General features: G+C 39.5%; 40 protein-coding genes and 1 tRNA gene (1 of these 41 running past the window's edge). 33 read left to right on the top strand and 8 right to left on the bottom strand.

Annotated features, from left to right (window positions below; translation table 11 throughout):
* Positions 1–599 precede the first annotated feature (599 nt).
* Both EHC72_RS13790 and EHC72_RS13795 read right to left on the bottom strand, forming a co-directional pair.
* The gene (locus EHC72_RS13790; protein WP_131538299.1) at positions 600–860 is read right to left on the bottom strand and encodes a helix-turn-helix domain-containing protein; all 261 of its coding nucleotides are present in this window, start codon (positions 858–860) and stop codon (positions 600–602) included.
* A 266-nt stretch (positions 861–1,126) separates the two neighbouring features.
* Positions 1,127–1,885: a hypothetical protein gene (locus EHC72_RS13795; protein WP_131538300.1), complete on the bottom strand. Its 759-nt coding sequence runs from the start codon at positions 1,883–1,885 to the stop codon at positions 1,127–1,129.
* 361 nt (positions 1,886–2,246) lie between these two features.
* On the opposite strand from EHC72_RS13795, the gene EHC72_RS13800 reads away from it, so the two are divergent.
* The 14 genes from EHC72_RS13800 (at position 2,247) to EHC72_RS13865 (ending at position 27,945) form a co-directional block, all read left to right on the top strand.
* A complete protein-coding gene (locus tag EHC72_RS13800) occupies positions 2,247–3,434 on the top strand; it encodes a glycoside hydrolase family protein (protein ID WP_131538301.1) in 1,188 nt (395 codons plus the stop codon).
* 742 nt (positions 3,435–4,176) lie between these two features.
* Positions 4,177–6,003 (top strand): sodium:solute symporter family protein, encoded by a 1,827-nt coding sequence (locus EHC72_RS13805; protein ID WP_131538302.1) that lies wholly within the window; start codon positions 4,177–4,179, stop codon positions 6,001–6,003.
* Positions 6,004–6,024: 21 nt separating this feature from the next.
* Complete coding sequence (locus EHC72_RS13810; RefSeq protein WP_131538303.1) at positions 6,025–7,206, top strand: glycoside hydrolase family 130 protein; 1,182 nt, start codon at positions 6,025–6,027, stop codon at positions 7,204–7,206.
* Between the two features lie 512 nt (positions 7,207–7,718).
* On the top strand, positions 7,719–10,970 hold the full coding sequence (locus EHC72_RS13815; protein ID WP_165585829.1) for a SusC/RagA family TonB-linked outer membrane protein: 3,252 nt from the start codon (positions 7,719–7,721) through the stop codon (positions 10,968–10,970).
* Positions 10,971–11,234: 264 nt separating this feature from the next.
* Positions 11,235–12,788, top strand: coding sequence for a RagB/SusD family nutrient uptake outer membrane protein (locus EHC72_RS13820; protein WP_165585830.1), 1,554 nt, complete (start codon positions 11,235–11,237; stop codon positions 12,786–12,788).
* Positions 12,789–12,881: 93 nt separating this feature from the next.
* Positions 12,882–15,680, top strand: coding sequence for a SusC/RagA family TonB-linked outer membrane protein (locus EHC72_RS13825; RefSeq protein ID WP_165585831.1), 2,799 nt, complete (start codon positions 12,882–12,884; stop codon positions 15,678–15,680).
* 13 nt (positions 15,681–15,693) lie between these two features.
* Complete coding sequence (locus EHC72_RS13830) at positions 15,694–17,400, top strand: RagB/SusD family nutrient uptake outer membrane protein (RefSeq protein ID WP_246029427.1); 1,707 nt, start codon at positions 15,694–15,696, stop codon at positions 17,398–17,400.
* Between the two features lie 11 nt (positions 17,401–17,411).
* Entirely contained in the window at positions 17,412–17,972 is a 561-nt protein-coding gene (locus EHC72_RS13835; RefSeq protein ID WP_131538307.1) for a DUF1735 domain-containing protein, read from the top strand.
* Between the two features lie 51 nt (positions 17,973–18,023).
* Positions 18,024–19,559, top strand: a complete 1,536-nt coding sequence (locus EHC72_RS13840) for an FG-GAP repeat domain-containing protein (RefSeq protein ID WP_131538308.1) — start codon at positions 18,024–18,026, stop codon at positions 19,557–19,559.
* A gap of 202 nt (positions 19,560–19,761) precedes the next feature.
* Positions 19,762–20,469: a ThuA domain-containing protein gene (locus tag EHC72_RS13845; RefSeq protein ID WP_131538309.1), complete on the top strand. Its 708-nt coding sequence runs from the start codon at positions 19,762–19,764 to the stop codon at positions 20,467–20,469.
* Positions 20,470–20,493: 24 nt separating this feature from the next.
* On the top strand, positions 20,494–23,913 hold the full coding sequence (locus EHC72_RS13850) for a ThuA domain-containing protein (protein WP_131538310.1): 3,420 nt from the start codon (positions 20,494–20,496) through the stop codon (positions 23,911–23,913).
* A gap of 151 nt (positions 23,914–24,064) precedes the next feature.
* Positions 24,065–25,753 carry a DUF5060 domain-containing protein gene (locus tag EHC72_RS13855; RefSeq protein ID WP_165585832.1) on the top strand — a complete coding sequence of 563 codons (1,689 nt, stop codon included), beginning with the start codon at positions 24,065–24,067 and terminating at the stop codon, positions 25,751–25,753.
* A gap of 2 nt (positions 25,754–25,755) precedes the next feature.
* Entirely contained in the window at positions 25,756–26,787 is a 1,032-nt protein-coding gene (locus tag EHC72_RS13860) for a glycoside hydrolase family 26 protein (protein ID WP_211660314.1), read from the top strand.
* 9 nt (positions 26,788–26,796) lie between these two features.
* Positions 26,797–27,945 carry an esterase gene (locus EHC72_RS13865; protein WP_131538312.1) on the top strand — a complete coding sequence of 383 codons (1,149 nt, stop codon included), beginning with the start codon at positions 26,797–26,799 and terminating at the stop codon, positions 27,943–27,945.
* Between the two features lies 1 nt (position 27,946).
* Here EHC72_RS13865 and EHC72_RS13870 read toward each other — a convergent pair whose 3' ends face one another.
* On the bottom strand, positions 27,947–28,822 hold the full coding sequence (locus EHC72_RS13870) for an AraC family transcriptional regulator (protein WP_131538313.1): 876 nt from the start codon (positions 28,820–28,822) through the stop codon (positions 27,947–27,949).
* Between the two features lie 303 nt (positions 28,823–29,125).
* On the opposite strand from EHC72_RS13870, the gene EHC72_RS13875 reads away from it, so the two are divergent.
* The 10 genes from EHC72_RS13875 (at position 29,126) to EHC72_RS13925 (ending at position 45,210) form a co-directional block, all read left to right on the top strand.
* Positions 29,126–30,319, top strand: coding sequence for an AGE family epimerase/isomerase (locus tag EHC72_RS13875; protein ID WP_131538314.1), 1,194 nt, complete (start codon positions 29,126–29,128; stop codon positions 30,317–30,319).
* A gap of 353 nt (positions 30,320–30,672) precedes the next feature.
* Positions 30,673–32,079, top strand: coding sequence for a glycoside hydrolase family 30 protein (locus tag EHC72_RS13880; protein WP_165585833.1), 1,407 nt, complete (start codon positions 30,673–30,675; stop codon positions 32,077–32,079).
* Positions 32,080–32,081: 2 nt separating this feature from the next.
* Positions 32,082–33,656, top strand: coding sequence for a carboxylesterase/lipase family protein (locus EHC72_RS13885; RefSeq protein ID WP_211660315.1), 1,575 nt, complete (start codon positions 32,082–32,084; stop codon positions 33,654–33,656).
* A gap of 1,333 nt (positions 33,657–34,989) precedes the next feature.
* On the top strand, positions 34,990–36,033 hold the full coding sequence (locus EHC72_RS13895; RefSeq protein ID WP_131538315.1) for a FecR family protein: 1,044 nt from the start codon (positions 34,990–34,992) through the stop codon (positions 36,031–36,033).
* On the top strand, positions 36,033–39,089 hold the full coding sequence (locus EHC72_RS13900; RefSeq protein WP_131538316.1) for a TonB-dependent receptor: 3,057 nt from the start codon (positions 36,033–36,035) through the stop codon (positions 39,087–39,089). Before EHC72_RS13895 ends, EHC72_RS13900 begins: the two co-directional genes overlap by 1 nt.
* 25 nt (positions 39,090–39,114) lie before the next feature.
* Positions 39,115–40,323, top strand: a complete 1,209-nt coding sequence (locus EHC72_RS13905; protein ID WP_131538317.1) for a DUF4876 domain-containing protein — start codon at positions 39,115–39,117, stop codon at positions 40,321–40,323.
* A gap of 15 nt (positions 40,324–40,338) precedes the next feature.
* Positions 40,339–41,919 carry a DUF6850 family outer membrane beta-barrel protein gene (locus tag EHC72_RS13910; protein ID WP_131538318.1) on the top strand — a complete coding sequence of 527 codons (1,581 nt, stop codon included), beginning with the start codon at positions 40,339–40,341 and terminating at the stop codon, positions 41,917–41,919.
* Positions 41,920–41,927: 8 nt separating this feature from the next.
* Entirely contained in the window at positions 41,928–44,174 is a 2,247-nt protein-coding gene (locus EHC72_RS13915; protein ID WP_131538319.1) for a HEAT repeat domain-containing protein, read from the top strand.
* A 160-nt stretch (positions 44,175–44,334) separates the two neighbouring features.
* Positions 44,335–44,904 carry an RNA polymerase sigma factor gene (locus EHC72_RS13920; protein WP_131538320.1) on the top strand — a complete coding sequence of 190 codons (570 nt, stop codon included), beginning with the start codon at positions 44,335–44,337 and terminating at the stop codon, positions 44,902–44,904.
* Between the two features lie 232 nt (positions 44,905–45,136).
* Positions 45,137–45,210: transfer RNA gene (locus EHC72_RS13925), tRNA-Asp, on the top strand.
* A gap of 58 nt (positions 45,211–45,268) precedes the next feature.
* Here EHC72_RS13925 and EHC72_RS13930 read toward each other — a convergent pair.
* Positions 45,269–45,736 (bottom strand): Lrp/AsnC family transcriptional regulator, encoded by a 468-nt coding sequence (locus EHC72_RS13930; RefSeq protein WP_131538321.1) that lies wholly within the window; start codon positions 45,734–45,736, stop codon positions 45,269–45,271.
* 532 nt (positions 45,737–46,268) lie between these two features.
* On the opposite strand from EHC72_RS13930, the gene EHC72_RS13935 reads away from it, so the two are divergent.
* Entirely contained in the window at positions 46,269–47,438 is a 1,170-nt protein-coding gene (locus tag EHC72_RS13935; RefSeq protein WP_131538322.1) for a DUF1015 family protein, read from the top strand.
* Positions 47,439–47,441: 3 nt separating this feature from the next.
* Here the strand turns inward: EHC72_RS13935 and EHC72_RS13940 are convergent, their stop codons facing one another.
* Positions 47,442–48,350, bottom strand: coding sequence for a LysR family transcriptional regulator (locus tag EHC72_RS13940; protein WP_131538323.1), 909 nt, complete (start codon positions 48,348–48,350; stop codon positions 47,442–47,444).
* Positions 48,351–48,442: 92 nt separating this feature from the next.
* On the opposite strand from EHC72_RS13940, the gene EHC72_RS13945 reads away from it, so the two are divergent.
* Both EHC72_RS13945 and EHC72_RS13950 read left to right on the top strand, forming a co-directional pair.
* Positions 48,443–49,072, top strand: a complete 630-nt coding sequence (locus EHC72_RS13945) for an NAD(P)H-dependent oxidoreductase (protein WP_131538324.1) — start codon at positions 48,443–48,445, stop codon at positions 49,070–49,072.
* Complete coding sequence (locus EHC72_RS13950; protein ID WP_131538325.1) at positions 49,044–49,328, top strand: putative quinol monooxygenase; 285 nt, start codon at positions 49,044–49,046, stop codon at positions 49,326–49,328. Before EHC72_RS13945 ends, EHC72_RS13950 begins: the two co-directional genes overlap by 29 nt.
* Before the next feature lie 65 nt (positions 49,329–49,393).
* On the opposite strand, the gene EHC72_RS13955 is transcribed toward EHC72_RS13950, so the two are convergent.
* Complete coding sequence (locus tag EHC72_RS13955; protein ID WP_131538326.1) at positions 49,394–50,248, bottom strand: EamA family transporter; 855 nt, start codon at positions 50,246–50,248, stop codon at positions 49,394–49,396.
* 163 nt (positions 50,249–50,411) lie between these two features.
* Positions 50,412–50,759, bottom strand: coding sequence for a hypothetical protein (locus tag EHC72_RS13960; RefSeq protein WP_131538327.1), 348 nt, complete (start codon positions 50,757–50,759; stop codon positions 50,412–50,414).
* A 130-nt stretch (positions 50,760–50,889) separates the two neighbouring features.
* Here EHC72_RS13960 and EHC72_RS13965 point away from each other — a divergent pair, with 130 nt between their 5' ends.
* Positions 50,890–51,417: an ExbD/TolR family protein gene (locus EHC72_RS13965; protein WP_131538328.1), complete on the top strand. Its 528-nt coding sequence runs from the start codon at positions 50,890–50,892 to the stop codon at positions 51,415–51,417.
* A 56-nt stretch (positions 51,418–51,473) separates the two neighbouring features.
* On the opposite strand, the gene metK is transcribed toward EHC72_RS13965, so the two are convergent.
* Complete coding sequence (gene metK, locus EHC72_RS13970) at positions 51,474–52,724, bottom strand: methionine adenosyltransferase (RefSeq protein ID WP_131538329.1); 1,251 nt, start codon at positions 52,722–52,724, stop codon at positions 51,474–51,476.
* 225 nt (positions 52,725–52,949) lie between these two features.
* Here metK and EHC72_RS13975 point away from each other — a divergent pair, with 225 nt between their 5' ends.
* The 5 genes from EHC72_RS13975 to EHC72_RS13995 all read left to right on the top strand — a co-directional run.
* Positions 52,950–53,831, top strand: coding sequence for a diacylglycerol/lipid kinase family protein (locus EHC72_RS13975; RefSeq protein WP_246029428.1), 882 nt, complete (start codon positions 52,950–52,952; stop codon positions 53,829–53,831).
* A gap of 37 nt (positions 53,832–53,868) precedes the next feature.
* Positions 53,869–54,219, top strand: coding sequence for a translation initiation factor (locus EHC72_RS13980; protein ID WP_131538331.1), 351 nt, complete (start codon positions 53,869–53,871; stop codon positions 54,217–54,219).
* Positions 54,220–54,399: 180 nt separating this feature from the next.
* A complete protein-coding gene (gene pckA, locus EHC72_RS13985; protein WP_131538332.1) occupies positions 54,400–55,995 on the top strand; it encodes a phosphoenolpyruvate carboxykinase (ATP) in 1,596 nt (531 codons plus the stop codon).
* A 305-nt stretch (positions 55,996–56,300) separates the two neighbouring features.
* Complete coding sequence (locus tag EHC72_RS13990) at positions 56,301–57,131, top strand: MotA/TolQ/ExbB proton channel family protein (protein ID WP_131538333.1); 831 nt, start codon at positions 56,301–56,303, stop codon at positions 57,129–57,131.
* An 80-nt stretch (positions 57,132–57,211) separates the two neighbouring features.
* On the top strand, positions 57,212–57,671 hold the 5' portion of the coding sequence (locus EHC72_RS13995) for a biopolymer transporter ExbD (protein ID WP_131538334.1). Its footprint extends 155 nt past the window's final position; 460 of the gene's 615 nt are visible here — the first part of the coding sequence; its start codon is at positions 57,212–57,214; its stop codon lies off the right edge, out of view.

Genomic DNA, 57,671 nt, shown 5'->3' on the forward strand with positions numbered 1-57,671 from the left:
GGTTTGCTTTTTCTGTTTTTTACCAAACTGAGGAAGAAATAAACATTTCTAGCCAGCAACAAGCAAATAACACACTGGATTTATTTACACACAAAAAAAGCTGCCTCGTTTATTTTGAGACAGCTTCCAGATGGTGAGGCTCTGCCCAACCACCGCTTGCTCCTTTTTCTGAAAATGAAAAAGGACCTTTAGCATAATGCATAACCCCTCATAGTTTAAATCCATGATTGGTTAAAGAGATATGTAGGCTTCCAAATTTTTCGATATCTACATATCTCAATATGCTTATTTCTCAACCTTGGCTGTTTCACACCACCAGACCAAACTCCCCTTCTTTGGATGATAGGAAGGCTTATATTGGATATAACCATAAGCAATAAGCTGTTGCATGCACTTATGGTAGGTCGCAATTGAGGCAACTTTCGAGAATGCCATCAGTTTTCTCCTTGTAACTGAAAATGGCTCCCGATACTGATTATTCTGCCAGCATAGACAGATTGCTGTCAGCATACTGATATGAGTTGGAAGCAATCTGCCGTCCAATTCTAATCGTAAAACAATGACCTCAAAACCTCCCCTTAGGTGGGTTTCATCGTTAATCATTGATTTCCCTCAAGCAGCTTTGTGATATCCTCCATTTTGTAATACATCATTCCTCCAATCTTGGTGTAATGCAGCGTTCCGTTGATTCGCAGATTCTGCAATGTACCAGGCGAGATACCCAGCAGTTTACGTACATCAGCGCTCTTTAACCATTGTTTGTTTTCGGGTTGTCCGGGCTTCAGGAGCTGCCTAATCTCGCTGAGCATTTCGGTTTTCAGATTTTTTAGATCATCCTTTGTGATTAATTCTACATTCATTTTCCTTGATTTATTTTATCATAACACTATTTGTCAGCTCACAATACCACTAAGAAGGCCCTTTATTGAAAAGGCAAACTCAAACTTCCGTAGCTGTATTTTTTGAGCTGGGACAAAGAAAAATAAAGGAAATTGCATTTCGCTACCATACAAAATTGTATGGTAATGGATTGGTTAATAATAAAATGTATTATTCAGGAATTGGATAAGTATCGAATGATATTCTTATCAATCTTTTGGATGTATTTGTAGATTTTTAGCTATCGCTATTTTCTTATAATGCTCTTAATCTCGAAAAGATGTTGGTCCGCCGGAATGGATGAAGAGCGGGTACCTGGATTGCGCCTGTCCTTGGGGAAATATCTCCGAACACGGTTAAAGTCAATTTCTTTGTTGTCTTCCCGGAAATATTTGCAAATCATTTTTACCCACACAATTTGGAATTCCGCAAAAACTAGTTGTTTGTCAGAAGGTAATTTTATCTCTTCCATTTGGATAACTAAATCTACAAAGCTTAGAAACCCTCCTTTAGGAATATTGATGAATTGAGTAGTTTCTAATTCGGTTGCATTCTTAAGTTCAGCCTTAAGTGAATTTATTTGTCGCTTAAGCGTTAAAATATGAGATTCCTGATTGGCAACTATGTCATCGAAGGATTTATGAATATTCCATCTATCAAACGATACAAGCAGAATTTTTAGCTGTGAAAGATGAGCAATTTCACGCTGCGTTTTGGGATGGTTTTTGGCGTAAACATCCCTGCTATTTAGTACTTTTAATTGTCTATCGACTATCTCGAAAAGGTTTTTGAAGAATAATTTTTCAGTACTATCGATAACATTTTTTTGGTAGTAATCCCAATGATGTCTATAGAATTCCTCAAATCTTGTTGGTGGTATTGCGAAAATTCTTTTAAAGAGATGCTTTAAAAAGTGTGATTGGTTCCATGTTATTGGGTTTCCAATATCCAAAGTACTGAGAGAAAAATCAAAGCGATCACGGGGCTTGAAATAAATGATGCTCATAATGTATCGATTTAATCAAAGATAACATTTCCATTCGATAGTTTAATTTGATAATAAATAAGACATGAAGTTGAATAAGGAGGGGCAATTGAAATAGATGGCTGGGACGGGCCTACAATGCATACAAAATTTATAACTTGATGCGATCACCTTCTGAAATGCCAGCGGTTCAGATGTTGGGTCATAACTCCTTGAATTTAATTCTATTGATGATGTCTTGTCTAAGATATATTAATACGCGATTTTGGTAAAATATTGTTACAAAGCTCTTTACAACAAATTTAAGTTTGGTTAAACCAATTTTCGCCTTTACGATGATAGCAAAGAGCACAAAATCGTAGAGCTAACCTAAAAAAATCTTATGAGAAAACTGTTATTATCCCTGGCGGTCATGGCCATAATTGCCTCAAACGCCTGTAAACAAGAGCAGATCAACCCAGAGCCCGCTCTAACTAATCAACAAACCGAGGTCAACCAGCAAAATACCTCCGCTGCTTTAGTCACCAACCCAACAGTGACCATTGGGGGCAACAAATTTTATGTCGAAGGCAAAGAAATCTTTTTCAACGGCATTAACACGGCATGGCAAAAGCAGGCCGATTACACTCTGGACTTCCTCGGTCGTAACTTTGACCGAAACTGGTGGATAAATGAATTCCAGCGATATAAAGATAACCGTATCAACCTGGCCCGTGTCTGGATACATGGTGCAGGTGAATACAGCCCAAGCCTCAATGGCGGTGGTGTTACTACAGGTGCAAGTCCGCAATTCTGGAAAGATATGGACAGTCTGGTAGCCATCGCCACCCGCAAAAAGATCTACATTATGCCAACCCTGTGGTCATTTGACATGGTCAAAGACAACCACCCCAAATACAATCAATATCGACAGATTATCAATGATGTTAATAAGACCCAGTGGTATACAGAATATTTCTTAATCCCATTTGTGCAACGATACGCCAATAGTCCTTATGTGATGGGTTACGACATTTGCAATGAGCCGGAACATATGTGGCGGGATGCCAATTGCGGCAACTTATCAAGGAATAACGTTGTTCGGTTCGTAGCCTGGTGCGCAGCTGCCATAAATCAATATACCTCAAAACCCGTTACTCTAGGTTCTATGTGGATAATTTTCAACAGTAACCGTTTCCCTGGATGGGATACCAACGCAGGTAATAACTACAGTGACGCTTCGCTCCAGACCCAGTATAATAACAGCAATGCCAAACTGGATTTTTATTCCCCGCATTGGTACCAATGGCAAACCTCCGGTGGTCCTTTTAATACGTCCATCGGATACTGGCTAGACAATGGCAATAAACCCGCTCTAATCGGCGAAACTTACGGAGGCAACGTAACCGGATCCAGCTCAGCTAATAATATCACCATGGAAAACTTTTACAAAAATTCCTACCTTAATGGTTATGCTGGTGTCTGCGCTTGGAAAAACCCGCGGGAGAATGACGGTTACGGAACTTTCAACGGTATTATCCAAGGAACAAATGCTTTTTACAATGCTTATCCAAATTTGGTGTACCCGTAAATTCGTTATTGCCCAAATAAAGCTAGACCGTGGATTCTACTCCATACGCGAATTTCCTTTTTTCAAAGGGAGCGGTCTTGCGGAATAGTGATGATATACTAAGCAAATTGATTTGCCTGCTATTCACCTTGGAAGCAAGGCTGTTCGCCTTTTTTATGCCCTTGCGCTATATTTAATAATATAGCCAACATATTCTAATCTACTAGAGATCAGTATCTTTATTCTTTCTATTCACAAAATAATATATATTCGAAAGATTCATCTACAAAACTAACCAAACCGCGTGTACTGCAGCAGTTGTGAAAAAGTACTCAATTAAAAAGAATGAGGGCAGCTACTAACAACGTCTGTCTCAGATGGCCACAGCAAGTATATAATTTTGGTAAAATAATATTGATGAGAGTAACATTCCCTACCAACATATTATTCAGTTTGTTAAAATACCATAGCCTGAATAAATCCCAGGAATATGAGTTTTTGCATCTTGTATGCATCTTATTTCCGTAGCCGTAAAGTATAAGTATGCTTTTAAAATACAAGCATTAGATAAAATAGTATTAACATACTATTCTTTTCAAGACTACTTTTGATACATAAACAAGCAGTAACGAATCTTATATTCGCCATGTACTAACCAACCATTATATGAGACACATTCCAGTTTTAATTGAGGACTGTTTTAATCTTCAATTTCCAATATCAACCCTAATTACCCTAACTAAACAAGCGATAAACGACTAAGATGAAGCTGCACCTAATCGATATTTTAATCTTGGTCTTTTATTTAATCATGATGGTCTTCATTGGCTGGTATTACCGCAATAAAGCCCGTTTAAATAAAGAAAGCTACCTGATGGGCGGCAAAAAATTGCCATGGTATATGCTCGGCTTAAGTGATGCTTCAGACATGTTCGATATCAGCGGAACCATGTGGATGGTATCGCTTTGCTTTGTGTATGGACTCAAAAGCATCTGGATTCCGTGGTTATGGCCTGTTTTCAATCAGGTTTTCAACATGATGTTTCTTGCAAAATGGTTAAGACGATCAAATGCTGATACTGGTGCGGAATGGTTGGCCACACGTTTTGGTTTAAAGGGCCGCGGTGTTAAGGCATCACATAACGTTACGGTCGTTTTCGCTCTAATCGGTTGCTTGGGGTTTTTAGCATACGGTTTCATTGGTCTTGGTAAATTTGTCGAAATTTTCATACCATGGAATATAGTAGAGCCCTACGTACCCTTTAATGTCAGCACACAATATGTTCCTCATTTTTATGGTATTTTGTTCACCTTATTTGCAACTTTTTATTCCATACTCGGGGGAATGCATAGTATTGTACTGGGAGATGTTATCAAATACATCATCATGACCATAGGCTGTATTGCCATTGGTTATATAGCCTTTACTCACCTGCAAAGCCAGTCCATCCAGACTCCGAAAGGTTGGGCGAATCCTTTTTTTGGATGGAAACTTGAGCTGGACTGGTCAAATATTGTGGCTGATGCCAATAAAAAGATTGCCGATGACGGTTATGGTTTATTTGGCTTATTCTTTATGATGATGCTATTTAAAGGTGTCTTTGCAAGTCTGGCCGGGCCCGCACCAAACTATGACATGCAAAAAGTACTTTCAACCAGCTCTCCCAAAGACGCCTCGAAAATGACAGGTTTCGTTTCTATAATACTTCTTCCTGTCCGATATACTATGGTTATTGGGCTCACAGTGCTAGCACTTTTATATTACAAACAACTGGACTTAAGTTCACCAACAGGAACTGATTTTGAGCGCATACTGCCAGCAGCCATCAATTCATTTTTGCCAGTAGGCGTGTTGGGTATTGTACTTACAGGTCTTATGGGGGCCTTTATGGGGACTTTCTCAGGAACTTTAAATGCCGCCCAAGCTTACATCGTAAACGACATTTACCTAAAATATGTAAGGCCTGAAGCTTCGACTAAGCAAATCATGACTATGAATTATTTAACAGGACTAGTGGTGGTTGTGGTTGGTGTTTTTTTGGGTTTTTTTGCCAAAGATGTCAACAGCATTTTGCAATGGATAGTCTCAGGGCTATATGGCGGTTATATCGCGGCGAATATGTTAAAATGGTATTGGTGGAGATTCAATGCAAACGGCTTTTTCTGGGGGATGCTTTCAGGTATCGCTGGTGCCTTGGTCTTTTCGCACTTCTTTAGTGGTATTGAATTTCTTTACTATTTTCCCGTGCTATTTATCATCTCCATCGTCGGCGCCCTTGCGGGCACCTATAGCGCTCCTCCAACGGATGAGCAGGTTCTGAAAAGCTTCTACCGCACCGTTAGGCCTTGGGGGTTTTGGAAACCGATTCATGAACTGGTTTTAATAGAAAGCCCTGATTTTAAAGGTAACAAGCGCTTCAAGCTCGACATGTTCAACGTGGCTCTGGGCATTGTAGCCCAGCTCTGCCTGACTGTCCTTCCTATGTATTTTATCCTTTGGATGAAAACGCCATTAATCATCACCATTGTTCTTATTGTCCTAATTGCGGCGATATTAAAACGCACCTGGTGGAATAAATTAGAAAATTAGATTTTTAGACTTTAACATAAAATGAATTTTAACAGCAGACTGGAAAAAATAATAGCGCAATATGAATCGCTCATCCGTCAAAAAAACGAAGCAATAGATTACACCAATGGTATTTTTCAGCGTTACCTAAATCCAGTGCTTACCGCCGGCCACGCGCCTTATAAATGGAAGTATGATTTGGATGAGAACAGTAACCCGCTTTTATTGGAAAGGATCGGCATCAACGCGGTATTCAACTCCGCGGCCATCAAATTTGAAGGGAAATACATTCTTATGGCCAGAGTAGAAGGCGGCGATAGGAAATCTTTTTTTGCCATCGCAGAAAGTGATAACGGTATTGATAACTTTAGATTTTGGGACAAACCAGCTATCATTCCACACCTTGAAGGGGAAACAAATCTATATGATATGCGCCTTGTTCAGCACGAAGATGGATGGATTTACGGTGTGTTTTGTACCGAAAGCCGCGATGCTTCGGCGCCTGAAGCGGACCAGTCTTCTGCTGTTGCGCAATGTGGGATCGTTCGTACCAAGGACCTTATTCATTGGGATAGATTAGCGGATTTCAAAACCCACTCCGCCCAGCAGCGAAATGTAGTTTTGCATCCGGAATTTGTGGATGGCAAATATGCATTCTATACCCGTCCACAGGACAGTTTCATTGAGGCAGGTAAGGGTGGAGGTATTGCATTTGGGCTTGCAGATGATATTGAGCATGCAACAGTAGATGTGGAAACTGTCATCGATAAGAGAATATACCATACAATTTATGAGGCTAAAAATGGTCTTGGCCCCGCTCCGATAAAAACTGAAAAGGGCTGGTTGCAGATGGCCCACGGGGTGCGTAATACTGCCGCCGGTCTTCGTTATGTTTTGTATTTATTTTTGAGCGATGCAAATGATCTCACCAAAGTCACTCACAAGCCTGCAGGTTATTTTCTTGCACCAGAGGGCGAGGAGCGGGTGGGTGATGTATCAAATGTTGTTTTTTGCAACGGCTGGATAGCAGATAATGACGGAAAGGTATTTATTTATTACGCATCTTCAGATACAAGAATGCATGTGGCAACCTCCAGCATTGATAGCTTATTGGATTACACCATGAATAGTCCACAGGATGGATTTAACAGCGCCGCATCAGTACAGCAAATTTGCAAAATGGTTGAAAAAAATGACCAATTGGAATTAATTGAAAAGCGTTAGGAAGCTAGTTAATCTATATCTAATTCGTTATTAAAACATTAAATTAGGTTAAAATACTATTAGCCTTATGTTAACTTGCAAAAGCTGTTAGCGAATTAGCCGAAATGAATTTTCTAATTGGTTTAGCGGTTGGAGGGCCCTTAATAAAGTGGGTCCTCTTTCTTTTTTTTTCGCAAATTACCATTTAAATTATAGGTGGTATAAACGATGTTTATCAGTCTAAAATTGTGTCTATGAGGCTGAGACTTCTCATCATCTAAAAAAAAATATTTTACCATATTCTGCAATAAAACACCTAGCCATCAGTGATGCTGAAATCGATTCATGCCACTAAAGAAATAATGCTGGAAAGCGTTTGACTTCGCGTATTATCTATACGAATTATACCATATTTTGTTAAAATACCATTAATTAACAGGCAATATTTTAACTAATATTGCTTATACAATTTGCACCCTGCAAATCAACTAACCAAAATAATCTTTATGAAAAGTTTTTTACACACAACAGCGGTGTGCCTAATCTTTTTACTAGCCTTTACTTACCAACTCTTTGCCCAGCAAAGAAACATAAAAGGCGTAGTCAACGACGATAGTGGACAACCCCTGCCTGGCGTTTCGGTGATGATAAAAGGTACCCAGCAAGGCACCTCGACTAACGGGGAAGGGCAATATTCCCTAAATGTATCTTCATCTTCTGCTATTCTGATTTTTAGGGCAGTGGGTTACGCAACACGTGAACTAGAAGCCAGCAGTTCAACAATCAATGTATCACTAAAATCAACCACAGGCGATTTGGATGAAGTTGTGGTAAAAGGATTTGGAGCCCAGCAGAAAAAAATTACCGTAACGGGTTCGGTCTCTACCATTGGCGGAAAAGAACTGGTATCTACCTCTGTATCCAATATATCCAATATGCTTATCGGTAATGCTCCAGGAGTTTCAGGTTTGCAACAAAGTGGAGAGCCTGGTCGAAATAATGCAGCCATTAACATCCGCGGAGTATCCACTTATGCTGGGTCAACAGATCCGCTTATCGTTATCGACGGAGTGCCAGAACCGCCTGAGCAGACCTACTCGAGGTTAAACTCAATGGATGCCAATGAAATTGAAAGTATTAATATTCTCAAAGATGCATCTTCCACTGCAGTTTATGGCGTAAGGGGTGCAAACGGTGTTATTATCGTGACCACAAAAAGAGGTAAACTTGGTAAGCCTGTTTTAAGCGCATCAACAAATTTCGGATTCACCACAGCAGCCAACTTGCCGAAGAATGTAAGCTCCTATGATTTCGCTTTAATGCGCAATGAGGCGATTCGCACCGAGCAGAGCACTTATGGCGTGTCTGCTTACAATGATTACCTTTTCGATAGCAACGATTTATGGAAGTTTGCCAACAACCGCGACTATACCCCGGCTGAAGTCGCGAATTATCCAGGGCTCACCAGTGCCCAGAGGGATGCGCTAAACGCCAGTCCTGCGCTGTATTATTCCAGCCGCGATCTCTTTAAAGATCAGTTTGGTGGTAAGGGTCCACAGCAGCAGTTTAACTTAAACATTGCGGGGGGTACTGAAAAAGTAAAGTATTATACCTCATTAGGCTATTTTTCCCAAGGCTCCATCCTTCAGAATACAGATTACTATGGCGCAAATACAAAATCAACCTACGACCGGTACAACTTTTTATCCAACTTTGACATCAACGCTGTAAAAAACCTGGCCATCTCGGTTAATCTATCCGGACAGTTCGGCACCATCGTTGGACCTGGTATCGATGGCGGAACTTCGCTCACTGACCGCTACAAAATTATTATGCAATACCTTTATGATACCAATGCCATGATGGCGCCAGGTATTATAGACAATAAACTCATCAACAGTATTGCAGGTAACCCAGGTACCGCATCGAATCCACTGGGACGTAAAATTGGAAGTTTACTGGGTAACCAGAATTCCATCAGAAATTTACTTGCCAGCGGAACAGAAACCACATACGATTCAAGATTAACCGGACGCATCGGGGCCAAATATACTATGGACTATTTAACTAAGGGTCTATCCCTTAGAGCTAATGTGAATTATGAAAACAATTATTCAAAAGCAACGACTTACCGGGTAACTCTTCCGGAGTTTTCTGTCCGCCGAAATCCAATTGATCCAAATATACTTGATTTTTTTGGTGGGGAGCGTACCTCTTCAGGTACGTTTAATCCTAATCCCAATCATAATAGTGTGAACCGTACTTTTTACGTGGACGCAGGTATTGACTATGCACGTACCTTTGGTAACCATAGCGTTACCGCCCTTGTGCTTGCAAATGCACAAAAATATTATCTGCCTATAGATAACTTCAACACGCCGTCAGGAAATATGGGACTTGTAGGTAATGTGGCCTATAACTACAAAGAGCGTTACCTGGCAGAAATCAGCGTTGGGTACAATGGTACTGAACAGTTCGCTGAAGATAAAAGGTTTGGCCTTTTTCCTGCATATTCAGTGGGATGGGTCGCTTCAAATGAATCCTTCTTTCCTAAGAATGACTGGATAACTTTCTTAAAATTCCGGGGCTCATATGGACTGAGCGGGTATGATAAAATTGGTGGCGACCGCTATGTATATCTTCCCAGTACTTTTGTGATCAATCAGCCAGGGTATTATTTTGGCAATAGTGACGGGTCAACCCCAAATACGCTAACTACTGGAACAAATGAAAGTAAACTTGGTAACCCGGCGGTAACCTGGGAAGAGGAAACCAAAAGAAACATAGGCCTGGAGGCAAAATTTTTCAAAAATAAACTCTCGTTAATCATTGAAGGGTTTAAAAATGACAGGACCAATATTTTCACCCAGCCTGGTACCATCCCGGCAAGTTATGGAGTGGCAGCAGCGAACGTACCCAGAGCAAACCTGGGCATCATGAACAACAAAGGTTATGAAGTAAGCTTAGGCTGGTCAGAAACCAGGGGACAGGTTGGTTATAACATCAACGCTTACCTGAGTTATGCAAAAAATAAAATTGTTTACAATGCCGAGGCCCTCAACCCATACCCTTGGATGAATACCTCCGGTTATAGTTTTGGTCAGTACAAAGGCTTTGTTTCGGATGGTTTTTATAATACCCAGGCAGAACTTAACAACCGTCCTGTATTAACCTATAATGGCAATCAGGCTGCCCTTGGAGATATCCGCTATAAAGACATTAATGGTGATGGTCTAATAGATGCATCAGATAGGGTGCCTATAGGATACACCAACCGGGCATTATATGATTTTAGCCTGAAGACCGGCATCAATTATAAGGGCTTTGATTTAAACGTACTTTTCATTGGCAAAAGCAAAGGTTCATTTAACATCAATAATGGCATGAATCACCCATTTGTAAAAAATGCAGGAAACGCATTCCAATGGCAGTTTGACGGTCGATGGACACCAGAGAAGGTAGCCAATGGGGAGAAGATAACTTTTCCAAGAGCTACCATCGCAGGTTCAGCCAGTGAGGCAAATAATTATCAGAATTCTGATTTCTGGTTAGTCTCTACAGCTTTCAAGAAGTTAAAAAATATAGAACTCGGTTATACTTTCAATACTTACGGATTCATGAAAAAAGCGCGCATCAGTTCCCTTAGGATTTATGCAAATGGCAATAACCTTTTCACTTGGGACAATGATTTTGATGAGATTGACCCTGAGCAAACCGATAGCGGAACTTCTTACCTTTTCCCGCTAACCAGGGCTTTCGTTTTCGGCGCCAATATTCGTTTTTAAACCTGATTATCAAAAAATATGAAAAAGATAATTTACTTCATCTCCGCAATAATAGGCGCAACTGGCCTTTATTCTTGCCAGAAAGAATTTTTAGAAAAACCTGAAACTACAGGGAACACGACTATAGAGACGGTTTTCGCCTCCTCTGTTGAGTCTACCAAGGCGCTCGCCAATGCCTACAGGACTTCTCTTTGTCAGGGTCTTTTTGATAATGGTGGCACCAATATCGGAAACGGCACACTGTCTGGCATTTCTGGCGAAGCGATGCCTGGAGAAAGCTGGGCAGATATTTATGCTGCTTATAGTTTAGCAGGACTTACCTCAGAACGCAGTACCGATAACTTTGCGAATAACTTTGTAGCCATCAGGCGTAACTATATCATTTCTGAAAACATTGATAAAGTGCCCGATATGGATGGCGCCACAAAAGCTTACGTAAAAGCCGAAATGGCTGGCTTAACCGCCTACCGTTATATGGGCATGTTCATCCGTTATGGCGGTGTGCCGATTGTGAATAAAACTTTTATCTCTTCAGATGATTTAGCTGTTCCCCGCGCTACCCTGCAGGCAACCCTTGATAACATTATTCAGCTAAGCGATGCCGCTTATGCCGGGCTTCCAGATAGCTGGCCGGATAAGTCTGTGGGCAGGTTGACTAAAGGCGCCGCACTGGCGATAAAAGCCAGAGCATTGCAATATGCTGCAAGACCCTTATTTAATTCGGCAACACCTTATTTAAGTTTAGGTGCAAACAACAATATGATATGTTTTGGTAATGTAAGCCAGCAAAGGTGGACGGATGCAGTGACCGCCAACGAAGCGGTCATTGCCTGGGGAAAAAGCCATGCTACCGACATCATCAATAGCGGAGGCGGTGCAAATACCCCTAATCCTAACGCACTTGATGACTACGGGACTGCAACCTCAACACCCAATAATAAAGAAGTATTACTGGCCTATAAAGTGGATAATAATGCCAATAACGTTAAAATGTTCAAATTCTATATTCCTGTCCGAGGATCTTCAGGAAGAGGGGGCAATGACATTAACAACGAAAGATACCTCACTGATAATGCAGGGATGATCACAAATTTTCTTCGCATTTATTATAAAGCAGATGGTACTGATCAGGACTGGCCAAAGGTAGGAGATCCGGCAAGACCATATACTGACTATAATACGCGCATGCAGCAGATGGAGCCAAGATTTAAGGCAGACAACTATGCGCATGGAATTGATGCATGGAATAACCCTGGGAACTCAGTCTGGTCATATGATAACATCAATTCAGGTGTGAATATCTCAGGATCTGGAAAAGGCGATGCACAAAGCACTAAATTTTATTACAAGGCCGGCACCCGTTCCTGGTTTGAATGGCCACTGTTCCGTATGTCTGAATTCTACCTGAATTTAGCTGAAGCCTATAACGAACTGGGCAATACGGCCAAAGCGCTTCAAAACTTAAATATTGTGCACAATAGAGCAGGTCTTCCAAGTATTACCGAAAGCGAGCAGTCAAGGCTTCGCCTGTTAATACAGCGGGAATGGAGCATCGAGTTTTATAAAGAAAACCGCAGGTATTTCGATGTTAAACATTGGAAACGTTCTGATATCGCCAGCGGTGTGATCGGCGGGCAGTATGAGGAGTTCAGGTTTACTTTCGCACCTGGCAAAAGCAATCCTGCCATAACCTCTGATATATCATCCTACACCAATAACAATACTTTGAGTCCGTACTGGAATGCAAAGATGTATTTAGAACCCATTCCACTTTCGGAGATTAATAAACGCATACTGGTGCAAAACCCAGGTTATTAAACGCTGAAAACAAACTAAGTAATTACAGGAAATATGACTAACCAATATATAAAAAGCACTGTTCTTTCCGCCTGTCTGCTTTTGGGCCTGGCGATGAATGTTGCCGCACAAAATAAGAGCCTAAGTGATAGCGCGGCAAGGGATACCGCGCGTATAGAGCCGGGGAGACTGCTTAATATCAAAAAAATTAACTCGACAGCTGCCATCTCCTCCGTGAGCGGTGAGGCTTTGTATCAAACGCCGACCATGAATTTAACCAATACTTTATACGGCAGATTGAATGGCCTGAGTGTCAACCTTGGCTCAGGTGAGCCAGGTTATGATAATGCAGCGCTTGGGATCAGAGGCGTGGGATCGCTATCCTCGACCTCTGCTGGTGGCTATAATACCTACAAAGTATTTGTTGACGGCTTTGAAACCAATCTCAATTACCTCGCTTACCTCTCCGCTGCAGAGATTGAAAGCATCTCTATTTTAAAAGATGCTGCAGCGCTCGCCACCTTCGGGATGCGCGGGGCCAATGGGGTGATTTATGTAACCACAAAGAGAGGAAAAATTGGTAAGCCGACCATTTCTTTTCAGGTAAGGACCGGCATTCAGAAAGCTATCAATATCAATAAACCCCTTGATGCTTTCGGCTATGCTAGCATGTATAATCAGGCCATCAGTAATGACAGGGGCAGGGTCTGGTCCCCTCTTTATTCGCCTGCACAGTTGCAGGGCTACAGAAACGGCACTGGAACCAATGTTGATTGGTTTGCTGAGGTGTTAAAAAACCATGCGCCATATACTGATGGTGACCTGAGTTTTACCGGCGGGGATGATAATGCCAGGTACAATATTGTGCTGGATTACGCCAGGCAACAAGCTTTATATAATGTCAAGCAAACCGATGCCACTTCGAATTCGATGGTGAAACGTTACAACCTTAGGTCAAACCTGGACTTTAAAATGTTTGACATATTTGAAGCGAAGGTAGACATTGGCGCTAGGATTGAAGACCGTAAAGCGCCAAACTATAGCGGAGCCAACCTTTGGCAAAACCTTTCGCGGTATCCATCCAATATTTATCAGGTAAGGGATGCCGCTACCGGAAACTACTCTGGTACTTCGCTTTTTCCCGATAACCCCGTAGCATCTATCAATTCGCTGGGCTGGTTTTCTTCCCACAGGCGCATCCTTCAGGGAAATTTTACACTCAAAGAGCGTCTGGATGAGCTCACACCAGGCTTATATTTAAGCCAGGCATATTCCTTCAATAGCTATTCGCAAAGTAATTACTCTAAAACGGCAGATTATCCCCGCTTCTTTAATGGTCAGCCCGGCGGCCCGACAAATGTACTCACTCCGCTCCGGGCAACGGGCATGATTCCCGGAGGACAGGAAGACTGGAAACAGCTAATGGGTACAATCGGTTATGAGAGAAGTTTTGGAAAACACCAGATTTTATCTGCACTAAATTACCATCAGTCTGATTTTAAAACCGATGGCGGCGCCAATGCTTATATTTACCGTTACCAAAATATAAGTGGACGGGCTAACTATAGCTATGATAACCGTTATGTTGCTGAACTTGGTTTTTCTTATTTCGGCGCTGATGGTTATGCGCCTGGTAACCGGTGGGGATTTTATCCCGCGATTTCTGCCAGCTGGATAGTTTCCAATGAGGCATTCTTAAAAGATAGCAAATCCATCACGCTGTTGAAATTACGCGCATCTGCCGGAAAGACCGGAAGCATGGATTCAGAAACCCAGAATAGCGGACGCTTTCTCTATCAGCAGTACTATAATAACAGTGGAACTTTTTACACCGGAAACTCCAGCATCACGGGTAACTCAGGCCTGAATCAGAACATTTTAGCCAATCCCGATATTTTTGCTGAACAAAGCCTAAAATACAACATTGGGGCAGAAGTGAATTTCTTTAAAAAACTAAGCCTGTCTGCAGATGTATTTTTAGATAAGCGTAGTGGAATCCTTACCCGGGACAATACCATTACCGGAATTTATGGCACTATAAATAGCTTTGCCAATCTTGGAAAAGTAACCAATAAAGGCTTTGAACTTTCCGCCAATTTCTCAGATAAAAAAGGAGATTTTGGTTATGGCATTTGGGGACAGGTGGCTTACAATAAAAACAAAATCGACTATTTTGCTGAAATTCCCCAGCCATATGAATACAACCAGCAAACCGGGCGATCAATAGCCCAGAATTATGGCCTTGTTTCAAAGGGATTTTATCAACTCGAAGATTTCAATGCCAATGGTACTTTAAAAGGTGGCGCGCTCCCTGCCTTTGGGCTTGTTCAGCCTGGAGACTTAAAATACCAGGATTTAAACGGAGATAATATTATTGATGAAAAGGACATTACCTCAGTGGGCAAATCCCTATTTCCGGAAATGACCTATTCTTTTGGTGCAAACTTTAGCTATAAAGGTTTTGACTTAAGTGCACTATTCCAAGGTATTGGCGGTTCATCAGTGAACATTTTAAGTGCTGCCCCTAATCAGATTCAAGCCTTCGTTGGCAATGGAAATGTATTTCCTGTTGCACAAAATGCATGGGCTTATTACCCGGACCAGGGCATTGATACCAGGGCTAGCGCGAATTATCCACGCTTAACCACCGCTGCGAACAATAATAATTACCGCTCGAGTGACTTTTGGGTGAAAAGCAGGGATTTCCTTCGCCTGCGTAACGTAGAATTAGGATATACTTTTAGTCCGGCTTTTGTTAAAAAGCTTTCGCTTTCTAACCTTCGCTTTTATGTAAATGCTGTCAATCCATTAACCTGGAGCAGGCTGGAAAAAGACTACGGATTAGACCCAGAAACGCTAAGCGCTTATCCAGGCATTAAATCATTCAATACCGGACTGTCGGTTACTTTTTAATTCTAAAAATAAAATGATGAAAATCAGAGCACCATATTTGACCCTCTTTTTCGCTGGCCTGCTGCTAATCAGTGCCTGTAAAAAAGATTTTTTGGATACCAGGATGGATACACTTCCAACGCCTGAAACCATTCAGACCACCAGAAGCTCACTGACCGGCTTTGCGAATGCATTTTATGCACCGATTAGTTTTGCTATAGGATTTACTACTTTAGACAATAGCTTTTTTGAAGCTGCCAGCGATGATGCCCAGCAAACCCTAACCTTCGCGCAAGGGGTAATTCCTTTTAATCAGGCGACTTTGAGTGAGGCTAATCCTTCGACAGAGGCTAACAAGTATTATGCCTGCTATGAAGGCATCCGCGCGGCGAATTTCTTTTTGGATTATTCTAAAAACTGGAAAGCAATGATCAGCCAGAATCGCGATACCCTGACGGACGTGACGAATTATAACCGCGATAAACTATTCATCAGTGCTTACCGTGGTGAGGCGCATGTGGCAAGGGCCTATTATTATTCTGAACTTATTAAACGCTATGGCGGGGTACCTATTGTTACCAAAACGCTGCAGCAGGCTGGTGGAGACTTAGCAGTGGCAAAGTCCAGTTATGATCAGGTGGTTGATTATATTGTTTCGGAAATCGACACCTACAAAGACTCTTTGGTTGTGAGCTGGAAAACTAACGGTTTTTCAGACCAGGACGGACGTTTCTCTAAAGGCTCAGCGCTGGCGATAAAAGCACGTGTACTTCTATACGCGGCAAGTCCTTTACATAACCCATCGAATGATCCCGCCAAATGGGCCAGGGCAGCGGCCGCCGCTAGGGAAATTATCAGTACCCCTGCATTTGGTTACGCGCTTCATACCGGTGGTTATGGGAATTATTTTCAGGGAAATAATTCACTTAACAGCGCCGAAACTATTCTTGCTATTCGCAGGCCTGCATCTAATGATTTGGAGCGAGCCAATTATCCCATTACAACTACTGGTGGCGCAAGTGGGGTGACCCCATCGCATAATCTTGTGGCCGAGTATGAACTCAAAGGCAGCGCCGATGCTGCCAACATTTATGCGAACCGCGACCCAAGACTTTCAGAAACGGTGGTATTAAACGGCAGTAGTTGGAACGGTCGTACCATTGATCAGTCCCCGGGTGCTGGTGATGATATGGCTAAAACCAATACTTCTCGCACAGGCTATTATTTAAAAAAATTCCTGGCGCCAAATCTGGATTTAGTAAACAATGCCACCGCCCAACATCAGTGGGTAGCCATTCGTTACGCTGAGGTGTTGCTTAATTACGCCGAGGCGATGAATGAGGCTTACGGTCCGGATGGCACAGCACCTGATGCGCCATCAGCGATGACCTCCAGAACAGCACTCAATATGGTGCGTTCAAGGGTAGGAGTGGCGATGCCAGCAGTTTCGACAGGCGGAAAAGATGCTTTCCGCGCAGCAATCAAACATGAACGCAGAATTGAGCTGGCCTTTGAAGATCACCGCTACTGGGATCTGCTTCGATGGAACGATGCCGCCACATTATTAAATCAGCCTATCAAGGGGGTTAATGTAAGTAAAAATGCAAATGGCAGCTTCAATTATACCATTGTTGATGTTGCTACACGGACCTTCAGGGCTCCGGCGATGTATTACTTGCCATTTCCAAGAGCGGAAGTTGTGCGCTCAAACGGATCAATTACCCAAAACCCAGGTTATTAACTCTAAAAGCAATGAAAAAAATATTTTATAATTCCGCCATTGTGCTTGCGCTGTGCGCCGTGGCGCTTTTGATATCCTGCGAAAAAAACGATCAGGACTTAGATTATGGTGATGCTAAAATTTATATCCCCCAGGGTTTAAGTTCAAACCTTAATTACCTGGTGCCAAAGGGCCTGGATTCTGCTTCTAGGAACTACACTTTGGATACAAAGACTAACCAGCTCAAGGTGATACTCGGTGTGGCTAGAAGTGGAAAGACCACTGATGAGGGCTACTCGGTAAATATCAGCACCAGGGCAGATACCATCAACACTTTGATAGCATCAAACCTGCTAACTAATACAGTACTCCTCCCGGACGGACTCTACAGGCTTCCTGGAAGTATTTCCGTGCCTGAGGGGCAGAGCGCAGGCACCTTTTTGCTGAGTATTGATGCCGCGCAGCTTAAATCGGGCTATACCGGAAAAAAAGTAGCGCTTGCGGTAGCGATTTCCTCGCCAAGTAAATTTTCATTAAGTGCAGTGAACAACAAGGTTATCGTAATTATCGACGTGAATGCGTTGAAACTTTGATAAAAGACTCGCTTACATCCCTAAAAATTGAGTAAAAACAAAATAAATATAATGATTATCACCATTGCGCTTTTTAGCGCGATGGTTTTTTATATCCTTGGTAAATCAAACCTTAAAACTCCGAAACAAAACTTAAATTTTAGTACAGCAGATGAGCAGCGTGGTGAGTTGCTGGCTAAAAGATACTGCAGCTCCTGCCATCAATTTCCCGAGCCTGCCCTGCTGCCGAAAAACAGCTGGCGAGCTGCGGTACTTCCCGCAATGGGCATGTTTTTAGGAGTGGAAACCCCAAGCGTTTCGCTAAAGGCAGAGGGAGGGAATCTCATTCCCTCCACACCGCTATTATCCATAAAGGAGTGGCAGGCTATCAAAGGGTATTATATTGATTCCGCCCCGGAAAGATTTGCTGAAGAGGAAAGAGAGGAAATTACGTTTGGCCTTCCATCTTTTGAAGTACTCTTGCCAAAGCAAGATATTTTCTATAGTAATCTTGCTTTAGCAACTTACGTGAAAATTAGTCCGGAATCCAACCATTGTCTGCTTATCCAAAACGGCATATCAAACCAGTTGTACCAAATCAATGCCCGGCTAGATACTTTGAAATCTTCAAAGCTGCCAGGAACCTTAGTGGATATGGATTTATCTGCCAGGCCTAATCTTGCCACTTTCATTGGGGAAAATTATATGGCTAGCCAAAGCAGTGGCGGGCGCGTTTACGAGCTCAGCCCTGCTGCACTTCATCAGCTTTCAGGCAGGAAACCGATATTTTCTTCACTTTCAAGGCCAGTTAAAAGTCTCAAAGCGGACTTAAATGGCGACGGGTTAAAAGATATTTTAATAGGTGAGTTTGGAAGACTCACTGGTCAGCTCTCATGGGCGCAGGCGAGTAAGAATGGTACTTACAAAAAGCACATTTTGAGGCCGATGCCTGGCATAATAGATTTTATGATAACCGACGTGAATGGTGATAATAAAGCGGACATTTATGCTTTATTTGCGCAAGGCGATGAAGGGATTTTTCTGTTTAGAAATCTTGGCAACGGTAAATTCGATACTGAAAAAGTATTAAGCTTCCCCCCGGTTTATGGATCGAGCAGTTTTGAACTCGTTGATTTTAACCAGGACGGCTTTAAAGACCTTTTGTATACCTGCGGGGATAACGCAGACCTCTCTCCGGTACTAAAACCCTACCATGGCATTTATATTTTTTTCGGTGATGAAAAAGGGAAGTTTAGAAAATCATTTTTTTATCCAATGAACGGCTGCTATAAAGCTATTGCCCACGATTTCGATTTAGACGGGGACTTGGATATAGCTTCTATCAGCGCATTTCCTGCCGCATCGAGCCCTTGGGAAGCGTTCATCTATCTCCAAAATCAAGGCAATCTATCCTTTAAGGGATTTACTTTAGCTAAAAACGTCCCTTTTCAAAAAGGACTAACGATGGATAGTGGAGATTTTAACGGGGATGGTAAAATAGACCTTTTAATTGGGAACAAATATTACAGCTCGGATAAAACTGCTGAAAGTCAGCCCTTATTTATGCTACTAAGAAATACTTCATCGGTAACTAAAAAGACCAAATGAAAACCAACCAGAATTTTTTAAAGTCAGCCAGTTTATCTATAAACCTCAGCGCAGTGGAGACTTGTGCACATGCGCTGGGTAATACTTTCAAATGGCTTATAAAGCGCATTTAAGCTGAAGACCGGCACATTACAATCCATGAAGATGAGGCCAGGATTTTATCGGAAAACATTTTTTATACTAAACAACTTTAAATACAGATATGAAAAATATATTTACTTTACTCCTTTGCATTAGCCTGAGTTTATTAGCCAGCGCCCAGAAAAGAGTATTGATCTTTTCAAAAACAGCGCGTTACCACCATGAATCAATTGATGCAGGTATCAAAGCGATAAAAAAACTTGGCCTGTTAAACCATTTTTCTGTAGATCAGACTACAGATTCCTGCGCACTAAACGAGAAAAATCTAAAGCAATACGCTGCTATAATCTTTTTAAGCCCCTCTGGAAATATTATCGACAGCGCAGGAAAAGCAGCAATCCAGAAATTTATTCGTTCGGGCAAAGGATTAGTCGGTATTCACGCGGCTTCCACGATAGAGAAAAACTGGAGTTGGTATGGAAAGCTTGTTGGCGGGGTATTCACCGGTCACCCCGAGCCTCAAACTGCAACCCTTCACCTAGAGGATAGCAACCATCCCGCTACTAAATTTTTTCCGCCTTCCTTCTCCAGAAGAGATGAGTGGTATAACTTTCGGGACTTGCAACGGGGGCTGCACGTATTGCTCAGCGTAGATGAAAAAAGCTATAAGGGAGGCGAAAATGGCCCCCATCATCCTATCGCCTGGTACCATGACTTTGAAGGGGGAAGGAGTTTTTATACTGCGCTTGGCCATTTCCCGGAACATTATAAAGACCCTTTATTTTTAAAACACCTGCTCGCTGGTATACAGTATGCCTTGCGGGATTAATCCAGTTGGTACGATAAAACTTCAATGATGAACAATTCACTACAAATAAAATATTTTACGCTTCTAATAAGCCTGCTCCTTTTTTTTGTTGAGGCCTTTCAGGCGCCAAAGTCAAAACCAGCCTTGCTTATTTTTTCTAAAACTGCTGGCTGGCACCACAGCTCGATTGCTTCAGCAATCGCTGCAATAAAAAAGATAGCGAACCAAAAAGGATATAGCGTAGATACTACGACGAACGCAGCTTATTTTAATGAGCAAAAGCTCTCTGCTTACAACGCTGTAATTTTTAACTCTACAACTGGCAATGTGCTTAACTCAGAACAGCAAACGGCCTTCGAACGCTACATTCAGGCCGGCGGAGGCTATGTAGGCATCCACTCCGCGGCTGATACCGAATACGATTGGAGCTGGTATGGACAACTCATCGGCGCTTACTTTGATTCCCATCCGCATAATCCAAATGTGCGTGAAGCTTCAATCCGGGTCAGCGATAAAAGCCATCCGGCAAGCAGCAACTTGCCGGAAAGCTGGACAAGAAGCGATGAGTGGTATAACTACAGGTCTTTCTATCCCGGCATCAAGGTCCTGGCGAGCCTGGATGAGGATAGTTACGATGGAGGAACAAATGGCACCGGACACCCTATCATCTGGTATCATGAATATGATGGCGGACGTGCTTTTTACACCGGTTTGGGGCATACCGAAGAAAGTTATTCAGAACCTTTATTTTTAGCTCAGCTTGCCGGCGGCATTGAGTATGCGCTTGGAAATGGGGCAAAGTTAGACTATGCTAAAGCCTATGCCAAACCAATCCCGGAGCAAAACCGCTTTACCAAGACTATCCTGTCTACCAACCTAAATTCCCCGATGGAACTCGCTGTGAGCGAAGATGGCCGGATATTCTACACTGAACTTTTTGGTAACCTGTATCTCTATGATACCAGAAAACATAAAAACACCCTGGTTGAAAAATTAGCGACCACCAATATCGGGGGTACCGGGCTCATTGGCATAACGCTCGATCCTGACTTTGATAAAAATAACTTTATCTATCTTTATTATGCGCCAGCAGGTCAGAGCCAGGAACCACTTTATTTTAACCTATCCAGGTTTAGCTTATCAAAAATGAGTGTCTTGGACTTATCGAGTGAAAAAATACTACTGCGTGTTCCGGTTGAAAAAAACAGCGGCTCCCACCATGGCGGCTCGCTCGCCTTCGATAAGGAGGGAAATTTATACCTTTCAACGGGTGATAGCAGCAGCCCTTTTTCTTCCGAAGGTTACGCTCCGCTGGATGAGCGCCCGGGTGAAGTTAATTTTAGCGGCGATGCTCAACGCAGCGCCGGGAATACCAATGATTTCAAGGGAAAAATTTTGCGCATACATCCCGAGGCTGATGGAACCTATAGCATTCCACAAGGTAATTTATTCAAGCCAGGGACACCAAAAACAAAGCCTGAAATTTACGTGATGGGAACCAGGAACCCCTACCGGATTGCTCTGAATCCAAAATCCTCGACCCTTTATTGGGGCGACATTGGCCCGGATGCGGGGCAGGAAAGCGAGCGGGGTCCAATGGGCTTTGATGAGGTGAACCAGGCTAAGTCCGCGGGCAACTACGGATGGCCCTATTTTGCTGGCGATAATCAGGCCTATGCGCATTGGGACTTTGCAAAAAAGACCGCCGGAGGCAAATTTTATCCTGAAAAACCAGTGAACCATTCGCCAAACAATACCGGGTTAAGCCAGCTGCCGCCGGCCAGGCCTGCGATGATCTGGTATCCTTACCTTGCTTCCAAGGAATTTCCTGAACTTGGGCTTGGAGGCAGATGCATCATAGGCGGAACTTTCTATAGCTATAAGCAAACTGGCGCTGTAAACCGCTTTCCGGAGTATTATGATGGCAAATTTTTTATTGCCGACTGGATGCGGAACTGGGTATTCGCCTTGAGTTTTGATGAAAAAGAAAACTATGTGCGAAATGAGCCTTTCATGGCGGCCAATGGAAATTTCAAAAGGCCCATTGATATGGCTTTTTCCAGCGATGGTATACTCTACATGCTCGAATATGGCTCTGTATATGGAGCGGCCAATGCGGATGCTTCCCTTGTGAAAATTGAATATAACACCGGAAACCGAGCACCTGTTGCCAAAGCAGAAATTATAAATGAAAAAGAACACCAGCGGTTGGACAAAACAGTATTTTTAACTTCAGAGCGAAAAAATTTCCCTTCCCATCGGAGCATTGCAGGTAAAGCGCCACTACTGGTAAACTTTCGTGGGCAAAAAAGCTATGATTTAGATGACGATGAGCAGCTCAGCTACCAGTGGCAATTCGAGGGCAAGGTTTTTGCGTCCAATAAAATTAACCCTGTATATACCTATAAAAAGCCGGGAACTTATAAGTCGATTTTAACGGTACGTGATAAAAGCGGCGCCAGCGCAAAAGACACTTTAATCATAAAAGTCGGTAATACCCCGCCAGTGGTCTCTATTTCTAGCGCTGAGAATAAATCATTTTTCTGGACTGATAAACCCTTTACTTATGCGGTCCAGGCCAGTGATAAGGAAGATCTAAAAATTGTACCTAAGCGCTTGAAGGCTTTTTACACATACCTTTCGGCTGGTCAAAAAAATCAATCACAGCAGGCCAGTTATTCAGGTAAAGCGCTAATGGCGGCCAGCGACTGTAAATCCTGCCATCTGGCGAATGCTAAGGCCATAGGACCAAGTTACTTTGATATCGCAGCGCGCTACAGTTCCCAAAACGGCACAATAGAAAAACTTGCGGAAAAAATTATCAAAGGGGGTGGGGGAAGCTGGGGGCAAACAAGCGTGATGAGCGCCCATCCGCAACTTTCCACCAGCGATGCAAAAGAAATCGTAAACTATATTTTCTCCATGCCGCTGGAGAAAACCGCCCAGCGCATCGCGCTTGCCAAAACCGGCACACTGAAGTTAAATTCAATTAAAGATGAGCCTGAAGGTGGATACCTGTTTCAAGTAAGCTATACCGATGGCGGAAGAAAGCCTATTGGGCCGCTTTCCAGTACCGAAGAATTTTTCTTAAGAAGCCCGGTTATTAACCCCGCGCTGGCGGACGCCCACAAGGGTTTTGAGCGCTTCCGAAATAGCCTATCTGAAGGAGATAATAAGGCTTATATTTTATTAAAACAGACGGACCTAAATGGCATTAAAAATTTCACATTTAACTATGCCTCCACCATGGATGGAGAAATCGAGGTTAGGCGGGATTCGCGTGCAGGACCCTTAATCTCAAAAATTAGCTACAATTCAACCGGCTCGTTTGATAAATATGCCGATATCCTCAGTCCAGTCAACTCTCCCATCAAAGGCAGGCATGATTTGTATTTTATTATGCGGCGCAGACAAAGTCCGTATAAAGGCATTATAAAGCTTGGCAGGATAACTTTTGGAAGATAATCCTTTTTGTTGTATCATTTATGTGAAGAAAATTTGAGTACAGGATTTTGTTAAAATACTATTAACGCTTAATACATCCACTCTTGTAGATTTGAATCTAACACTAATGCTAACCAAATCCAATTTCCGGGGAAATTCCCGAATGAAACCTATGAAAAAAAATATCTCTTTTTGTTTTGCCTTTGTTATTTTGATGAGTTTCTCTGTGCAGGCGCAAAATCCTATTATAAAAACAACCCAGATTAATCCGGTTGTGAAAACCTATCAAAAAGCAGAATGGACCATCGAATTGCAGGCAGATTTTGATAATCCATATTTTCAGGAAGATTTAGCCCTTGACATGCAGCTTACTTCTCCTACTGGTAAAAAAATTAACCTGCCATGTTACTATGAATCCGGGCAAACTGGAAAGCGCTCGCTTTGGAAGGCGCGCTTCAGTGCCCAGGAAAGTGGAAGCTATAAGTACAGGTTCGCACTGCGGAAAAACAGCAAAGAGGTTGCTTTAAGCAAACCCTCTTCATTTAAAGTGTCAGCATCTAGGCTTAAAGGCATTTTGCATAAGGGCAATGACTGGACATTCAGGTTCGATAATGGAGATGCTTTCAGGGGCATCGGAGAAAATATTTGCTGGGAATCAAGAGATGATGATGATTCAAAATATTTTAAAGCCCTTCATGAAAATCCGAAGTATAACTATGAGTACATGCTCCCTTCGCTGGCTAAACATGGCGGAAATTATTTTCGAACCTGGATTTGTTCGTGGAATTTGCCATTAGACTGGAAAAGTGGAATAAATAACAGGCGATACAGCAATTCCCCGGCCTACTTTAATCCAAGCGCAATAGAAAAAATGGACCGAATGGTTAATTTATCTGATTCACTGGGCCTGTACATTATGCTCACTTTAGGTCCGGGATCTCATGATGGTAAAAACGGGCGTTATGGGGTTTCTTCTGCCAATTTTTTTATAGACGCGAAGGCTAAGGAGGAATACCGAAACCGCCTGAGGTTCATTATTGCGCGCTGGGGTTACAGCAGCGCGATAGGAGCATGGGAGTTTTTTAACGAAATAGACAATGTTCAGTTCAGGGATAAAAACAATCCAATCCCAGCTGAACATATCGTGCAATGGCACCAGGAAATGGCGGACTACGTCAAAAAAATAGACCCCTTTAAACACCTGGTGACCACAAGCATTTCTCACCGGGATTTAAAGGGACTTAATTCTATTGATGCCATAGATTTTAACCAAAAACACATCTACAAAAATAACCGCGCCCTGCCTACCACCATTGTAAGCTATACCAAAACCTATGGTAAACCATATGTGATTGGCGAATATGGCTATGAGTATGACTGGTCTAAAAACTTCGATGATTTCGCTGAGGGCATGGATTCAGATTTTAAACGTGGATTGTGGTATGGCCTTTTCTCGCCGACCCCCATCTTGCCGCTTTCCTGGTGGTGGGAGTATTTTGATAACCGTGGCACAGATAAATATATTGCCAATGTTCGCCGCATCCAGGACGAAATGATGCAGTCTGGAAAAGGCAGTTTTGATAGCCTGAGGGTCAAGAGTTCTAACACGGCTATTGAAGTATTTAGCGTAAAATGCGGGGCTGATATTTTTATCTACCTGTATAACCCTAAAGCTGAAATCCAGAAAACTGATATTAGCTTACCTGTTACCTTGTCAAATTACAAGCTTACTAGATATAACTGTGAAACGCAGCGTTTTGATGCAGATCTGAAATTTGCGGCAAAAGGTGATAGCCTGGACATCAATAGCTTAGCGCTTGCCCCTAATACAGATTTTGTTTACATTTTAAAGAAACCTTAAAGATGAAAAATAGCCGATACGGTTTAATTTTAATAATGCTTTTTAGCTTTAGCCATTCCGCTTTCGCGCAAAATCTTGCTCCGCAGCAAGGGAAGAAAGACGTAAAAACGACTAAAGTTCCCACCCGGTTTAAATCACTGAATTACCTTTACTCGGTATTGGGAAGATATACCATTTCTGGTATACATAATCGGGAGCCAAATGCAGAACCAAAAAAATGGACGCAGGAAGTATTCAACACGACCGGGAAATATCCTGGGCTTTGGAGCGGGGATTTTCTATTCCAGTCTGAAAATATTCAAAACAGACAAACGATGATAAATGAAGCTGCGGAGCAGTGGAGGAAAGGAAGTCTTATCAATATCATGTGGCACGCATGTAATCCTGCGCTGGAGCAGCCATGCGGCTGGGATAAGCAAGGGGTCTTGAGTAAATTAAGTGATCAGCAGTGGAAGGAGCTTTTGACCGATGGAACTTTGATAAATACCAGGTGGAAGTCAATGATGGATGAGATCGCTTTATATTTAAGCCAACTCAAAGAAAAAAATGTGGAAGTGCTGTTCAGACCTTTGCATGAAATGAACCAGGGCGTTTTCTGGTGGGGCGGCAGGCCTGGTGCGGCGGGTACCAGAAAACTCTATCAGCTGACCCACGATTACTTAAGCAAAACCAAAAAGCTAGATAACCTGATTTGGGTATGGGACATACAGGATTTTAAAACCCTGGAAAAAGATGCAGTGGATTATAATCCCGGTGATGGTTACTGGGACGTTGCTGCGCTGGATATTTATGATGATAAAACAGGATTCAGCCAGCAAAAATATGATATCATGGTAAAAGCTGGTGGCAAAAAGCCTATAGCCATTGGTGAATGTCAGGTGCTTCCTACTGCCCAGATAATGGCAAAACAGCCAAAATGGACTTTTTTTATGGGGTGGTCAGAATTAGTATTCTCTCATAATACCCCTGCTCAATTAAACGCTTTAATGAAAGCTGAAAACATCATCTCTTTGGATGAGATGCATGGCTGGTAAAATATACATATGATGAAAAAAATTCTCTTTCTTCTTTTAAGCCTGGTTTCTTGCTCAATCCTGGCGCAAAAACCTACTAATACTTACAGCGTTCAGGGATGGTGGGGTCCGGCATCTCCGCCATATTCTCCGGTAGTGGAAAATGATAAAAGCATTGTTTTCAGGTTTAAAGCGAAATCTGCCAAATCGGTTAAACTGCTTTTTGGTGAATGGGACATTAAGCCTATAGAGATGCAAAAAGACACTGCAGGAAATTGGGAAATTAAGATTGGCCCGCAAAAGCCCGGGATTTATTCCTATGTGTTTTCTGTAGATGGAATTCAGACGCTCGATCCTAAAAACCCAGTTGTAAAATCCGGTACTGAGCTTTACGGGAGTATCGTGGAAGTGCCTGGTGATAGGGCAAGGTTTGATGAGCATCAAAACGTCCCACATGGAATTTTGCAATCCATTAAATATCAGTCTTCGGCTTTAGGTAAACCTAGAGGGATGTGCATTTTTCTGCCTGCAGAATACCAGACTAGTCCAAAGCAAATTTTCCCTGTTTTATACCTGCGCCACGGTGGGGGAGACAATGAAAACAGCTGGACGCAGAGCGCGGGGAAAGCGGATGTAATTTTAGAAAACCTTATCGCTGAAAATAAAGCAAAACCGATGCTTATTGTGATGACCAACGGACTCACAGACGGCAGCTGGGCAGGAGGGAGCAGCAAAGAAGGAGTCGAGCAGTTGGAACAGGAACTTTTAAAGGACGTCATTCCATATGTAGAAAAAAATTACCGTGTCATAGCGGATAGAAAATCCAGAGCCATCGCAGGGCTTTCTATGGGCGGCGGGCAGGCTTACTTGATTGGGCTCAAAAACCCTGATAAATTCAGCTACATTGGCGAATTTAGTGCCGGTTTGTTAAGTGATGCTAAATTTGATATCAATGAACGGGTACCTGGAGCTTTTGCTAATCCAGCTAAACTGAACAAAGAAATTAGCCTGCTTTACCTCGCCTGCGGAAAAGAGGACCCAAGATACCAGGGACACCTGGCGTTAGATTATGATCTAAAAACGAAGGGAATCAACCATGAATTTCACGATAGTTCAGGCGGACATGAATGGAGATTCTGGCGCGAGCAGCTACATAGTTTCATGCAAAAAATCTTTTAACTTAAATAAATACGCGCTTGCCTACATAGTTTTCTCGGAACTCTTTTGGCGTGCAGCCTTTTTTATTTTTGAAGGTCCGGTTAAAGTTGGCCATATTATTAAAGCCGCAAATAAAGGCAATTTCAGCAACAGACTGGGTCGTGTCAATAAGCATTCTGCTGACATGCCCCAGTCTGATTTCGTTCAGCGAATCAATAAAATTATAACCGGTGCGTTTTTTAATAAACCGGCTGAAGGATGCTTCTGGCATGTTGGCTATCTTTGCTACTTCAGACAGGGTGATAAGCCTGTTGAAGTTATTATTCATATACTCAAATACCTTTTCAATCCGTCTGCTATTATAATTATAATCTTCCTTAGTAAAACTGGAATCCGAAAGCAGTTTGGTATCCCTGGATATCGAGAGATCATGCAATATCGATAGTAGCTCTAATATCGAATCAAAGCCACTTTTCTTACTCAAAGCCAAAAGACGCGGAGAAATGCGTTCAATGGTTTCCTTAGAAAAAAGCACTCCACGCTTACTTTGCTCAAACATATTACGAATGAAAGACAGCTGATTGCGCTTTAAAAACTTTTCATCCAATAAGTCCTTATGGAACTGAATAGTGACCTCTCTAATGTCCTCACTTACGCAATTATGAGTAAACCAGCCGTGCGATAAATTGGAGCCTACCAGCACGAGTTCCTGCTGCTCTATTTCTGCTATGTGATCACCCACAATCCGTTTCGCCCCGGCCGCATTGAGCACTAAGTTGAGCTCCATGTCCTCATGGTTGTGCAGCGGGAAATCAAATTCTTGCTTAGTTCTGGAAAAAATGGTAAAACAGTCGTTCGGCGTCAAAGGGGTGATTTCCCTGATTACATTTTTAGACATATCATATTTGGTTATAGAGGACAATATAGTTAAAAAAACACTACATGTTTAGCTCTCACGCTTAGCTGATATTTTCATTAAAATTCGGAGAAAAGCTTAAACGAGGGCTATAGAGGCATACAGCTATACTTTTCTAGGAAAATCCTGCAACTTGATTTACTTAAAGTGGTAAAATAATATCAAAAAATGCTCAAATAGTACAAGCGCTGTAGCCATAATGCGTTAGTACCAGTTTATGTTAAAAAAATATTAGTTTTATCAGCTCAGTCCAGTTAGTTTTAGCCAAATTAAAATTTTCAGATTATGCCAGCTACATCCCTTCCAAGCGCTTCAGAAATTGAGGTCGAACTACAAGCCATACTCCGTTACTGGAAACAGCGCAGCATAGATAATGAGTATGGTGGTTTTGTCGGGCAGATTGATGAATCAGAGCAGATTATCTCTAGGGCTGATAAAGGTTCAGTTTTAAATGCAAGGATTCTCTGGAGTTTTTCTGCCGCCTATTTAAGGACCAGCTCAAAGGAGGATTTAGAAGTCGCTGAGCGGAGCTACCTATACATAAAAAACCATTTCATTGATTACAGTTTTGGCGGGGTGTACTGGACAGTTGATTTTAAGGGAAACTCGAAAGATAAAAAAAAACAAATCTATGCCATTGCATTTACCATTTATGGCCTTGCCGCCTATTCTAAGGCCAGTGGTGATGAAAATGCTTTGACTCTCGCTAAATCCTTATATGCTGATATCGAAAAATATAGTTATGATATAAATGAGCTGGGATATTTTGAAGCTTTTGCCAGGGACTGGACGCAGTTAGATGATCTGCGCCTGAGTGATAAGGATGCGAATGAAAAAAAAACAATGAACACCCATCTGCATATTCTGGAGGCCTACAGTTTGCTATATACCTTGTGGCCTGACGAAGGCCTTAAAATAAAGATCATAAAGCTACTGGAGGTTTTTCGCAGGCATATTTTAAAACCTAACGGCCATTTAGGACTGTTCTTCAATGAATATTGGGAGTCTAAGTCCGAGGCTATTTCTTACGGGCATGATATTGAAGCTTCCTGGTTATTGCTCGAAGCAGCTGAAGCGATAAAAGAGGTTGAACTTATTACCGAATTTGAGCAGTTGGCCCTTAAAATCAGTACAGCAGCGATAGAGGGTATTGATAAAGATGCTATGGTATATGAATTTAATCCAGAAAGCCATCACCTGATTGCAGAAAAACATTGGTGGGTACAAGCCGAAGCCATGGTAGGGTTATATAACGCTTTCCAGATTTCTAAAGATGAAAGATTTCTTGAGCATTTTAATAAAATCTGGAACTATACCACTACTCACCTCATCGATAAAACCAACGGCGAATGGTTTTGGGGCAGAAAAGAAGATGGCAGTTTGATGGCTGGAGAAGACAAAGCCGGATTATGGAAATGCCCATATCATAATAGCAGGGCCTGTTTAGAGCTGCTCAATAGATTTGAAATGATAGCTTAAGTTCGATGAGGGCGGCCAGAGAAAAATAATAATTGCATCAGGCTAATTGCTAAATTCAAATATGCAGGGGCGCAGTTTAATTAGGTCCTTGAGAGTGAGTGTATATTAAAAAGTTAATCCCAGCTGAAACAATCTAAGCTCGGCCTTAAGAGAGAACTAATTGTCAAGGCTTATCCTGGAAATCCCGGAACTGGAAAGTTTGCAAAAGGAATAACCGTTTTGATGATTACTAAGGGGTTAGGATTTGTTGGTTAAATTGGTGGTCTTCGGACTCAAAACATTATAAATTGTTAAAATCCTATTAAAAAAAGGATAACCTGGAGCTTAAATTTGTGTAAACCAAGTATACCTTTATGTCCAGATACCCCCAGTCTATTAATGCGTTTAAGCTTGCGCTTCTTCTAATTTTAATCAATACTTTTCCCTTTTTGCTTCATGCACAACTCAAAGCCGAAGGTTGGGAGACCAGCAATGATAAAATGATGCTGTTATCAAAAATGAACAATTTTGAGCGAGGAGCTGGGCAAGCAGAAATCATTAACATCAATGCAGCAAAAAAATATCAATCTGTTGATGGGTTTGGTTTTGCGCTGACAGGTGGTAGTGCGCAGCACATCATTCGCATGTCTGCTCCGCAAAGAAAGAAGCTTCTCAGTGAACTTTTTGGAAATGGACCTGGGCAGGTGGGGATTAGTTATCTTCGAGTGAGCATCGGGGCATCAGATCTGAATGAATATGTCTTTTCCTACGATGACCTCAAAGTAGGGGAAACTGATGCGGAGTTAAAGCATTTTTCCTTGTCGCAGGATGAAAAAGATGTAGTGCCTGTCTTAAAGGAAATTTTAGCGATATCCCCAAAAATAAAAATTATGGGTTCTCCATGGTCCGCCCCGGTATGGATGAAGTCAAACCAGAATGTTCAGGGTGGAAGATTAATGGATAAGTATTATAGCACTTATGCTAATTACTTTGTGAAATACATCCAGGCGATGAAAAGCCACGGAATTGCGATTGACGCGGTGACCATTCAAAATGAACCATTCAATGATGGCAATACCCCCAGTATGCAGTTTTTGGCCAAAGAAGCGCTTCGTTTTATCCGCGATCATCTTGGACCTGCCTTTAAACGAGCAGGTATAAAAACTAAAATTGTTCTTTACGACCATAATTGTGATGCCCCGGAATATCCCATTTCAATATTGGCAGACAGACAAGCAGCAAGCTACATTGATGGTTCAGGATTTCATTTATATGCCGGTCAGACTTCTGCGATGGGCAAAGTACATGATGCCTTCCCCGATAAAAACATATATTTTACTGAAATGATGGCTGTAAGCAAGGATGGTGGTTTCAATACCGCTTATCCTGTTGGAAGGATCCTCATCGGTGCTTTACGGAATTGGAGTAAAAATGTGATTCTTTGGAACCTCGCGGCGGATCCTAAATATAACCCGCATACAGACAATGGCGGCTGTTCAATATGTCAGGGAGCGGTGACCATAGATGGAGATAAAGTCGAGCGGAACCTTGCCTATTATGTTATTGCGCATGCATCCAAATTTATTCCCTTTGGATCATCGAGAATCGAGAGCACCCTAACCTCAAAGGTTAGTAATGTAGCCTTTTTAACCCCGGAGGGAAAACGGGTGCTTATCGTCTCTAACAATTCGACTGAACCACAAACGGTCAAAGTCGTTGAGGGAGGTCAGTCTTTTTCTTACACTGTAAATAAAGGGTCTTCAACGACCCATATCTGGTGATTATGATTACAATAAAAAAATATACTACGCTGCTGCTGCTCTTATTTTCAGTAAGCCACGCTTTCGCTCAGAGCAAAATTGTAAAAGGTGATGAAACTTTGGTCACCCTTAAGGAAGGGAAAATCAGGGGCGCTATTTTGTCCGGCTCTGTGGTAGCTTTCAAGGGTATTCCTTACGCCGAAGCCCCCCTTGGTGGGCTCAGATGGCGTTCACCAGTTCCAAAAAAGAAGTGGGACGGGATAAAAAACGCGGTGGCTTTTGGTTCCAGGTCTCCTCAGCGCAACAGTTATGATGACATGGTTTTTAGAAGCGCCGAAGAAAGTGAAGATTGCCTGTATCTTAATATCTGGAAACCTCAGGTAGCGGATGGTAAGTCCTTGCCAATAGTGGTGTACTTTCATGGAGGAGGGTTTTCCAGCGGGGATGGATCAGAGCCTAGGTATGATGGAGAAAGCATGGCGAGCAAGGGAGTTATTTTTATCACTATAAATTACAGGTTAAGTGTTTTTGGATTCTTAGCGCATCCCAGCCTGTCCAAAGAAAGTAAACGAGGAAGCTCTGGTAACTACGGTTTGCAGGATCAGAATGAAGCGCTGCGCTGGGTGAAGCGCAATATTTCAGCTTTTGGAGGAAATCCAGATCAGATCACCATTGCTGGAGAATCTGCGGGTTCTATGTCGGTTTCTGCCCAAATGTGTTCACCACTTTCAAAAGGACTTTTTCATGGGGCAATAGGACAAAGCGGGTCAGTGTTAGGGTTTGAGCCACCTGTGAGTTTAGCAAATGCGGAGAAGATAGGGGAGGAATTCGCCAAAGCTTGCGGAGCAAGTAGCATTGATGAGTTGCGAAAAATTCCCACTAATGAGCTTTTAAAGCGCTCAAAAGATTACTGGTTTCCCCTAACAATAGACGGTTACTTTTTTGTAGAACAACCACTTATTACCTACAGCTACGGTCGTCAGATGGATGTACCACTTCTGGCTGGATGGAATACAGCAGAGCGAAGTATGAATACTATTCTTTCCAATCAGAAACCTACAGCTGAAAATTATAAGGCCGGAGTGGAAAAGCTCTTTACTTCCAAGAGCAAAGAAATAGTGGCACTGTATCCGGCAACTGCAGATGAACAGGTCGCACAGTTGGCGACTGAACTTGCTAGTGATCGCTTTATTTCCTATTCTACATGGAAATGGATTGATGTGCATAGTAAAACAAACGGGTATCCTGTTTATCGATATTTGTTCTCTAGAAAACGTCCAACTTTTATCGGACAGGGGGCTCACAATGCAGATGTCATGGGCGCGGTACATGCTTCGGATATTGAGTATGCCCTTGGAAATCTCAATCTAAATAAGAGTTATAAATGGGAGAGTGAAGATTTTGAAACTTCAAAAGTCTTTCAGTCTTACCTGGTAAACTTTATAAAAAGCGGTAATCCAAATGGAGACGGTCTTCCCAGGTGGTTTGGCCTTCAAAGCAGTATTCCCAAAGTTATGGTTATTGATAATGATAGTAAATCTATACCTGAAAAGAACGGGAAAAGGTACATGCAGCTAGACGGTATAATAAATCCTTAGTGTGATTTTTTTTCCTCTGGATACCATTAAGGCAATGCAATACAAATATTGTTAGGGTTGGGTTGGTCGATCTATTTACTAAAAAGCAAATATTGTCAGTGGATAAACCAGAATAGACTGACAGTTTAGCTAATGAGATACAAGGTCAATTAATTATAGTGCTATGAGAGCATGAACTACCAACATCCTAATTTTATTTACCTCCTATAAAAGCGATAACACTATTGCACCACATATGCAACTAAAATTTTGTTGAACCAAAATGCATTAAGAATATTACAGTAGAGCAAAATTGCAGAACGATTAAATTTGCGTTATACCTTAAAGCAGAGTTTTGAGGGCTGTGAATTAAATTGTTAAAATCATAAAGGCCTTTTGCATCAACCTTTAAAGTTTTTGCTTAGGTCGCCACATTGGATAACCAGCCTAGAATGGCCCCGTTCCAGCGGAAATAAAATTGTTGTGAAGTTTGCTTGTTTTTATTTAGTGAATTGGCGGAAGCGTTCAAATGAATTGGTTTGTGCACCAGTGATGGGAATGAAATTCTGGAACTTTAAGAGCACTCCAACATTAGTCCAAACGTATATCTTACCGATTTGAGAATGCCTAATATGCATGGACTTCAACTCACGGTTGAAATCAGTATGAGATAGTTAGAGGTTGTTATTTTTTCTTTGGAAGTTGAATTGTTTTATATTGGGGAGTTTAAAAGAGCGGGAGCGTTCGCGGTTTTGCATATAATATAATAATAGATCATAATTACCTTGTGGAAGCATTTATCGACATTGCCAAACAGGAACGACTAATCACGGAGGTTTTAAAAAAACTGGGATTCGAGTCGGAACCCAACTTCCTTTAGGCAGAGGGTAAAAATTAATCTTTCGTGCAATACCGGCCTATCAAGTCGATATCACAAAATATTTTGCAAAGTTTGCATAAAATTTGCACATTAATCATCTGTTAAATTAGTTAATTTTAGTAGCACCTTATGATTATATATTTATATAGTTCTTATATTTGATTGTCAATTACAGTCAAATAGTTGCAAAATATTGGTGAGCATTTAGTGAGCTAGCTGTTGTTAAATTTTTTAAAAACCTTATTATCAAAGATATATGGCAGGTTTTCGAGTCCCGTCCATTCCGCAACAAAAGCCTTAACTTGAAAAAGTTGAGGCTTTTTTGTTTCTTAAAAAATCCAAAATATCTTTTAAGTCTAGCATAAATTCTTGCCTTTACAATTGCTCCTATTAAAAGCAAATGAATTTAAAAAAAATTGAGCCGTGGGATAAAAGTGCCCTTTCAAACTGTATTGTTTGTGAAGTACCCTAACTATGGCAAAAAACATTAAAAATTATTCTAGCTATCAACTGTTCGATTTCTTGCTTGATCCTGATTTTAAATCGTGGATTCTTAATCCTGATCCAGAGATTAATAGCTATTGGGAGCAGGTTTTGGCGGCGTATCCGCAAAAAAGAGATACCATTGAAAAAGCGGCTAAAATTGTAAAGAATCTGCCCGATGTAAAAACTGAAAATAGCAGTAATCGAGCAAACCAACTGTGGGATAAAATAGATGAAGAAATTAACGTAAAAGAGGCAATCGCTTCCAAGGCACCACGAACTTTAAAAGTACACTATTTACAATACACAAAATACGCAGCGGTATTAATAGCGGCTGCATGCATTTTATTTGCAATAAATACCTTTCAAAATGCAGAAAAAATTACAGTTTTTACGGGTAATGGACAAAATAAATCTGTAACGCTTCCAGATGGTAGCACCTTGCAATTAGCACCAAATTCATCTGTATCATATCTTAAAAATATAAATCATCAAACACAGCGTGAAGTTTGGGCAACAGGAGATGTAAACTTCAATGTAAAACATATTAATCAAAATCCAGAGCATATAAAAAAAGGCGAACGCTTTGTTGTTCATCTTAATCAAGCTATTAATGTGCAGGTTTTAGGAACGGTTTTCAGCATAAGCGAAAGACGCGGCAATGCAGTTGTTCACTTACAATCAGGGTCCGTTAAAATTTCAAAAGCAAATCAGGAATTATTACTTAAACCAGGAGAAAGTGCCATTAGCAATACTAAAACCCAACAATTGAGTTTAGATAAAACGGCACCAAAATTTAGCCACGAATGGGAAAGTCACGTTTTAAGCCTTAACAAAACCAAAATCAGTACAATCATAAATATCATTAACTACAGTTATGGTGTGAAACTTATTGTAAGCGATAAAACTATTTTAAATAAAGAAATAGATGGTGCTATACCACTTGATGATTTTGAAAAAGCATTCAGCATACTTAGTAGCATTACGGACGGAAAACTTCAAAAACCCGCCAATGCGATTACAATAAATAAATAATGGTAAAAAAATTACTCATCCTTTTATCTATCTCCATTACCACCTGTGTTGCAAAAGCGCAGCAAAAAATTGGTTTAAATCAAGCCTTAAATAAGGCTGCCAAGGTGCTTAAAGTAAAATTTACATACGAGCATAGTTTAGTAAACGGCTTAACTGTTTCTTACGACGAAGCATTGCTTAAAAACGGAGGTTTAAATAAAGTACTTGATAAATGGCTAAATGGCACTAATTTAACTTGGGATGCCATTGGGGAAAAGTATTTTACAATTATAAAAAAATCAGGTAAAAATGATTTAAAGGTCAGTGCTCCAGTTAATCAACAAATTGGTTATGATGGTAAAGGATTTAACAATGGCATAATTTCTATGCCTTTTAGCGAAGCGAAACAAAAATCAAATCAAATTGAATTAAGTGGAACTATAACTGAAAATAAAACCGGACAGATTCTTAGTCAAGTTACCGTTAGTATAAAAGAGCTTGGTGTTACTACGATGACAGATGAGGCTGGACGATACCTTTTTAGAAATCTAATTGGCGGAAAAATTACTGTGCGGGCGCAGTTTTTAACGATGGTAGCCAAAGAAAAGGAAATAATCGTTGCACCGGGTAAAAAATATAATCTTGATTTTGAACTTGATGAAAACGTACTCGATTTAAAAGAGGTTGTTGTGGTGGCAGCCGAAGGTAAATCAGGCGGGGCTACGGCATCCATAATTTCACAAAAAGCAATAGAGCATTTGCAGGCTACGAGTTTGGCAGATGTGTTGCAGCTTTTACCGGGAGCACTAGCAACCAATCCAGATTTTTCAAATGTAAACAAAACAGCGCTCAGACAAATTAGTGCCGATAATATGGGTAGTTTAGGTACTGCCGTAATGATTAACGGATCGCCTGTTTCTAATAATGCTAATTTGCAGGTACTTAATCCTGCTAGCGCAGGTGCTAATGCATCTTTCTCTACCAGTAGTGGCGCAGGTACAGATTTGAGGCAAATTTCTGCTGATAATATCGAATCCATAGAAGTAATACGTGGCGTGCCATCTGTAGAGTATGGCGATTTAACTAATGGTGCTATTTTGGTTAAAACTAAAGCTGGGCAAACGCCTTTTCAGCTAAAAGCACGTATAAATCCAACGCTTAATCAGTTATGGGCAGGTAAAGGATTTAATTTAGGTAAAAAGGCAGGAAACCTGAATGCCGATATTGATTATACCAAATCTTATAGCGATCAACGGTACGCTTACGATGCCTACAATCGAATTACGAGCAGTTTGTTATACTCCAATAAGTTCTTTAAAAATCAACCCTTATATACTTCAACTGGCTTTTCTTTTGCCAAAAATATGGACGAACTGAAACAGGATCCTGATGATGCCAAAACACAAACAGAAAATCGAGCCCAGGATAATGCCTTTCGTTTTAACACCAGTGGACGATGGAATTTGAGCCGAAAATTTGCGCAGGTATTAAACTACAATGTTAGCGTAAACTACGCCGTACAAAAAGGCTACCAGCAAAGTTTGGTTAGCAATTATATTTATCCAACTTCTTTTGCCACTAAAGATACTACCATGGCAGGTATTTATGTACCTAGCGAATATTTAAGTAGGGTATGGGTAGATGGTAAGCCTTTTAACCTTTTTGCCAAATTAACTAATAGCTTCTATCTGAAAACCGGAACTTTTAATCATCGCTTTTTAGTAGGTGGAGAATGGCGTACGGATGCAAATTATGGAAATGGTAAAACCTATGATGTTACCCGTCCGCCGCGTTTAAGTGGTAATAGTGCGAGCAGACCTTTTGCCTACAGCGATATTCCGGCATTAAATCAATTATCGTTATACATTGAAGATCATTTAACGGGTGCATTTTTAAACCGTAATCTTGATATTCAGGCTGGTTTACGTTACGACAATATTCAACCAAAAGGACTTTTTAAAAGTGGTATTGATCGTGTTTTAGCACCCCGCATAAACCTTTCGTATCAAATTATGGATAAGTTGAGTATTAGAGGTGGGTATGGAATTACAGCCAAAGCGCCAACATTGTTATATCTATATCCGCAAGATGCTTATTTCGATTTCCTTAACCTGAATTATTACGCTGATAATGCCGCAGAGCGATTGGTTGTGGTAACTACAAGAAGATTTAGCAGCCAAAATGCCAATCTTAAAATTGCAACCAACAACAAAGCTGAAATAGGTTTCGATTACACATTGTTTGGAAATAAAAAGCTTCAGGTAACGGCTTACAGCGAAAAAATTAAAAATGGGTACGACTTTGCTACAACACTTCAAAGCGCATTAATTATTCCAATAACGAGTTACAATGTAGTTTCTAAACCTGTTGGGCAGCCTCCTGTTGTTGAAGCTGGTGCCGTAACTAATTATGTAGCTACCTATAACTTGCCAACTAATAATCAAAGCACAAAAAATCGTGGTGTAGAGTTTGATTTAGATCTGGGGCGATTTGATGCCATTCGCACATCATTTGTACTAAACGGCGCATTGCTAAATACCCAAACCACCAGTACGGGCTATTATGTTGTAATGCGTACCACAACAGGAGCCGCACCTGCTAAAATCCCGATTTATAATCCTGGTCGTGGTACTGAATATACTCGTGCAAGTTCTACGCTTCGCATGATCCATAACATCCCACAAGCAAAACTCATTATTACACTCGCTGCACAAACCATCTGGATTGATAAGAATAAATATTTAGGCTATGAATCCATTCCGATAGGCTATATACAAACCAACAGTGGTAATACTGTGTGGCTAACGGAAGCGCAAAGAAATAGTGCTGCCGTAATTAATGATAATGAGTTAAACTTAAACGTACAACAACAATATTATATAACTGAAAGCTGGAAACCTTTATGGTTATTCAATCTGCGATTGACCAAGGAAATCGGCAAATCCATCAGTTTCTCCTTCTTCGCCAATAATGTGCTTATGGATCGGCCGCTTGAAGAAAGCAACAGATGGGCAGGGCAATACAGCCAGCGAAACCCTAAACTCTTCTTCGGGACAGAAATAAGCGTCAAATTTTAATTGAAATATAAAATCACGAATAACAATGAAAAAAACAAATCCTTTATTTATCCTCTTACTGGCAATAATGGGCTTTGCCTTGCAAGCTTGTAAAAAATCAAGCTCTGAAGCGCCAACGGTAAGTTATACCGTTACCGTGGCCTACCCAAGCACTTATGCGCAAACTAAAGCAAGTGGTACAACTGTTACATTAACAAACTCTACCACCAATGTAAAAGTGAGTGCCACGGCAAGTGCCGATGGAATAGCAACATTTGGAGCGCTATTGCCGGGTAACTACCAAGTTAGTGCCGAAAGAACTTTAACAGCTGCTGAAGCACTTACTTTAACTGGGATAGAAACGCAGGTGTTTTTAAATGCATCGGCTACTAATCAGTTAATTACTGCAAATGGTAACCTTAATTTGCAATTGGGAGGCAGTAAAGTTGGCGGTTTGTTATTTAAGCAAATATTTTATACAGGAACCAGAACCGCATCAAACGGTACTTATTTTACCGATCAGTTTTATGAGATTTACAACAACTCAACCGAAGTTATTTATGCTGATAGTCTTTACTTAGGCGAAAGTGGTGGAAATCCTGGTCTTTCTACAAGCTCGGTACCATTTGCTTTTGATAAGGCAGCGGGCAACGTTTATTTAACAACAGTTTGGATGATACCTGGAACAGGAAAATCGCATCCAATTAACCCTGGCGAATCTATCGTAATTGCTAGTAACGCTATTAATCATAAATCAGACCCAGCTGGCAACCCTAACTCAGTTAATTTAGGTAAAGGTATTTCTGATTTTGAAGGTTATGTAGCCAGCACAGGTAAAGATGTAGATAATCCGGATGTTCCAAATTTGGATTTAGTATTATTTACAACTTCAACAAATACTTGGTTAACTTCTGTTTTTGGACCAAGCATGGTTATTTTCAAAACAAAAGATTTCAGTAAATACAAACAATCGGTAGAACCTGGTACAAGCAACGGTCGCCTTTTTGTTGAAGTACCCGGTGCTGATGTAATTGATGCTGTTGAGGCTTTAGCAAATGCAAACGCCGTAAGTTATAAACGTTTTCCAAGTGCGCTTGATGCAGGTTTTTCTTACTGCTCTGGTAGTTATGTTGGCGAAGCGATTGTGCGTAAAGTACGCTCAACCGTAAATGGTAGAAGGGTATTGCAAGACACAAACAATTCTACAAACGATTTTACCACCACTAAAAATATCCTTCCGAAAGGTTGGCAGTAATATAAGCTGAAGGGCATGTTTAAAAAAATCAATACCACAATTTTAATTTTTCTTACTGCATTTAGCGCCATAAAGTTAAAAGCGCAACAAGCAGATAGTACTAATATTTTGCCTGCTTATATTACTTTGTTTGGGTATAATGCCTTATGGTATAACGGTAATAACGCAGCAGGCTTAAGGCAGGATAGTATACTTACGTTCGGAAAAACAAAACTTGGTTTTGACCAAATGCAAGGACAATTTAAACTCGCCCAGCAAGCAAAAGATAGTCAAAGGTTAAACTTCGAATCAGAAAGATTTCAGAACATTGGAAAAACCCTTTTTTATGGAAAGTTTTCTTATACCCAGCAATGGGATAAGCAATTGCGGTTTTCTGATGTTCTTGATCCTTACCGAGGCACTCCTTACCTCTTGGCAGATTCTATTGGTGGCGATTGGAAAAAACAATTGTATGCTTTAACATTGAAAGCTGCAAGCCCGGCGTTGCTTAACAATAAGCTAACCTTTGGTTTGGGTACAACTTTAAATGTAGCTACTGGTGCCCGCCAAAATGACCCGAGGCCATTATCAACCAGCAATCAAATTACTATAGCGCCAAGTGCCACGTGGAAATTAAACAAAAGCAATTTAATCGGTTTAAACGGTTGGTACAGTCGCTATCGTGAAGATATCTCATTAGAAGTAAAAAATAGCAGCATCAATTACAGCCTTTATAAATCACTTGGTTTGGGTCAGTTAGAGTTGCCAACAACTTTTACCACAGGAGCATCTCGCATTTATAAAGGCAATAAATGGGGTGGTAATATTCAGTACCAATTGAAGAATAATACCATAACTTGGTTAAACAATTTTGGCTATCGTACTTATCAGGAACAAGTGGCCGATGGTACATCCGTTCCACGCAAATCAGGCACTTGGAAGCAAACTGCCTATAGCTTTAACAGTAATTTAAATATCGGGAATAAAAACTTTTTACATCGATTTGCTTTAACGCTACAAAGATTGGAAGATCAGGGAATAGAGTTTCATGAGTTTTACAACACCAGCCTTAAAGCCTGGCAAACCTTATTGGAAGCAGAGTTTTATCTCGCCGAAACTGATCAGGCAAGTTTAAGTTATACGTTGATTAAACCAAATAAGGAGCATGTATTTAACTGGCTTGCTGAAATTGGCGGTAGCTATTATTCAACAAACAAAAGTTATCTTCTACCGGCATCTTCTCAAGTTATTTCAAATGCAGGTATCTGGCTAAAAGGCACAAAAGTGTGGAGTTTTAATCGCAATACCAATTTACAAACCGGAGTTACAGCGTTATACAACCAAAATTTAAATCAATCATTAAGCTATATTCCTATCACTGGTGATAGAACGCTACTGGCAAGAGAGGTACTTTATCCAGATCACGATTACTTAAGTAGTAATTTTATAGCCACTACGGTTAATCTTCAAATAGATTTTAAAGTAGAAAAAGTTAAAAATGTAAGGTTTTTAATTGCAGGTAGTGTAAGTAATCAACACAGTTTAACCACAAATATTTATCCCAATGCAACAGGCAATCGCAACTATTGGAGCTTTAGCCTTGGCGCATTATATTAAAATAAGATATGAAGACGAAAATCAAAATCAGTTTCGCCATAGCGATTGCTGTTTTATCAGGGGGAATTCAAACCTTGAATGCTCAGCAAATAGAAAAACCTACTAAAACCAATACTCCAACTCGTTTTGCCATTGTGGTAGATGAAGGCACTTTTAAACAGGCAAAGGCCGAAATTAATGCTTATAAAGCCGCCTTGGAGCAGCAAGGATTAGGTACTTATATCATTTCCAGTAAATGGAAAAAACCAGAAGAAATTAGAGCGATTTTAAAAAAATTACACAACGAAAAGCCAGCATTAGAAGGTGCCGCATTAATTGGGGATATTCCGATTCCAATGATTATGAATGCACAACGTTTAACCTCTGCATATCGCTTGGATGAAGCAAAAGCAGGTTTAAAGGCTGCAGTGCCATCAGATCGTTTTTACGATGATTTCGGCTTGGAATTTAATTTCCTGAGCCAGGATAATGTAAATACAGAACAGTTTTTTTACAGTTTAGCACCCAGCAGCCAACAAGTAATCAATTTAGATATTTACACTGCAAGAATTAGAGCACCTTTTATTAAAGGCAAAACGCGTTACGAATCCATTAAAGACTACCTTAAAAAAGTAGTAGCTGCTAAAAATGAACAAAATCCACTTAATACTATGATGGTTTATAGTGGAATGGGTTATGCGTCAGAATCTGAAACCACTTGGGCAAGTGAACAAGTGGCACTTAGAGAGCAATTACCCAATTTATTTAAGCCAGGATCATCGGCTAAGTTTATTAATTCTAAAATGATGGGCGATATTAAATCTGGTCTTTTAGCTGAAATAGAACGTAAAGATTTAGATTTAGCCATTTTCCACCAACACGGTTATTCTGATGAACAACTAGTAAGTGGATCTCCAAGTGTATCTTTTCCACAGCCATCAATAGAAAATGTTCGTCGTTATTTACGAAACAAAATTCAGGATGCTAAAAAAGACGGAAGAGATGTAGAAGAAACAAAAAAACGTTTTCAAACTACATTAGGCGTGCCAATGGTTTGGATGGACAATGCACTTGTTGACTCTGTAGTAAAAGCAGATTCGGTATTTGAAGCCAACGGACGCATCACTATTGATGATATTGATAAAATTACGCCAAATGCTCGTATGGTTATTTTAGATAACTGTTATAACGGATCCTTCCATCATGATGACTACATGTCTGGACACTATATTTTTGGTAAAGGAAAAACCGTAGTAGCAATGGGAAACTCCATTAACGTTTTGCAGGATGTGTGGACAACCAATTTAATTGGCTTATTACAACATGGAGTTAGAATTGGAAACTGGTTTAAACAACAACCATATTTAGAAACTCATTTAATTGGCGATCCTACTTTTACTTTCTCTACTAAAAACACAGTTGATTACAATAATGCCATTGTAAACCTTGATGGAAATAATGCATTGTGGATGGAACTGCTTAAGGGAAATGACGCCGATTTACAGTCAATAGCTCTGTATCAAATTGCTAAAACAAAGAATGAAGCCAGCAGTAAATTATTGAAAGATACCTATTATAACTCGCCATTTGCAGCTACAAGAGCATCTGCTTTCACGTTATTGAGCCAGTTAAATACCCCTGATTTTGCATCGGTAATTAAAGATGCTGTAAACGATCCTTATGAGTATATCCGTAGAAAAGCCGTTAACCTGATTGGCGATTTTGGTGGAGATGAATTTGTACCCGTACTGGTGCAGTCGGCCATCAGCGATTGGCCATCAAAAAGAGTAGGATACAACTTAGGTAACTCACTTTCGTTTATGAACAGCGAAACCGTACTTAAAAACATGGAAGAAAGCCTAAATAATCCAGAATTTTTATTGCGTAAAGCAGAAATTCAGAAATTGATTACTAAACAAAAATCAAGCTTAGATAAGGTTAAAAAAGACGATGCTATAATGGCTGATAAATCTGCCGATTTGAAAAAACGAACCTTTAATGTTACCACATTAAGAACATATAGCTATCACAAACAGATTCCATCAGCAATTAAAATTATATTAGATGGATCAGAAAGCGAAGCATTAAGATTAAATGCAACGGAAGCATTGGGCTGGTACGCTTATTCTTATCAAAAAGATAAAATTATTGCGGCATTAACAACGCTTATTAACGACAAACAAACTTCTGATAAGCTACGAGCAGAAGCCACGAGATCTCTTAACTATCTTAAAGCTTTTACGCCTGATTTTAACAACGCCATAGCTGCAAAATAATTAAATGGGCTGTTTGGCTATTAAAACAAGCAGCCCATTTTTTTCAAAAAATAGGTTTTATATAGCCTATGCCTATAATTTAACACATTTAATTTTTGTTATTAAGGAATAAGTGCTATACTTGTTTATTATTTATAATTAATCTAAATAAGTATAGTGAATGTGTGGTTTTGATGAACAGTTACTTTGGACGAATTTTTTGAAGGGTGATAAAAAAAGCTTCGAAGAAATCTATCATCATTATTTCCAATCGCTAAACCAATACGCCATTAGGTTTAACCAAGACATTAACTTTGTTGATGAAGCCATACAAGACCTATTTGTAAAACTGTGGCAAAACAAGGCAAATTTAAACATACCGCAAAGCCCTAAACATTATCTATTAAAATCCTTAAGGAATATTATTTATAACAAAATTACGGTTGTTCGTAAAGAGCTTTATGTTGGTGCAGAAAGCGATATGCTTGCTTTTGAATTTGATATGCATCAAGAACCATCCGATTACAATAAGGAACTTATTAAAAGGTTAATGGGTGATTTAACGATAAGGCAAAGAGAAGCTGTTTACCTCTTCTATCAGGAAGGTTTGGATTATCAGGAAGTAGCCGATATTTTAAAAATTAAAATTGGGGGTACCTACAAACTAATTTATAGAGCGGTTGAAAACATGCGTGAACAGATAAAAAACGCCTCAATTACTAGCGAAGCCATTTCTCCTGCAAAAGTATAAATGTAGTTTAATACCTACTTAACCTTCGTTACTCAATCAAGTCTCTCTTAAAATTAGAAGTAAAAGAAAGTGAATACATAAATCATCACAAATAAAAATATTTGGAATGAGGTTCAATGGGTTACATAAAATTAAGCGAAATTGTTGCTGCAGATAGTAATTAACAAAATAATGTCTTTATATTTGCAATCCCGAAAGGGAAAAGAGGTTCTAACTTTAAAGATGAACAAAAGGAGTGGTAGTTCAGCTGGTTAGAATGCCTGCCTGTCACGCAGGAGGTCGCGGGTTCGAGTCCCGTCCATTCCGCAACAAAAGCCTTAACTTGAAAAAGTTGAGGCTTTTTTGTTTAATTTGAATTATAAAATCATAAAGGATAAGCCGTTTGATGTTTAACTTCAGATAAAGCCAAAAAACTCTGAATACTTCCTACATGCGGAAGCGACCTTAATTTTCCCTGTAAAAATTCATTATAAGACACCATATCAGGCATCACCATTTTAAGCATAAAATCAAAATTCCCTGTTAAGCGATAGCATTCCATAACCTCAGGTAGCTTCACTACTTCAAGCTCAAACTGCCTTAATACCTCTTCAGAGTGGTTTGTTAATTGAATATGAGGAAAAGCAATAAATAGAGATTTTATTTTTTGAATATTAACCAACGCCACGGTATTTTTAATAAATCCTGCCTCTTTTAACTTTTTTACCCGCTCCACAACAGAAGTTATGCTCTTTTGCAGTTGATGACTCATTTCCTTTTGCGTCATTAAACCATCTTTTTGTAAGAGATTTAATATCGCAATATCCGTTTGATCTAATGTGGTATTATTCATAAATAGATGTTTGACTTAGTGTTTATTTTTTGCTTTTTTAGGGATGCTCAAATATATCTAAAAATTAGATTTAGTTTGATTTGAAGCAATAAAATATCTAAAAACAGGTAGTTTTCTTAGTGTAAATTATACAATAAATAGCTTCACTTTAGCTGTCGTAGAAGAATTTAATTCTGTAAAGATTGAAGCAAACATTTCTAAACCAAATAAACAACAGGTATGGGGTGTTTAAAATAGTTTTTTCACCTAAAATTGAGCGCCTGTAGCTTTTAATAGTTAAACCTGTGATATTTACACAGCAAGTGCCAATTGAAATGTAGGTGCTTAAATATCTGTAATTTACCAGTGTAATTTGATTGATTGTTTTGCTTGAAACTTAAAGTTTAAACAAAAGAAAAATGCATGCGTTGTACTCAGATATTAATAAATTGTTTTTATGGACTGACTGTTTCTCAAATTATGAGTTATCAGTTTTAGAACATTTTAAGATTTTTAAAGTTGAAATTCTACTTAACTAATTACGTTTAAATACATGGCAAATATTAAAGCATTTAGGGCTTTACGGCCTAATGGCGAACAGATTAATAACCGATTTATTGCGCATGCAAAAGTGGGACAGGGGAAGGAAATGCTTGAAATAAAAAAAATGTTGGAGCCTAAAAAGGGAACTCCAATGGTTTTTGAAAACATTCAAACCTATGATAGCAACCTAAATGAGCTAATTGATGCCGGGTTGTATCATCAGGAAAAGGAGCCTGCAATTTATATTTATGAACTAGAAATTAACCATCGTAAACAATACGGAGTATGGGTAATGACGGATATAGAGGATTTGCTTAATGGCGCTATGATTACGCATGAAAATACCCTGGCTGAACGTGAAGCCCGACTAATTGGGTATAGAAAAGATGTTGGTTTGGAGGGATCGCCAGTATTATTAACTTATCGGCCGCATGCTGAAATTAATAATTTAGTAGAAAATGTTATTAAATCTCAACAGCCTATTGTATTTTCTATAGGCAAAAAAGAACATCGTATATGGAAAATTAAGGATGTGCCATTGATAGAAAAATTTAGAGATGCTTTTCAAAATATTGAGCGCTTTTATGTGGCCGATGGGCATCATCGCCTTGCTGCTGCAGAAAAATTACATAAAACAAACCCCCAATGGATTACGGCTTTATATGTGCCGAGCAACCAAATTAAAATAAGTGAATTTAACAGACTTATTATTCCCGATAAGGAAGTGTCGAAAATAGAGTTGTTCAGCGTATTAGAAAAATATTTCTATATATCACCCATTCCAGGCAATGTTCCATTCCGCCCTAATAAGTTGCATTGCTTTGGCGTTTTTTACAATAACAAATGGTATCAATTAGATTTGAAAGCAGGTGAAGCATCACTTTATCATGAAACTGATGTAGCAATTTTGCAGCATAAAATTTTACAGCCTGTATTTAATATTGATAATCCAAGCGCCAATCCTTGCTTGTTTTCTTATCCAGCCAACCAATGGGACGAGATGTTAGCGGTTATAAAATCTAATCCTAAGGCGGTTGCTTTCAGCCTTTACCCAATGAATGTAGATCAACTGATTGGGCAAGTAGAAAATAAAGTGACTTTGCCACCGAAATCTACCTTTATTGAACCTAAAATTCCCTTCGGTTTACTTTTGTATAGCCATAAACTTGATGAAGAATAGTATTTAATCTTCTATTCTAGTCATTACTTTTTTAAATAAACTTTTAATTAAATCAATTTCATCAGCATATTGAGTTTTTTTGCGACAGCCAAAATATAATGTATTTTTAAGTTTGGTAGTACCTTCCCAAATCACCTTAATTTGGCCATTCTCAACTTCTCTTTTGCATAAAAAGTCGGGTATAATCGCTAAACCACTCCCGCCAGAAAGGCAACGAACAATCGAATTTAAGTTTGGAACGATGTAGTTAGGCCTAAAATCTGGATGTTTGCCAAAATTTAACTGCCAAAAACGTAATAAGTGTTCCATATCTCCAGTTGTTCCATACCATTTTTGGCTTTTGAGCCACTCTTCAATCTGTGCTACATCTTTTTTAGCGGCAATCTGTTTAAAAGCATCCCCATCAGTTTCATTTCCTCCAACTAAAACAATGGTTTCTGATGAAAAAGCTTCATGTTCTATGTTTGGCGAACTTCCTTTTTGAGGTGTAATTATCAAATCCAAAATACCTTTATCCAATTGATCGAGCATTTCAGGATACTCCCCAAATCTAATAATCACATTAAATGGAAGGGTAGATATATATTGCTCAAGCGTAATTTGAAAGGTTTCAAAACACATACCTACGCTTATTGTTGGCGTATGCTTTTCTGTGCTTTTCTGGAAATTTTTTTCTGCTTCCTCTAGCTTAGTTAGCGGTTCTATAACAAAGTTATAAAGTACTTTTCCCTTTTCAGTTGGCAACATTCTTCGCCCGGTGCGCTCAAATAACTTGTAGCCAACATAACTTTCTAATGAGCTTAAGTGCAAACTTACGCCAGGTTGCGAAATAAAAAGACTTTCTGCAGCACCTGTTAAAGTACCAGTTTTGTAAATCGCTTTAAAACTTCTATACCATTCTAAATTAACCATGCTATTATAATTATGATACAAAGATATGATTTAACTTATTTTTATGATAAGATGATCGCTTGTAATTTTGTGCTATCAAAAAAGAAAATGATATGACAAAGATATTCATCATAAATGGCGGACAGAAATTTGGTCACTCAGGTGGAAAGTTCAACGAAACGATTGCTAAAGAAACAGCGAACTTTTTCTCTAATAATGGGGATTTTGAAGTAAAAATGACTAACATTAATCATGATTACGACCCCAAAGAGGAAGTAGAAAAATACGTATGGGCAGATATAGTAATTTATCACACCCCAATTTGGTGGTTTCAGGTACCGCATGAATTTAAAAAGTATATTGATGTTGTTTTTACCGAAGGGCATAACAACGGAATTTACCATAGTGATGGGCGTTCATCTGCCAATCCAAAAATAAATTATGGAACTGGCGGTTTGTTGCATGGCCGGAAATATATGGTTACTACTTCATGGAATGCCCCCAAGGAAGCTTTTACTTTGCCTGGCGAGTTTTTTAATCAAACGAGCGTAGATAATGGCATCTTATTCGGTTTTCATAGAATGAACGCATTTACAGGCATGAAACCCATTCCTGGAATCCATTTTCACGATGTGGAGAAAAACGCTGACGTGGTTAATGACATGAAATTATATAGAACACATTTAGATCAAAACTTTATTAAGTTAAAAGAATATGAGCATTTATCTAACAGTAACAATTAAGGGGAAACAAGAAAAATTAGGAGAATTAAAAGAACTCTTGCTGGATATGGTTGCAAATTCAAGAAAAGAAAAGGCTTGTCTGCAATACGATTTATATCTACATGTTGAAGACAATACCTTTATTTTTCACGAAGAATGGGCAGATCAGGCAGGGCTTGATGCGCATAACGAGCAGCATTATATAAAGGCATTTGGAGAAAAAGCCAAAGATTTTGCCAATGATATTGTAATTTACAGTACAATAAAACTTGCATAAATAGAATCAATTATAAGGTTAATAAGCTGCAATTGCGTGATGAACATTTGCGGCTTATTTATTTACTATAATTTTGATCTTTTGGCAGTAAGTGTAGAACCAGCACTCGCAATAACTACAAATGCCACGGCAAGGCATTCGGTAAAGTTTAGCTTTTCTTGTAAAAATATAAAAGCACAAATTGAGGCAGCAGCAGGCTCCAGGCTCATTAAAATACTAAAGGTACGTGATGGAAGTTGTTTTAAAGCTTTCATTTCTAACGTAAAAGGTATTGCACTTGATAATAATGCAAGTGCGGCACCCAAGCCAAGTAATTTCGGATTTAAATTGCTTAAACCACCGCTAAAAATTCCAAAAGGTAAAATAAGTGCTGTTGCGAATAGCATTCCAATGGTTACAGCTTCGCCACCATTCATAATTTTAGAAATTCTGCCACCAAGTAAAATATAAGCTGCCCAAAATCCTCCAGCAGTAAGTGCTAATAAAGCACCAACTAAGTCTACCCCTTTGCCCGTCCAAGGTGCAATTAGCGCGATGCCAGCGCCAGCTAAAATTACCCATAAAAAGTCAATTACTCTTTTTGAACCGAGAATAGCGACTAATAAAGGCCCGAAAAACTCTAGTGTTACGCCTAATCCAATTGGAATTCTCTCAATAGCAAGATAAAAAACCATATTCATGGCGCCCAGAGATAAACCGTATGGAATTACAGCTTTCCATTGTTTAGCGGTTAGTTTACTCAAATTAGGGCGGTATGCAATAACTAGAATAACAGCCGATAATCCAATTCTTAATGAGGCCGTGCCTGCGGCGCCGATTGACGGAAACAAACCTTTCGCAATTGCCGCACCAAATTGTACGCTTAAAATGGCTAATAATACTGCAGGAAGAGGAGGAATGTTTAGTAATTTGCTTTTCATTAAAGAACTTGATATCTGAATCGCCAAAGCTACGAAATCCAAATTCCTTATAAGTTAATTTAATGACAGATTAGCCCCCTGTACTTATATTTCGAATCTATTTTAAACAAAAAGGGCTTGCAAATTCTTATTTACAAACCCTTCCATTTAAGTTTTTAATCTTTTAGCTAAATAATTCCTGTTCATCGCGGTCGGCAGTAGGTATCTTCTTTAAAAAATCATCAAAAGACGAACCGATATGGTCAGAATAAATGCCATATGCATCTAAAATATATCCAATATTCTTGTCCTGATCTTCTACTAGATATAAAACGGAGTTATCTGCTGGATCAGAATCGCCCTCAAAGCGGTAAGTTTTAACAATAGTTAAATCTTCTGGTTTATAAATTTTTCCTAAACTTAATGCCTGCATTTTACCATGATCAGACATTTTTAATTCGTTATCTTTTCCTTTTAATCTCAGCTTTTCTAAAATCTGACTTAAAGTATTCATTGCAGTCGACTGTTCCATAGTTTTATGATTTTTAGTACTAGTTAAACAAGTGGTTTGGCAAAATGGTTTTCTTTGGCGGCGTAATTAAATTTAATGTGCTTTATGCAATTAGCCTCTTGCCGTCATCATCATTAAAAACCTAAACAATATGGCAACTCTAAGCATTTCTGAAAACGGCAAGGCTGTTAAAGGAAGAACCAAAAAACCTGCCCCAAGGGTAGATCTTACAGCAATGGTAGATTTAATGTTTCTACTTACTACATTTTTTATGCTCACTACTTCTTTAGGTGGGTTAAATGCTGCGGAAGTAACCAAGCCTATTCCGAGCGAGGAGCTGATGCCACTTGCCGCATCGAGAACGATGACAATTTTATTGGGCAAAAACAATGAAACTGTTTATTACATGGGCGAAATGGAAAAAGGAGAGATGAAGGTTGGCTCAATGAAAAACATTCAGCAAGCAATTAGTTTAAATAAGCAAGCTGTTGCCAATACACATCATAATAACCCAGCAAAGCATATGATTGTGGTAATTAAGCCAACTAAAACATCAAAATTTCAGGATTTTGTAGATGTATTGGATGAAATGAAAATAGGAGGAATAAAAGCTTATTCAATAGATGATGAGCACATTTCTGACAGAGAAAAAGACTTTATGAAAAGTAAAGGTTTATAAAACAAAAAGAGCCTTTCTGTTTCAGAAAGGCTCTTTTGATGTAGCTAAAGAATAAATTAAATACCGAAAGCAGTTTTAACCTGATCTACGTAATCTAATTTTTCCCAGGTAAATAATTCAACAGAAACTGTTTTTTCCTCACCGTTTGGAGTTCTAAAAGTTTTGCTAACCGTTTCAGGTTTACGTCCCATGTGGCCGTAAGCAGCGGTTTCGCTATAAATAGGATTTCTTAATTTTAAACGTTGTTCAATAAAGTAAGGGCGCATATCAAAAATAGACTCTACGATTTTAGCAATCTCGCCATCCGTTTTATTCACTTTACCAGTACCATAAGTATTAATATAAATACCCATTGGTTTTGCAACCCCAATAGCATAAGATACCTGTACCAAAATTTCATCAGCAATACCAGCAGCTACTAAATTTTTAGCAATATGGCGGGTTGCATAAGCAGCACTTCTATCTACTTTACTTGGATCTTTACCAGAAAAAGCACCACCACCGTGAGCACCTTTACCTCCATAAGTATCAACAATAATCTTTCTTCCAGTTAAACCTGTATCACCGTGTGGCCCGCCAATAACAAATTTACCAGTTGGGTTAATGTGATATTCAATTTTATCATTAAATAAATGAGCGTATTGAGGATTGTTTTTAATAATTCTAGGAATCAAAATATCAACTAAATCCTTTTTGATTTTAGCAAGCATTGTGCTCTCCTCATCAAAATCATCATGTTGTGTAGAAATTACAATAGCATCAATGCGTACAGGCTTGTTGTTATCATCATATTCTAAAGTAACCTGGCTTTTTGCATCCGGACGTAAGTAAGTGATTTCATTGTTTTCACGTCTTAAAACAGCAAGCTCTTGTAAAAGTTTATGAGAAAGATCTAAAGCCAAAGGCATAAAATCTTCAGTTTCATTTGTAGCGTAGCCAAACATCATCCCTTGATCTCCAGCACCTTGCTCTTCTTTTGTGGTACGATCTACTCCTTGGTTAATATCTTGTGATTGCTCATGGATAGCAGATAAAATACCACAAGAATTTGCCTCAAACATGTACTCACTTTTTGTGTAACCAATTTTTTTGATCACATCACGAGCAATTTGCTGCACGTCTAAATAAGTTTTAGATTTTACTTCACCTGCTAAAATAACCTGACCAGTGGTAACCAAAGTTTCACATGCAACCTTCGACTCAGGGTCGAAAGCTAAAAAGTTATCAATCAATGCATCCGAAATTTGATCAGCAATTTTATCCGGGTGGCCTTCAGAAACGGATTCTGATGTAAATAAATACGACATTTATTAAATAATTAATAATATAAATAAACAAATTAATATCGCCAATGACCCCTGGAAACAGGTTTTAAGATGATTGAAGGTGGCATTAGCACTTTTTTTTTAGTGGTTGCAATCCGGCTCCAATTAATTAGAGTAGCAAATCAGTCCACTTTTTACTGCTGCAAAATTAGCATATTTTCTTTATTTCAAAAATTATAGATTATTTTGTGCCTTCATTCAAAAGCTTTGCAAGTCAAAACAAATATCTTATTCATTATAAACCCAATCTCAGGTGGGAAAGGGAAATCTCGTATTCCAGCACTTATAGATAGGTATTTGGACAAGGAAAAGTTTAGTCCTAACTTTAGTTTTACCGAATATGTTGGGCATGCAGCGGAGATTGCCGAGGAGGCAGCAAGCAAAAATTTTGACATAATTGTGGCAGCCGGAGGTGATGGTACCATAAATGAAGTAGCAACAAAAGTTATGTTACACCAAAAAACTCTGGGCGTTTTGCCTTTAGGTTCTGGTAATGGCCTGGCGAGATTTTTAAAAATTCCTAAAGATTTAAAAGAAGCAATTTTGCTGCTCAACACCCAAAAGGTTGATAAAATAGATAGTGCCGTTTTTAATGATAGACCATTTTTTAATCTTGCGGGCATGGGGTTTGATGCCCATTTAAGTTCCGTATTTTCCAATGATAAAAAAAGAGGATTAAGTGGCTATTTAAAATTGGGGCTGCAAGAGGTGTTTAATTATAAGCCACAACAATATTTAATTAATATTGATGGAGTAGATTATGACCGGAAAGCCTTTGCAATTAGCATCGCCAATTCCTCGCAATACGGTAACGACGTTTTTATAGCACCCAACGCTTCTGTAAAAGATGGTTTGCTTGATGTTTGCATTATCAAGCCATTTTCGCTCTTAAAATTACCAGTTTTAAGCTATATAATGCTCCGCGGAACAGCTGAAACCTCAGATATGATCGAAATTATTAAAGGAAAAAAGATTAAGATTATTCGCCAAAAAGAATCCGCTGTACACGTAGATGGAGAACCTTTATATATGGGAAAAGATTTAGAAATAAATGTTAACCCACTATCTTTGCAGGTAATTGTTCCATAATAGATCTGTTATCTATTCCAATTAAGCACTTACAATCATGAAGCCAAAAAAAAATAGTTTAAGCGATTTGGGCGGGATTATGTATTCTACAAATCCTGAATTTGAATACGAAGAAGAAATTGATGATACTGTAACACCTCCAAATCAACAGCAAGATTTTCGTGTGCAGTTAGATAAAAAGAACCGTGGTGGCAAAGCTGTAACCTTAATTACAGGTTTTAAAGGCAAAAGTGAAGATCTTGATATTTTAGGTAAAATGCTTAAAACCAAATGTGGTGTAGGCGGTTCGGTTAAAGATGGCGAAATATTAATCCAGGGAGATGTTAGAGATAAGGTTGTTGGCATTCTTCAAAAGGAGGGATATAAAGTGAAAAAGGCTGGAGGTTAATATTTTGTATACTTAGTGTAAAAATTAAGTTTTTGCACGTAGTAATTTAGCTTTTAACTTATTGTTTAATAGATGTTTACGTGATAGTGTATTTGCTACAATATGTAAAAAATAAGCAAAAAGTCCTCGGTTTTTTGAAAGATATCTTTTTACCTTTGCTCCACTAACTAACTTGTTGTTATGAGCATAAAGAAACTGCAAACGCCCGATTTAAACTATCTTAATCTAGGGAAAAATGTTGCTGTACATTACCAATTATCTCCAGCAGAGCTAATTGAAGAAGCATTAGTGAACAAAGAAGGAAGTCTGGCATCATCAGGTGCGCTGGCTATTGATACTGGAAAATTTACCGGTCGATCTCCTAAAGATCGCTTTGTGGTGTGCGATGATGTAACTGAAAACACCGTTTGGTGGGGCGATGTGAACATTAAAATTACACCTGCAAATTTTGACCAATTATTTAGTAAAATCACGAACTATTTGGCTGATAAAGCTATTTATGTTAGAGATTCTTCTGCTTGTGCCGATCCTGATTATGCAATTTCTATTCGTGTAGTTACTGAAACTGCTTATCAAAACTTATTTGCAAACAATTTATTTATCCGTCCTGAAGAAAATACCTTAGGCTCAAATCCAGAGTGGACCATTATTGCTGCGCCGGGCTTTTTGGCAGATCCATCAGTTGACGGTACCAGACAAGAAAACTTTTCAGTAATCAATTTCAGCAAAAAAATGATTTTGATTGGTGGTACAGGATATACAGGTGAAATAAAAAAGGGAATTTTTTCAGTTTTAAATTTTATTCTCCCTGTTTATAAAAATACACTATCTATGCATTGCTCGGCAAATGTTGGTGCGGATGGAGACACAGCAATATTTTTTGGTTTATCAGGTACAGGGAAAACAACACTATCTGCTGATCCAAAGAGAGGTTTAATAGGAGATGATGAACACGGATGGGGGCAAGATTCCGTTTTTAACTTTGAAGGTGGTTGCTATGCAAAATGTGTTGATTTAACCGCAGAAAAAGAACCGCAAATTTATAATGCCATAAAATTCGGATCTTTATTAGAAAATATAAATTACTTTGAAGGAAGTAGAGAGGTAGATTTTTCTAATATTGAGAAAACAGAAAATACACGTGTAGCTTACCCAATTGATTACATTGATAACGCAATTTTGCCATCTGTTGCCGCAGTACCAAAAAATATTTTCTTTTTAACAGCAGATGCATTTGGCGTATTGCCACCAATTTCGAAATTAAATGTAGAGCAAGCCATGTTTCACTTCATGAGTGGTTATACGGCCAAAGTTGCTGGTACTGAAACAGGAATTACCGAACCCCAATTAACTTTTTCTGCTTGTTTTGGTAAAGCATTTTTACCGCTACATCCTGCAAAGTATGCAGAACTACTTGGCGAAAAAATGCAGAAACACCAGGTAAATGTTTGGTTGGTTAATACCGGCTGGTCTGGTGGTGCATATGGAGTAGGCCAACGCATGAAACTGAGTTATACAAGGGCCATGATTACCGCAGCGTTAAGCGGAAGTTTAAATAATGTTAACTACAAAGAGCATGACGTATTTAAATTGATGATGCCAGAAACCTGTCCAGATGTTCCGTCAGAAATTTTAGACCCATCAGCAACATGGGCAAATAAAGAAGAATATACCGTTAAGGCTAAAGAATTAGAAGCGGCATTTTTGGAAAATTTTAAGCAATTCAACGGAGCAAAAACAACAGTTTCGGTCGAAGAAGCATTAAAATTGTGCTAATTATGCTTTAAAATGCATTTTTTCATCGAAAAATTTGCAATTAGGTTTTTTTTTAGTTTTTATTGTGAAAGAATTGCCTCCGGCTGAGGCAATTTTTTTGTTATACGCCATAGTGGGAAACCGTAAACTAACTTATTAAGTAACGATTTAATTGTTTATTGATTTATTAATTTGTAATTTAAAATCAATTTATAAATTTGTTTTTCGCAACAAATCAAGGTAAACAAACGTTGTGAGTATTACAAAAGAGAAAAAACAGCTAAAAAAATTAAAAACAAGAACTAAAAACTAAAAATTTAAAAAAAATGGCAAACGCACCAAAACCAACAATTGTTAAAAAAGAAAGCTCTTCAAGTGCAGCAAATTTATTTGCAACGTTCGTTATTCCAATCTGTATCGTAATTGGATTCTGTGTTTGGAGATTCGTGTTCGGGGAAGGCACTAACTTTATTGATGGCGACAGAGAGAAATTACCTCTACCTGGAAACTATCTTGGAACAGCTTATAAAGGAGGCCCAATTGTTGCCATCTTAGTTGGGTTATTATTAGTAGTAATCGTATTCTCAATTGAGCGTTTTATCGTAATTGGTAAAGCAAGTGGAAAATCAAGCTTAGATACTTTTATCCGTAAAGTACAAGGATTATTAAGCGCAGGTAACATCGATGCTGCAAAAGCAGAATGCGATAAACAACAAGGATCTGTTGCTAACGTAATTAAATCAGGATTGAAAAAATATAGCGAAGTTGAAGCTGATACCAACATGGATGTTGAGCAATCAATCGTTGCTATTCAAAAAGAGGTTGAAGAAGCTACTGCTTTAGAAATGCCAATGTTAGAGCAAAACTTAACAGTAATTGCAACATTAGTATCAATCGGTACATTAGTAGGTTTATTAGGTACAGTAACAGGTATGATCCGTGCATTCGCCGGTTTAGCAAACTCTGGTGCTCCAGATCAATCAGCATTAGCGGTAGGTATCTCTGAGGCACTTATCAATACTGCAACTGGTATCTTGGTATCAACTGTAGCAATTATCATGTACAACGTATTAACTTCTAAAATTGACAAGTTAACTTACGCTATCGACGAAGCTGGTTTCAGTATCGTTCAAACATACGCTAGTTCGCATAAGTAAAAATTTTGAAAAAATTTTTACCGGCTTTATGGAAAACCGGAAAAAAGATCATCATTATTAAAAACTAGTAATTTTATATTATGCCTAGAATAAAAGTTAAAAGAACAAGTACAGTAACAGATATGACTGCCATGTGTGATGTGGCGTCCCTGTTACTTACCTTCTTCATATTAACTGCAACTGCAAGGCAACCTGAACCATTAGCGGTAACAACTCCTACTTCAACGTACGAGTTTAAAGTACCAGCTGAAAATAATGCCATTTTAACCATTGGGCAGGGAAAGGTTTTCTTTGAAGTAGCAGGAAATAAAGTGAGAGCGAGAACTCTTGAATTAATTGGTAAACAATACAATGTTAACTTTACACCAGAAGAAATACAACGCTTCTCAGTAATTTCAACCTTTGGTGTGCCAATTTCAGATTTAAAGAAATTTATCGCAATGTCTGGATCAGACAGAATGAAGAAAGGCGTACAAACAGGTATTCCAACTGATTCTACAGATAATCAGTTAAATTCTTGGGTTTTGCAAGCTCGTACAG

Origin of the sequence: Pedobacter nototheniae (genome assembly GCF_004335085.1) — a bacterium.
Lineage (GTDB): Bacteria > Bacteroidota > Bacteroidia > Sphingobacteriales > Sphingobacteriaceae > Pedobacter > Pedobacter nototheniae.

Coding starts and splice junctions, on each gene's coding strand:
- EHC72_RS13805 (WP_131538302.1), top strand. CDS start 4,177: ATGAAGCTGCACCTAATCGATATTTTAATCTTGGTCTTTTATTTAATC.
- EHC72_RS13840 (WP_131538308.1), top strand. CDS start 18,024: ATGATTATCACCATTGCGCTTTTTAGCGCGATGGTTTTTTATATCCTT.
- EHC72_RS13865 (WP_131538312.1), top strand. CDS start 26,797: ATGATGAAAAAAATTCTCTTTCTTCTTTTAAGCCTGGTTTCTTGCTCA.
- EHC72_RS13800 (WP_131538301.1), top strand. CDS start 2,247: ATGAGAAAACTGTTATTATCCCTGGCGGTCATGGCCATAATTGCCTCA.
- EHC72_RS13920 (WP_131538320.1), top strand. CDS start 44,335: ATGTGTGGTTTTGATGAACAGTTACTTTGGACGAATTTTTTGAAGGGT.
- metK (WP_131538329.1), bottom strand. CDS start 52,724: ATGTCGTATTTATTTACATCAGAATCCGTTTCTGAAGGCCACCCGGAT.
- EHC72_RS13830 (WP_246029427.1), top strand. CDS start 15,694: ATGATGAAAATCAGAGCACCATATTTGACCCTCTTTTTCGCTGGCCTG.
- EHC72_RS13935 (WP_131538322.1), top strand. CDS start 46,269: ATGGCAAATATTAAAGCATTTAGGGCTTTACGGCCTAATGGCGAACAG.
- EHC72_RS13900 (WP_131538316.1), top strand. CDS start 36,033: ATGGTAAAAAAATTACTCATCCTTTTATCTATCTCCATTACCACCTGT.
- EHC72_RS13915 (WP_131538319.1), top strand. CDS start 41,928: ATGAAGACGAAAATCAAAATCAGTTTCGCCATAGCGATTGCTGTTTTA.
- EHC72_RS13870 (WP_131538313.1), bottom strand. CDS start 28,822: ATGTCTAAAAATGTAATCAGGGAAATCACCCCTTTGACGCCGAACGAC.
- EHC72_RS13965 (WP_131538328.1), top strand. CDS start 50,890: ATGGCAACTCTAAGCATTTCTGAAAACGGCAAGGCTGTTAAAGGAAGA.
- EHC72_RS13860 (WP_211660314.1), top strand. CDS start 25,756: ATGAAAAATAGCCGATACGGTTTAATTTTAATAATGCTTTTTAGCTTT.
- EHC72_RS13820 (WP_165585830.1), top strand. CDS start 11,235: ATGCCTGGAGAAAGCTGGGCAGATATTTATGCTGCTTATAGTTTAGCA.
- EHC72_RS13855 (WP_165585832.1), top strand. CDS start 24,065: ATGAAAAAAAATATCTCTTTTTGTTTTGCCTTTGTTATTTTGATGAGT.
- EHC72_RS13990 (WP_131538333.1), top strand. CDS start 56,301: ATGGCAAACGCACCAAAACCAACAATTGTTAAAAAAGAAAGCTCTTCA.
- EHC72_RS13845 (WP_131538309.1), top strand. CDS start 19,762: ATGAAAAATATATTTACTTTACTCCTTTGCATTAGCCTGAGTTTATTA.
- EHC72_RS13895 (WP_131538315.1), top strand. CDS start 34,990: ATGGCAAAAAACATTAAAAATTATTCTAGCTATCAACTGTTCGATTTC.
- EHC72_RS13960 (WP_131538327.1), bottom strand. CDS start 50,759: ATGGAACAGTCGACTGCAATGAATACTTTAAGTCAGATTTTAGAAAAG.
- EHC72_RS13930 (WP_131538321.1), bottom strand. CDS start 45,736: ATGAATAATACCACATTAGATCAAACGGATATTGCGATATTAAATCTC.
- pckA (WP_131538332.1), top strand. CDS start 54,400: ATGAGCATAAAGAAACTGCAAACGCCCGATTTAAACTATCTTAATCTA.
- EHC72_RS13945 (WP_131538324.1), top strand. CDS start 48,443: ATGACAAAGATATTCATCATAAATGGCGGACAGAAATTTGGTCACTCA.
- EHC72_RS13790 (WP_131538299.1), bottom strand. CDS start 860: ATGAATGTAGAATTAATCACAAAGGATGATCTAAAAAATCTGAAAACC.
- EHC72_RS13940 (WP_131538323.1), bottom strand. CDS start 48,350: ATGGTTAATTTAGAATGGTATAGAAGTTTTAAAGCGATTTACAAAACT.
- EHC72_RS13955 (WP_131538326.1), bottom strand. CDS start 50,248: ATGAAAAGCAAATTACTAAACATTCCTCCTCTTCCTGCAGTATTATTA.
- EHC72_RS13910 (WP_131538318.1), top strand. CDS start 40,339: ATGTTTAAAAAAATCAATACCACAATTTTAATTTTTCTTACTGCATTT.
- EHC72_RS13795 (WP_131538300.1), bottom strand. CDS start 1,885: ATGAGCATCATTTATTTCAAGCCCCGTGATCGCTTTGATTTTTCTCTC.
- EHC72_RS13950 (WP_131538325.1), top strand. CDS start 49,044: ATGAGCATTTATCTAACAGTAACAATTAAGGGGAAACAAGAAAAATTA.
- EHC72_RS13880 (WP_165585833.1), top strand. CDS start 30,673: ATGTCCAGATACCCCCAGTCTATTAATGCGTTTAAGCTTGCGCTTCTT.
- EHC72_RS13885 (WP_211660315.1), top strand. CDS start 32,082: ATGATTACAATAAAAAAATATACTACGCTGCTGCTGCTCTTATTTTCA.
- EHC72_RS13875 (WP_131538314.1), top strand. CDS start 29,126: ATGCCAGCTACATCCCTTCCAAGCGCTTCAGAAATTGAGGTCGAACTA.
- EHC72_RS13850 (WP_131538310.1), top strand. CDS start 20,494: ATGATGAACAATTCACTACAAATAAAATATTTTACGCTTCTAATAAGC.
- EHC72_RS13810 (WP_131538303.1), top strand. CDS start 6,025: ATGAATTTTAACAGCAGACTGGAAAAAATAATAGCGCAATATGAATCG.
- EHC72_RS13905 (WP_131538317.1), top strand. CDS start 39,115: ATGAAAAAAACAAATCCTTTATTTATCCTCTTACTGGCAATAATGGGC.
- EHC72_RS13835 (WP_131538307.1), top strand. CDS start 17,412: ATGAAAAAAATATTTTATAATTCCGCCATTGTGCTTGCGCTGTGCGCC.
- EHC72_RS13825 (WP_165585831.1), top strand. CDS start 12,882: ATGAATGTTGCCGCACAAAATAAGAGCCTAAGTGATAGCGCGGCAAGG.
- EHC72_RS13980 (WP_131538331.1), top strand. CDS start 53,869: ATGAAGCCAAAAAAAAATAGTTTAAGCGATTTGGGCGGGATTATGTAT.